We start from the raw sequence: 54,977 nt of genomic DNA on the forward strand, positions 1-54,977 counted from the left end.
CCGTTTCCTCGACCCTGCAGCCCCCATCGAGGCGTAGGCTGATCGCATGACAGCGACCCTCACGGACGAGAAGTACGACGCGGTCACCGAGGCTCTCAAAGACGTCATGGACCCCGAGCTCGGGATCAACGTCGTCGACCTCGGCCTCATCTACGACCTCGCCTGGGATGACGAGAACGATGCTCTCGTCATCCACATGACGCTGACCAGCGCCGGCTGCCCGCTCACGGACGTCCTCGAGGACCAGACCGCCCAGGCTCTGGACAGCGTCGTCGATCGCTTCCGGATCAATTGGGTCTGGATGCCGCCGTGGGGCCCGGAGCGGATCACGGATGACGGACGCGACATGATGCGCGCCCTCGGCTTCGCTATCTGACCCCGCAGGAGCATTGCCGGAAGGCATCATCGGCGCGCGTCGGATCGGATGGCACCGCGACGGCGCGTGTCGGAACCTCGGGAGAACCAATGCTTCAGGTGAAGGCCCTGCCTCTTGCGGAACTCCGCGAGCGCAGCAGCGAGAAGTGGCGGGAGTACCCCGCCGACGTCTTGCCGCTGTTCGTCGCAGAGACCGATTTCCCGTTGGCTCCGGCCATCTCGACGGCGTTGCAGCGTGCGGTGGAGATCGGTGACACAGGGTATGTCGCCTCGCGCACGCCGCTCGCGGAGTCGTTCGCGGCCTTCGCGAGCCGACGCTACGGGTGGGACCCTGACCCGGCCCGGATGCGCAGCACGGCTGACGTGAGCATGGGGATCGTGGAGATCCTGCGTCGCGTGACGCAGCCGGGGGAGCGGATCGTCGTGACGCCGCCCGTGTACCCGCCCTTCTATGATCTGGTCGCCGAGGCCGGTGCAGAGGTCGAACGGGTACCGCTTCGCGACACCGGCACCGGCTGGGAGCTCGACATCGACGGGATCCGCGCGGCGTTCGACGACGGTGCGACGGCGATCCTGCTCTGCAACCCGCACAACCCCACCGGCACGGTGCACGATCGGGACAGTCTCGCTGCGCTGGCGGAGCTGGCCGACGAGTACGGCGTCGCGGTCGTCTCGGACGAGATCCATGCTCCGCTCGCCCAACCGGGCACGGGGTTCACCCCTTTCCTGTCCGTGAGCGACTCCGCGCAGCGGGTGGGCTACGCCGTCGTGAGCGCCAGCAAGGCGTTCAACCTCGCCGGGCTCAAGTGCGCCCTCATGGTCACGGCCGACGACGCGACCAGCGCCGTCGTCCGAGGTCTTCCGGTCGAGGTCGAATGGCGAACGGGGCAGTTCGGGCTGCTCGCGGCCGTCGCGGCGTTCTCGGAGGAGAGCGATGAGTGGCTCGACGGTCTGCTGCGCACTCTCGACGAGAACCGCGTGCTGCTCGAAGATCTTCTCGCCGCCCGTCTTCCCGGCGCGCGCTACCGCATCCCCGATGCGGGCTACCTCGCCTGGATAGATCTCTCCGCACTGGAGTGGGGCGACAATCCCGCTCGGCGCATCCTCAAGGACGCCAAGGTCGCCCTGCACTTCGGGTCGTCGTTCGGCGCGGAGGGCGCGGGCCACGTGCGACTGAACTTCGGCACCAGCCCCGAGATCCTCACCGAGGCCATCGAGCGCATCGCGTCGCTCGTCGGCCGATGACCGCCGCCGACGCCGCGACGATCTGGGACCGCCAACGGATCTGGGTGACTCTCGGCGCGGTCGCGCTGATCTTCCTCGCGGCGATCGAGGCTCTGGCCGTCACGACGGTGATGCCGATCGTCAGCGAGGCTCTCGATGGTGAGGCCTTGTTCGCCGTGGCCTTCGCGGGAACCCTCGCGACGAGCGTGATCGGCATGGTCGCGACCGGAGCCTGGTCAGATGCCCGCGGCCCCCGCGGCGCCCTCTACGTCGCGGTGACGCTCTTCATCATCGGCCTGCTCCTCTCGGGCTTCGCCGTCACGATGCATCAGTTCCTGGTCGGACGCCTCGTCCAGGGGCTCGGGACGGGAGGGCAGACGGTCGCACTGTACGTCGTGGTCGCACGCTTGTATCCGCCCCATCTGCACGGTCGGATCTTCGCCGCCTTCGCCGCGGCGTGGGTCGTGCCGTCCATGGTCGGTCCGTTTCTGGCGGGCGCCGTCGCCGAGTATCTCGATTGGCGCTGGGCCTTCCTGGGCGTGGCCGTGCTCACCGCTGCGGCGTTCCTGATGATCGCCGTCCGCCTCCGTGGGGTCGACCTCGGGCGTGGCGAGCCGCAGGATCGCCGTACGCTCATCGTCCGCCTGTTGCTCGCGGTCGTCGTCGCGGTCCTCGCCGTCGTCGTCGGCTTCTCCGCCGAGATGACCCCCTCGATCAGATGGCCGGTGGCGCTCGGCGCCGTGCTGGCGATCGGTTTCGCCGTGCTGCCACTGCTCCCGCGGCGTACCTTGCGGGCAGGGCTGGGGCTTCCCAGCGTGGTGCTCATGCGAGGAATCGTGGCGGGAGCCTTCTTCGCTGCGGAGGCCTACATCCCCTATCTGCTGATGAAGAAGTTCGACTTCAGCGCGACCTGGGCGGGCGTCGCCCTCATGCTCGCGGCCCTCGCGTGGGCGGGGGCCTCGGCCCTGCAGGGACGGTTCGGCGAGAGACTCGGCAATCACCGCATCACGACGATCAGCCTGGGGTCACTCCTGGTCGCGATGCTGTGCGTGCTCACCGCCGCCGTGTTCGACGTCTCGGCGACCGTCGTGGTGGTGGGCTGGGCATTCGCCGGCGGCGGGATGGGACTGCTCTATCCACGCCTCACCGTCCTGACCCTGGCCTACTCGGACGAGACCAATCAGGGGTTCAACTCCTCCGCGTTGTCGATTTCGGACGCGGCCGGATCGGCCGTCGCCATCGCACTCGCCGGTCTCGGTGTCGCGACGCTCGGCGGCGAGGCCGGGGCGTTCAGCGCGGTCTTCGCGTTCTGTATCGCTCTCGTCGCATTGGCTGTCGTGCCCGGGCTCAGGCTCGGGCACGCGGCGGAGTCGCCGGCGCGCTGAGGGTTCCCGCGAGGGCGGTGACCCCGAGGTCGAACACGCCATCGAGTCCGGCGGTGACGTCGAGAGCGCCGGCGTCGGGCAGAGCGCCGTGGCTGTCGGCGTGCATGCGCTGTTGGACGAGCGTTGCGTGTCCGAGCACGAAATGCAGGATCGCGGCTCCACGGTCATCCGCATCGGGGGCTCCCTGCGCGCGGAGCGCATCGGTCAGCGCGGTCTGCGCCTGCGACGAGCCGAGTTGGAGCGCATAGGTGCTGAGAACCAGTTCGGCGCCGTCACGGTAGGCGAAGAGTGCGTCGCGGATGCCGCGCGCGGTCGTGAGGACGTCGGTGCTCCCGGGAGGGATCGACGCGGTGATCCGGTCGGCGAGTTCGGCCAGCAGCTCCTGCTTGCTCGCGAAGTGCCAGTAGAGCGCGCTGGGTTGCACGTCGAGCCCGGCGGCGATGCGCCGCATCGAGAGATCGGCGAGTCCCACCTCGTCGAGCAGGGCGAGAGCGCGCCTGGTCACGCTGTCGCGGTCGTGACGTGCCGGATTGTGCTCGGGACTCATGCTCCGATTATAGTGAACGACGTTCAGGTGAACAGTGTTCAGTACCGTGACGGGGAGATCAGATGACGGGGTGCCCTCAGGTCGCCGGGGCTCCGATCACGCTCGAGCGGGTGTCGGTGCAACTCGACGGACGTTCGGTGCTGCATGACATCAGCGTCGAGCTCACGGCTTCCACGATCGCCGTGATCGGGGCGAACGGTTCGGGGAAGTCGACGTTCGCGAGGCTGCTGAACGGACTCGTCACACCCCACAGCGGCACCGTGCGTGTGCACGGACATGACACCGTGCAGGAGCGTGCAGCGGTGCGCCGCCTCGTGGGTTTCGTCTTCACCAATCCGGATGCGCAGATCCTCATGCCGACACCGGCCGAGGATCTCGCGCTGTCGTTGCGCGGTCGCCCGAAGGCGGAAGTGGCCGCGCGCGTCCAGGAGACCCTCGAGACGAACGGACTGGGCGCGCACGCCGAGGTCCCGGCATCGATGCTGTCCGGTGGGCAGAAGCAGATGCTCGCGCTGGCGTCGGTGCTCATCGCGCAACCGCGCGTGATCGTCGCCGACGAGCCGACTACGCTGCTGGATCTACGGAACGCCCGCCGCATCGGCGACCTCCTGCTCGCACAGCAGGCGCAGGTGGTGGTGGTCACGCACGACCTCGACCTCGCTGCCCGCTGCGACGCCGCGCTGCTCTTCGAGGACGGGAGGATCGCCGCCTCCGGTGAGCCGGCGCGCGTGATCGACGCCTACCGGCGGGCGTGCGCATGATCCCGCTCTACCGTCCGGGAACGGGGCTCATCCATCGAGCGCCGGCAGGGTTCAAACTCGCGGCCCTGGCTGTCGGCGCCCTCGTGCTCTCGCTGTATCCGCACGACTCGCTGAGCATCGGCGTCTCGCTCGCGATCGTCGTGGGGCTGTACGGCCTGAGCGGACTGCCGTTCCGTGTGCTCGTCACGGAGGCCTGGCGTCTGCGCTGGATCGTCCTCGTCCTCGCCGCGGCGCTGCTCATCTTCGTGTCGCCCGTCGCCGCGTGGATCAGCACAGGGAGGGTCGTGGCGGTGCTCCTCCTGGCGAGCCTGCTGACCCTGACCACTCGGATGTCGGACCTTCTCGCGGTGCTCCATCGTCTCCTCCGTCCGCTTCGCAGCATGGGGGTCGATCCGGAGGCGGTGGCGCTGACGATATCGCTCACCCTCACGACAGTCCCGGTGATCGCCGGGTTCGCCGCACGCGTGCGCGAAGCCGAGCAGGCCCGCGATGTGCGCCTGGGGATCCGCATCGTCGTGCCGCTGCTGGTGCTCGCATTGCGGCACGCGGATGACGTCGGCGAAGCGCTGGCGGCCCGGGGCATCGTCTGACTCAGGCCGGCACTGGCGCGTTGACTGCGACTCGTGCTCGCTGTGTCGGTCGCTGAGAAGCCGACAGCGACGAGAGTCGCAGCGCGGCGCCGATCAGCGCGATCGCGATCAGCGCGGTCGATACCGAGGTGCCGAGCACCAGAAGGAGCACGATCCCGACCAGACCGCTCAAGGTTCCGATGACGATGCGGTGCATCGAGGTCGTCGCCGAGGGCGCGGGCTGCGACTCGAATCGCGTGAAGGCGACGGCGACGAGAGCGGTGAGAGCGAGAGCCGTCGCCAGCCAGAGGGGACGCCCGGCCCACCATCCCGCGCTGTCCAACGCCGGCAGGCTGGCTCCGGCGACGAGTGCGTACACTGCGGTGACACCGGCCATCAGGAGCAGTACCGGCATGTGCCAGAGGTAGATCGTCATGGTGCGCACCGTCACGAAGGCGGTGAACGCGGCGACCCGCGGCCGACGGCTGAACCGTTCGAGACGCTCGCGGTGCAGTGACAGCAGGCTGGTGTGCGCAATTCCGACGAGGAGGAGCGCCGCGGTCGGCGGGTTGATGTTCGCGATGAGGTCGGGGGAGTAGATGCCGAAGGCGAAGGTCGCGACGAGCAGAAGGAGGGCCGTGATCCCGGCGGTGGCGCGTACGCGCCTGGCGAGGCGGTCGATGCTGCCGTCGGCCAGGAAGAACCCGAGCTGCTGGAGGGTCATCCACACGAAAGCGAGGTTCAGGAACCCCAGCCCGTCGATGCCGGTGGCTGTGCGCAGCACGTCGACGGTGATCGAGGCGAGCACCAGCGCGCCGATCGTGCGCAGCGGTGCGCGTTCATGGGCGGAGGCGAGAAGAGGGAGCAGAGCCTGACAGAGCAGGAAGACGCCCAGGAACCACAGCGGCTGCCCGTATCGGAATCCCGCCGTCGCGATGAGGTCGGCGGGAACGCCGAAGACCGTGAGCAGCGCGAGTGCGAGTGCGATGACCGCGATCGTGAAGATCGCCGGACGCAGCAGTCGATGCACACGGCCGGCGACGAAGCCGATGGCCGTGCCTCCGCGCTGATGCATCCGCCGGTAGGCCAGCAGACCCGAGAACCCTCCGATGACGAAGAACAGGGGCATCACCTGGAAGAACCAGCTGAGCGGCGCGATCCATCCGGTCCCGTCGCTGGCATTGGCGAAGACCGGTCCGGAATCGGTCACGGTGACGCCGACCATGATGGCGTGCAGGAGCACGACCCCGAGGACGCAGAGGGCCCGGAGGAAGTCGATCCCGGTGTCGCGGGATGCGCGTGGGGGAGCCGTGGTGCTGACGGCGCGCGGTGCCTGGACGATGGCCATGAGTCCTCCTCGGAAGCGGTGTTCCAGGAGACTATGGAGGTGGTGCCGGCGAGGGCATCACCCGTGGGTGCCGTCACGACCCCCTACGACGGGGTGAGTCAGGACGACGGTTCGACGAGTCCGGTGTCGTACGCGAGGATCACGGCGTGCACGCGGTCTCGCAGGCTCAGTTTGGCGAGCACCTTGCCGACATGCGTCTTGACGGTCTGCTCTGCGATGAAGAGATCGGCGGCGATCTCGGTGTTGGAACGACCTCGACCGATGAGCACGAGCACCTCGCGCTCGCGATCCGTGAGCTCGGCGAGAGCCGTCGCCGAGCGCGGTGCGCGGGGGCGGCGGCCGGCGAACTGCTCGATCATGCGGCGCGTCACGCTGGGCGCGAGCAGCGCATCGCCGTCCGCGACGACCCGAACCGCGTGCACGAGCTCCTCCGGTAGAGCATCCTTCAGCAGGAAGCCGCTGGCGCCGGCCTCGAGCGCGTCGTACACGTAGTCGTCGATGTCGAATGTGGTGAGCATCAGGATTCGAGGTACGTGCGCGGCCGGATAGGAGGGGCCGAGGATGCGCCTCGTCGCCTCGATCCCGTCGAGCTCCGGCATGCGCACATCCATGAGGATCACATCGGGATCGAGACGCGCGGCGAGGGTGACCGCTTCCGCACCGTTCGCCGCCTGCCCGGTGACATGGATGCCGTCATGGGCGTCGAGGAGCGCGGCGAACCCCGCTCGAACCATGGCCTGGTCGTCGGCGATGAGGACGCTGATGGTCACAGGCTCTCCTTGTCAGGGGAAGGGGATGAAAGCGTGCCGGCCGGGGCGGCGTCGAGGGGGAGGACGGCGTCGACATCCCATCCTCCGTCGGACGCGGGGCCGGCGGAGAGACTGCCGCCGAGGATCTCGGCGCGCTCCCGCATGCCCCGGAGCCCGTAGCCGGTGCCGTGACTCTCGGCTCGGTGCGGCGGTGCGTCGTTGTGCACCTGGATGTGGATGCTGCGCGCCTCTGCGCGCACGCGCACGGCGATGCGCGCACCGGGTGCGTGTCGCACGGCGTTGCTCAGTGCCTCCTGCACGATGCGGAACGCGGCGATCTGGACAGCAGGTGTGGCGGAGGCGGTTTCGGTTCCTTCGAGGACGAGTCCGACGTCGACACCGGCGCGGCGGATGCTGTCGACAAGGGCGGGGATGTCGTCGACGCCTTGCTGCGGGGCCAGTTCGGCGCTCTGGTCTTCGGTGCGGAGCACCCCGAGCATGCGTCGCATCTCCGTGAGCGAGGTCCGGGCGGTGGCGGCGATGTCGTCGAACTCCGTGATGGCGGCGGTGCCGAGCTCGGGAATCCGATACTTGGCCGTCGAGGCCTGCACCTGGATCACCGACATGCTGTGGGCGACGACGTCGTGCAGCTCCCTGGCGATCCGTGTGCGCTCTTCGACGAGCGCGCGCCTGGCCTCCTCGAGCGCGCTGTGCTCCTTCTCGCGCGTCAGCTCGGCGGCGACGCGGACCCGCCCGGCTATCAGCGCTGCGATGAGGAACATCGCGGAGGCGACTGCAGTCGTGACGATCAGGTCGGCGGTCGCACTGGCGGATGACGCCGGGAGGGCGACCATGTCGGGCCGGAGCACGGGGGCGAGAAGCGAGGCGATCGCCCCGAGGATCAGGGCGAAGGCCCCGATCCTCGTCCCATGGAGGAAAGTGACGACGCCGACGAAGAGGACGAAGACGAGGAGTGCCGGAACGGACCACGGCCAGGGAGACTGGATCGCCAGCTCCGGCACGACCGTGAGCGGCAGGGTGAACGCACTCGCCGTGAACAGGATGAGAGCCCAGCGAGGACGTGAGATCGCGAGGAGCGGCGAAGCGCACAGCACAGCTCCGAGGATGAACGACAGCGGCAGCGGTGTGCCGTACAGGAGGGTCTGCAGCGGGACGAGCACCGCGTACAGCGCCACGACCGCCGCACCCAGCGCCACGAGGGCGGAGGTGCGGCGGTTGATCCGTTGGCGGAGCGGTGTGCGCTCCCGGCGTCGTGCCATGACTGTCATCCTGCCAGCTGGGGCGCCGGCGCACGGCGGCGACGGGCCGCGGCGATCCGGTCGATCACGAACCCGATGACGAGGGCGATGACGATGCCGAGCCCAGCGCTGAGCAGGGGCTGGTCTTTGATCCAGGCGCCGGCGAGCAGACCGATCGCGAGGCTGAACACGCTCCAGCTGACCCCGGCGATGAGGCTCAAGGGGAGGAAGCGCCGCCAGGGGAAGTGGAGAGCGCCCGCGCTCATGTTGACGGCGACCCGACCGACCGGGATGTAGCGGGCACCGAGGATGAGCGTCGCGCTCCGACGGTCGAGTGCGCGCTGGGCGTGAGCGAATGCCGCCGCCACCCGGGGGCGTCGCATCCACGCGAACCTCGTCGTGCCCACCGCTCGCCCGATGACGAAGGCGACGTTGTCTCCGATCGCCGCACCGATCGCGGCGACGAGCCCGAGGAGCACCAGGTTTCCCTCGCCGGTGGAGGCGGTGACCGCCGCCGCGGCGACGAGCACGGTCTCGCTGGGAACCGGGGGGAAGAAGCCGTCGATGACGGTGACGGCGAACAGGACCAGGTACAGCCAGGGTGAGGCGATCGCCTGCATGATGAGCTCGTTGAGGATGTCCACTCCCGTACGTTATGCAGCGGACCCCGAGCAGGGCATCCCTCTCGGGTATCGGGACCCTCACCCTTCGGAGTGATCTTGCTGAGCGCGACTCCCGGCGACGCCGCTTATACTGGGAGGCTGGCCGATCGGCCGACAACCTCCCCGAAAGAACGGACGTCCGCTGTGCTTGCCGTGCACGACCTCGAGATCCGCGTTGGCGCGCGCCTGCTGATGGAGAACGTCTCGTTCCGCGTCGCCGACGGAGACAAGATCGGACTCGTCGGCCGCAACGGGGCCGGGAAGACCACGCTCACCAAGGTGCTCGCCGGTGACGTGCTCCCGTCGGGCGGAAGCGTCACCCGCTCCGGGGAACTCGGCTACCTGCCGCAGGACCCTCGTTCGGGCAATCCCGAAGACCTCGCGCGTACGCGCATCCTCGATGCCCGCGGGCTCGGTCAGCTCAACCTCGGCATGACCGAGGCGGCCCTCGCCATGGGTTCCGACGACCCCGCGGTGGCCGACAAGGCCATGAAGAGCTACGCCCGACTCACCGAGCAGTTCGAGGCGCAGGGCGGCTACGCGGCCGAAGCCGAAGCCGCGTCCATCGCCAACAACCTGTCGCTTCCCGACCGTATCCTCGACCAGCCGCTGTCGACGCTGTCCGGCGGTCAACGCCGTCGGATCGAACTCGCGCGCATCCTCTTCTCCGACGCGCAGACGATGATCCTCGACGAGCCGACCAACCACCTCGACGCCGACAGCGTCGTGTGGTTGCGCGAGTTCCTCAAGGGCTACAAGGGCGGGCTGATCGTGATCAGTCACGATGTGGAGCTCGTCGGCGAGACCGTCAACCGGGTGTTCTACCTCGACGCGAACCGCCAGATCATCGACACATACAACATGAACTGGAAGAACTACCTGCGTCAGCGGGTGGCTGATGAGGAGCGTCGCAAGAAGGAACGCGCGAACGCCGAGAAGAAGGCGACGACCCTGCAGCTGCAGGCCGCCCGCTTCGGTGCGAAGGCTTCGAAGGCCGCTGCTGCGCACCAGATGATCGCGCGCGCCGAGAAGCTGCTTGCCGGACTGGACGAGGTGCGTCAGGAGGACCGGGTGGCGAAGCTGCGCTTCCCGAAGCCCGCTCCTTGCGGTAAGACGCCGATGATGGCCTCCGGCCTCTCGAAGTCGTACGGCTCGCTCGAGATCTTCACCGACGTCGACCTGGCGATCGATCGCGGTTCGAAGGTCGTCGTGCTCGGACTCAACGGTGCAGGAAAGACCACACTGCTGCGGATGCTCGCCGGCGTCGACCAGCCCGATACGGGACAGCTCGAGCCGGGGCACGGCCTCAAGGTCGGCTACTACGCGCAGGAGCACGAGAACCTCGATGTGAATCGCTCGGTGCTCGAGAACATGGTCTCGGCCGCTCCGCACATCACGGAGACCGAAGCGCGCAAGGTGCTCGGGTCGTTCCTGTTCACGGGTGACGACGTGCTCAAGCCCGCCGGCGTCCTCTCCGGTGGTGAGAAGACCCGTCTGTCGCTCGCGACGCTGGTCGTGTCGTCGGCGAACCTGCTGCTGCTCGATGAGCCGACCAACAACCTCGATCCTGCCTCGCGCGAGGAGATCCTCGGTGCGCTCGCGCACTACGAGGGCGCAGTCGTGCTCGTCTCGCACGACCCCGGTGCCGTGCAGTCACTCAACCCCGAACGTGTGCTGATCCTGCCGGACGGGGTCGAGGACATCTGGAGCCAGGAGTACCAGGACCTCATCGAGCTCGCCTAGGGGGTCGGTTCCGTGTCGGCGGCCCGGGATATCGTGACGGACATGGAGCTGGGTCACATCCGCGCGATCTGCTGGGACTGGAACGGCACGCTGCTCGACGATGCCGAGATCTGCCGTCAGGTCATGAACGCCGTGCTCGAGGAGCACGCGCTCGAACCGCTCGCCGACGAGCACGCGTACCGATCCGTCTTCCGCTTCCCGATCCGGGACTTCTACCGCTCGGTCGGACTCGGGGACGACCGATTCGTGTCGGCCGCAACCACGTATCTCGACCTGCTCGCCCAGCGCGTCGGCAAGGCGCCGCTCCACTCCGACGTGCGGGCCACGCTCGCGGTGCTCCGTGAGCGAGGGATCCGCCAGGTCCTCGCTTCGGCGACTCTTCCGGATGCCCTCGCTCGGCAGATGGCCCCGCACGACCTGGGCGAGGCGTTCGAAGCGGTGCTGTCGATCGACGATCCCTTCCGCGCCTCCAAGCACGATGTGATCTCGCGATGGCTGGCGACATCCGGGATGACTGCGCATGATGTGCTCGTCGTCGGCGACACCAATCACGATCGAGAGATCGCGGACGATCTCGGCGCGGAGTTCGTCCATTTCGACGGCGGGCACCAGAAGTGGGCGGGAGACACCCGCCGGGTCTCGACGCTCGGCGAGCTGATCGACCTCCTGGGGCCGCTCCCGGTGGGTTCCGCCTCCGCCGAACTCGCCTGACCACTCGGCCCTGCCCGGGGCGGACCCATGGCATAGTCGAGAGCATGCCGTTCGCGCATCCCCCGTCCTCGTCAGACATCAGCGACTGGCTGCGTGCGCAGCCTTCCCTCACCGGGGTCGCGCCGCCGCTCGATCTCGCAGCGCTTCCCGAAGATCCCGTGCCGTTCTTCGTCGATTGGATCGGAGAGGCCGCCGAGAGCGGGGTCGCGGAACCGCACGCGGCGACCCTGGCGACGGTCGACGATGACGGCGTGCCGGATGCGAGGACACTGATCCTCAAGGGCGTCGACGCGCGAGGATGGGCGTTCGCCGGGACGCGCTCGTCCCGCAAGGGCGAGCAGATCGCCGCACGCCCTGCCGCGGCGTTGAACTTCTGGTGGCAGCCGCTCCGACGGGCCGTGCGGGTTCGGGGAATGATCCAGGAAGCGTCCGAGGCGGAGAGCGCCGCAGATCTCGCCGCGCGGTCGGCTGACGCTCGTCGCGGTGTCGCGCCGGGGGAATGGGTGCTCTGGAGGATCGTCCCGGCGCGCGTCGAGTTCTGGCAGGGATCGGCGGACCGGAACCACAGCCGGATCGTCTTTCAGCGCGCGGAGGGCGGCTGGAGCCGCAGCGTGACGGGCGAGGCCGCCGGTGTGGCGAGATATAGAGTCGCAGGGGAGCGGACATGAGCGGTTATCAGGTGCTCGAGATCGGGTCGCTCGACGAGTGGCGCACCCACCATGGTGGCTTCGATGCCGCACGATCGCGCGACGGGCGTCGCGTCGTCGACCATGAGCTGACGATGCAGTACATCGGGATGACCGCGAACGCGTTGGAGCCGGGCGAAGAGGCCGGCTACTGGCACGTGCACCGGAAGATCGAAGAGGTCTACGTGTTCCTCGGAGGGCGAGGGCAGATGGGGCTGGACGACGATGTGGTGGAGGTCGGCCCCGGTACCGTGATCCGCGTCGGTCAGGGCGTCGCTCGCACGTGGCGGGCGCGACCGGACAGTCCGGGCGAACTGCGCTGGCTCTGTCTCCGCGCCGGCGGCGAGGAACTGCCGCACCTTCCGGACGACAGCTCGCGGCTACCGGAGCGCCCGATGCCATGGTCGGACCGAGCGAGCACCGGCTGAAGAGTCACCGCACGTCGAGCAGTTCGTCCTCGACGTCGGCGTCGTGGTCCTTGCGGCGCGACTTCTTGACGGGGGCTTGGACTCCCTCGACCTCCTCGCGGTGCTTCACGATCTCCGTCCGGATGATGTATCCGATGAAGATGAAGCCCATCAGCGCGAAGAGAATCCACTGGATGGCATAGGACAGGTGCGGACCCGGATCGTCGGTGGGGGAGTCGAATCCCCCCAGCGTCCCTGCGCCGGCCGGGTCCTCGCTGATCATCCGTCCGTAGGCTCCGGTGATCACGTCACCGTCGACGAGATCGGCGATGGTCGGCAGATTGATGGTCGGCACCTGACCTTCGGGCGCGCCACGGCCCGACGCCGGAACCTGCTCACCCGGGCGAAGACGCACGGTGACCTCGGCTTCGCCCTCCGGCGGCGCTGGCACCGAATCCGGCGCGTCCCCGTCACCCGGCGGCACCCAGCCGCGATCGACGATGAAGATGCGACCATCGACGTCGCGGAACGGCACGAGCACCTCGAAGGCGCTCGTCCCGCCGTGCGGGCGGTTGCGCACCAGGAGCTGCTGGTCGGCGAGGTATTCGCCCTGCAGGATCACCGGTCGCCACTCGTCGGAGGGATCGAGGGCACCGTCTTCCCCGATGAGGTCGGAGAGGGGAACAGGCTTCGCGTCGTAGTTCTCTTCAACGAGCTCGATCTGCGCGGCTCTGGTCTCGTTGCGCTCGAACTGCCAGTTCGACAGGAAGACGCACGCGACCGCGAAACCGATCGCGATGAGCACGTAGACGGCCCATCGGGTCAGACGTCCGCTCATGCGGGGTTCCCATCCCGAACACTGACAGGGAAGTCACGTGCTGCCAGATAGTCCCGGAGGTAGGCGACGTGCTCATCGCACGCCAACCAGATCTTCTCCCGATCGGCGGCGTGGATGCGGGGGTTGCGCCATACGACCTGTCTGGTCGCCGCGCTCCGGCAGCCGGCACGCGAGCATTCGAGGTCTGTCATCGGTCCTTCGGGCCTTCGTGGATCGTGAACACCGGTGGTGTCGCGGGCTGGCTCTCGATCGGTGCGGGCGCCGGGGCGGACAGCTCCTGAACCGGCGACTCGGCACCGGCCTCGGTGCTGTCGCTGCCCGCGTTGGCGAAGACCACGGCGATGTACGGCAGCACGGCGGCGGAGATCCCGAAAACCCAGGTGTACCAACCGTACGGCTGGACCAGCACCATCAGAGCGAAGCACGCGATGCGGATGGACATCGTCAGGACATAACGGCGCACACGATGGTCTGCCTCATCCCGCGGAGACTGCGGCAGTGAGGTGACGGCCGGGACTTGACGCGCGTTCTTCACGATGTCTCAAGCCTACGCCGGTACGAGCCTCCCGGCGTGCCGTTGCTCCCGCTCAGGTCGAGAAGAGGAAAGGCAGGCTGAATGCGCCGACGAACAGGAAGCTGATGATGGTGCCCACGAGCGTGATGGCACTGAGCGCGATCACCGCGTACCCGAGGATCAGGCCGGCGATGGCGAGGCCGCGCCCGCCGATCCCGGGGTCGCGCTTGATCTGTCCGAGCGCCATGTGACCGGTGATGACCGCCGCGATCGACGCGAGGACCGGGATGAGGGCCCAGAACAGGACGACCCCGGCGATTCCGCAGATCAGCGCTGCGACGGCGAGTCCACTCGTGGGACGCGGCGCGTCGGCGGGGTAGGTCGGTGCAGCGTACGGGGCGTATGCCGCTTGTGCGGGCGGGAGTCCGCCGGGGGGTGCATAGGTGGGCGGGGCACCGGGATAGCTCTGCGTCGGCTGCGGCGGGGGCTGCATCGGGTACGCGGGAAGCGCAGCGGCGGACGCAGGGGCTGCGGGAATCCGGACCGGGAGCGGTGGCGGTGTGAACGGCGGCTCGGCACCGGGAGACGGGATGTGGTTTTCGCTCACGAGGAAGCCTTTCGTCTCGAACAGAGTCCCAGCAGCGTCCAGACCTGTCAAACGAGGCACGACGGTCGTCGCGGGCATCGTCGGTAGGATCGATGACGGCTCGGAACCCCGAGCCACCGGCCAGAGCAGGAGTGTCCCCATGAGCGCTGAGCGCGTCGTCCTCGTCACCGGCGGAAACCGCGGTATCGGCCGCGCGATCGCGGAGCGTTTCGTGCGGAACGGATACCGCGTCGCGGTCACCGCTCGCAGCGGCGAGGGGCCGGAGGGGACTCTCACGGTCCGGGCGGATGTCACGGATGCGGCCGCGCTCGATGCGGCGTTCACCGAGGTGGAGCAGCAGCTGGGCCCGGTGGAGATCGTCGTCGCGAATGCGGGCATCACCAAGGACACCCTGCTGATGCGCATGAGCGAGGACGACTTCGACAGTGTGGTCGCGACGAACCTCGGGGGCACGTTCCGTGTCGTCAAGCGTGCCTCGAAAGGGATGCTCCGCGCGCGCTTCGGCCGCATCATCCTGATCTCGAGCGTCGTCGGACTCTACGGCTCCGCAGGCCAGGCCAACTACTCGGCGTCGAAGAGCGCCCTGGTCGGCTTCGCCCGTTCGATCACCCGCGAGCTCGGCGCTCGGGGGATCACCGCCAATGTCGTCGCTCCCGGGTTCATCGAGACCGACATGACTGCGGAGCTCCCTGAGGAGACACAGAAGCAGTACAAGGCGAGCATCCCCGCCGCACGCTTCGCCACCCCCGATGAGGTCGCGGGCGTCGTGACGTGGCTCGCGGGCGACGACGCCGGGTACATCTCCGGTGCGGTCATCCCCGTCGATGGCGGCCTCGGGATGGGGCACTGACCCCGAGACCGGTGTTCAGCGCGCGATCGCCGCGTTGATCAGCGCACCGAGCCGCTCGGGCACGGAGAACTGCGGCCAGTGGCCGGAGCCGATGCGCACGACCTCGGCGTCATCGATCGACCGGTATTCGTCGGCGTACGCACCCCACTCGTCGATCATCTCGTCGAACGCCGCCTGATCGAGGCCAGCCATCAGCAGCGTCACCGGAACCCGATGGCGTGAGCGGTTCTCCAGGACGATGCCGTCGGTCGGCACCCTCGCGGGAACGCTGCGGGTGAGGGGAGCCGTGCGCGCTCGAGTCGCGTCGTCGAGGTCGCTCACATCCTCGTCCGGGAAGAAGTTCCAACCGGGGAAGGGCACGACCCCGTCCACGATCTCGAACTCGCTGATGCCGCTCCCGGGAGGGGGCGGCACGGTATCGACGAAGACGACCCGCTTCAGGCGCTCGGGGCGGGCATCGGCGACGCCCCATGCCACGTTGCCCCCGCCGCTGTGACCCACCACCACGATCTCTCCCTGCAGGGCGTCCACAGCATGGACGGCGGCGTCGATCCATTCGGCGATGCCGATCCCCGCGGAGATGGCGGCGGGCGCGCCGAGGCCGGGGAGGGTGAGCGGATGTGCGCGATGCCCGGCCTGTTCGAGGGCAGGGATCACCTCCTCCCAACTGGACGCATCGAGCCAGAGTCCCGGGATGAGGATGATGTCCATGAGCTGACGCTAGCGGTGGCGTCGGACTTTCACCACAGCGTTCCCCCTACGGCAGCAGGGCGATGACCTCCGCCAAGTCCTGCGGGCCGATGACGAGGCTCGCGGCCTCCCGAACGGCGGGCTTCGCGTTGAAGGCGAGACCGAGACCGGCGACCGCCATCATCGGCAGGTCGTTCGCACCGTCGCCGATCGCGATGGTCGCCCGGGGAGCGACCCCGAGTTCCGCCGCCCACTCCCGGAGCGACAATGCCTTCGCCGCGCCATCGACGATGTCACCGTCGACCAGGCCGGACAGCACGCCTTCTGCGGCGTCGAGGCGGTTGGCTCGCCAGCGATCGACGCCGAGGGCCGGCGCGACGCTGTCGAGGATCTCGTGGAATCCTCCGGAGACGACGCCCACCACCCCGCCGCGGTCGTGGACGGCCGCAGTCAGCTCTCGCACGCCGGGCGTGGGCTCGATACGCGCGCGGACGCGCTCGAAGGCCGACACCGGTACACCTTTCAGAGCCGCGACCCGCGAGCGCAGGCTCGTCGAGAAGTCGACCTCACCGCGCATCGCCGCTTCGGTGGCGGCCTGCACCTCGGCACGCCGCCCGGCTTCGTCGGCGAGCAATTCGATCACCTCGTTGCGGATGAGGGTGGAATCGGCATCGAGGACGACGAGGAAGCGCGCGCTGGTCACCCGTCGAGCCTAGCGATCGCCCGAGTGGTCGGTGTGCGGCGTGACGTGCTCAGCGGTCGATGAAGATGCCCTTGCCCACGACGGTGATGCCGGACTCCGTGACGGTGAAGCCGCGCGCCAGGTCGCGTTCACGGTCCACACCGACCGTCGCTCCATCAGCCAGCACCACGTTCTTGTCGAGGATCGCCCGGTGGATGCGTGCCCCCTGGCCGACGTGCACGTGGTCGAACACGACCGAGTCGGTGATGGTCGATCCTCCTCCGGCGAGTGTCCACGGACCGACGACGCTGCGTTCCAGGTGCGTTCCGGACAGCACCGAGCCGAGGGAGACGATCGAGTCGATCGCGTTGCCGATCCGTCCGACCGAGTCCCTGACGAACTTCGCCGGCGGGGAGTTGACGGCCTGCGAGTGGATCGGCCACTCCATGTTGTAGAGGTTGAAGACGGGAAGCGTCGAGATGAGGTCCCGGTGCGCGTCGAAGAACGAGTCGATCGTCCCCACGTCCCGCCAGTACGACCGGTCGCGTGGAGAAGAACCGGGGACCTCGTTCTGCTTCATGTCGTAGTAGCCGGCCTCGCCGCGCTCGACGAAGTAGGGGACGATGTCGCCCCCCATGTCGTGCCCGGACACGGGAGACTCCCCGTCGGCCTCGACGGCGGCGATCAGCGCGTCGGCGTCGAAGATGTAGTTGCCCATCGAGGCGAGGACCTCGTGGGGCGAATCCTCGAGGCCCGCGATGTCGGTCGGCTTCTCGAGGAACTGCTTGATCCGTCCGGACTCCGCGTCGGCGTCGATCACGCCGAACTGCGACGCGAGCGCGAGCGGCTGGCGGATGCCGGCGACGGTCGCCTTGGCACCGGACTCGATGTGCGCCTCGAGCATCTGGCGAAAGTCCATCCGGTACACGTGGTCCGCGCCGATCACGACGACGATGTCCGGCTTCTCGTCGTTGATGAGGTTCATGCTCTGCAGGATCGCGTCGGCGGAGCCCGAGAACCACCGCTTGCCGAGGCGCTGCTGGGCCGGCACGGAGGTCACGTAGGAGTCGAGGAGCGCCGACATCCGCCAGGTCTGCGAGATGTGTCGGTCGAGGCTGTGCGACTTGTACTGCGTCAGCACCACGATCTGCCGCAACCCGGAGTTGATGAGGTTCGAGATCGCGAAGTCGATGAGTCTGTACTGTCCGCCGAAGGGCACTGCGGGTTTCGCTCTATCGGCCGTGAGAGGCATGAGGCGCTTGCCCTCGCCGCCGGCGAGGATGATCCCGAAGACCTTCTTTGGAGCGGACATGGCTCCACCATAGATGCCATCATCGTCGCTGTACTAGCGTTCAGACATGCGAGTTGAAATGATCACGAAGGAGTACCCGCCGGAGGTCTACGGCGGTGCCGGCGTGCACGTCGCCGAGCTCGTCGCGGCCCTCAGGGAGCACGTCGACGTGCGGGTCCGTGCGTTCGGCGCACCCCGTGACGAGGCGGGCACCTTCGCCTACCGCACGCCCGCCGAGCTCGCCGGGGCGAACGCCGCTCTGCAGACGCTCGGCACGGATCTGGAGATCGTGTCGGCCATCGCCGAGGCCGATCTGGTGCACAGCCACACCTGGTACGCGAACTTCGCCGGGCATCTCGCCTCGCAGCTGCACGGCATCCCCCACGTGCTCACGGCGCACAGCCTCGAACCCCTTCGACCATGGAAGGCGGAGCAGCTCGGCGGCGGCTACGCCGTCTCCAGTGGGATCGAGCGCCTGGCCTATGAGAACGCCGCAGCGGTGATCGCTGTGAGCGCGGGGATGCGTGCCGACATCCTGCGCAGTTACCCGCAGGTCGACCCGGCGAAGGTGCGGGTGATCCACAACGGGATCGACGTCGAACGCTGGCGTCCGGTACGCGACGACCAGTTCCTGCGATCGATCGGAATGGACCCTGCTCGACCGTCGGTCGTCTTCGTCGGTCGCATCACGCGGCAGAAGGGGCTGCCGTTTCTGCTGCAGGCCGCGCGTCTGCTGCCGCCAGAGGTGCAGCTGGTGCTCTGCGCCGGAGCGCCGGACACACCGGAGATCATGGCGGAGGTCCAAGAAGGCGTCCGGCTGCTCCAGCAGGAGCGGGACGGGGTGATCTGGATCGAGCGGATGCTGCCGCGCGACGAGCTGTCGACGGTCCTGACGGCCGCGACGACGTTCGTCTGCCCGTCCGTCTACGAGCCCCTCGGGATCGTGAACCTGGAGGCGATGGCGTGCGGGGCGGCGGTCGTCGGGACCGCGACCGGCGGGATCCCCGAGGTCGTCGCCGACGGTGTGACCGGGCGTCTCGTCCCGATCGAGCAGGTTCAGGACGGCACCGGCACGCCGGTGGACCCTGACCGCTACGTCGCGGATCTGGCCGCCGTGCTCACGGAGGTGGCGATGGATCAGGATCGGGCACGCGCGTACGGCGAGGCCGGACGGGAGCGGGCGCGCGAGGAGTTCAGCTGGGCGGCGATCGCCGAGACGACGCGCGCGCTCTACGCGGAGCTGACCGCCTGAGCCGATAGGCTGAAGGCATGCCGAGCGCTCTGGAATTCACCGACGTCGTCGTGCGCCGTGAGGGGCGCAACATCATCGATCACGTGACCTGGAAGGTCGACGACGATCAACGATGGGTGATCCTCGGCCCGAACGGCGCGGGAAAGACCACGCTCCTGCAGCTGGCCGACACTCTCATGCACCCGACGTCGGGAACGGTGACGGTGCTGGGGGAGACCCTCGGCCGCACCGACGTGTTCGAGGTGCGCCCGCGCATCGGCTTCGCCTCGTCGGCCATGGCCAAGCGTGTGCCCCGGGACGAGACGGTTCTCAACACCGTGCTCACGGCGGCGTACTCCGTGCTCGGCCGCTGGAACGAGAGCTATGAGGCCATCGACGAGCGCCGCGCGCTCCGCGTCCTCGGCGACTGGCGTCTCGACCATCTGGCCGACCGCACCTTCGGCACCCTCAGCGACGGCGAGCAGAAGAGGGTCCAGATCGCGCGTGCCGTCATGACGGACCCCGAGCTCCTGCTTCTCGACGAGCCCACGGCTTCGCTCGATCTCGGCTCTCGTGAAGAGCTCCTCGCGCTCCTCAGCGGGTACGCGTCCTCGCCGACCACCCCTGCCATGCTGATGGTGACGCACCACGTGGAGGAGATCCCCGTGGGATTCACCCACGTGATGCTGATCCGGGACGGTGCCGTGGTCGCGGCGGGCCCGATCGCGGAGACGCTCACGGCCGAGGCTCTCAGCGACACGTTCGGCATGCCGATCGTGCTCAGCGGCGAGGACGGCCGCTACGCCGCCCGCGCAGCATCCTGATCCGGGTCTGATAGAATCGACCCTTGGTGCTCTCTGCACCGCAGACTTCCCTCGTCCCTGGCACAATCCAGGGCAGCAACTAAGGAATCCCATGAAGACTGACATTCACCCCGAGTACAAGGCTGTCGTGTTCCGCGACCTCGGTTCGGGCGAGACGTTCCTCACCCGTTCGACCGTGTCGAGCGACAAGACCATCGAGCTGGACGGCGTGGAGTACCCCGTCATCGACGTCGAGATCTCCTCGGCCTCGCACCCGTTCTACACGGGTAAGCAGCGCATCATGGACTCGGCCGGCCGCGTCGAGAAGTTCAACCAGCGTTTCAAGGGCTTCGGCGGCTCGTCCAAGTAACGATCGCCAACCAAGAAGGCCCCATGCTCCTCGGAGCGTGGGGCCTTCTTCGTTCCCCGGGCGCTGCGTTCGCGGCTGTGCCGGAAGCCTCAGAGGTCGAGTCGGATCCGGCCGTCGTCGATCGTGTCCGGAGGATCGCCCGGCGATGGTGCCGGGGCCGTCCGCTGCGTCTGGCGGTCGCGTTCGATACCCGCCTCGTGCGCAGACGGAGACCAGACGGCGTCGAATGCGCCGCCGAGTCCCCCTCCACTGGTCTCGTACTTCTTCTCGATCGGCACCCTCGAGAAGCCGAAGGCGATCACGACGATCACCGCCGAGACCAGGAGCAGCAGCACTCCGACCGTGACGAGCACGCCCACTCCCTGTTCCATGTGCTCCAGAGTAGGCGTCGGGTGGAGCGAGAGCATCCTCCTTCGGGAGGAGATGTTCAGCGGATGCGGCGACCGTGCGCGAGGTCGATGAGGCGCGACAGCACCGGTCCCGAACGCAGCCCGTTGTGCTCGTGCTCACTCGTCTGCCAGAGCTGCACCCCCGGGATGAGCTTCGCCGTCTCGAGAGAGAACTCGTAGGGCACGTAGACGTCGTTGACGTAGACCGCGGCCGCACCGGTCGACTCCGACCCGGCGATCGCGGACGCGTCGTAGATGCTCGGCCACTCGAACTCGGCGAGCTCGAGGGCGACCTCGCGCCATGGCCGGAATGCGGGCACCGTCTCGGTCCACTCGCGCCGGATGTGCTCACCCGTGAACAGCGTGGGGTCGTCGCGGAAGTCCGTGGGCTCGGTGCGCTCGGCCGACCACCGGGTCGCGTGCCCGTCCGCGTAGCTCGATTCGTGGAAGGCGAAGTACAGCGGGTTGCGGCCGTCGTAGGGCATCGCGTGCATCAGGTCGTACCGGAAGGCGTTTGAGGAGGGATCGCGCTCCAGGATCGACCACAGGGTCTGCCAGCCGTCGTTCGTGCCGAGGGCCGATCCCACAGACCGGAGGCGTGAGCGGGAGACGACTTCTCCGTCGGGCAGGACGATGCCTCCGGCATCCGCCAGCTCGACGAGCCGTCGCATCACATCGCGGTGCTCCGGGAAACGGCGGTAGTAGCGTTCCGAGGCGTCGCGCATCTTGTCGTAGCAGAGCGCATACACGTCGTCAGGGTGCCGACCCACGGCGCTGAGGCCTCCGGTGATGAAGACGTCCTCGAGCGAGGAGGGATCGGTGGAGAGGTACGCCAAGGTCGTGAAGCCGCCGAACGACTGTCCGAGCACGCTCCAGGTGGTGGCGCCCAGGTGCTCGCGCACGGTCTCGCAGTCGCGCACGATCGCGTCGGCGCGCAGATGCGTGAGGTGCTCGGCGACGGCGGCCGAGCCGCGCTCGAGGTCGCCGTCGCCCACAGGAGTGGACCGACCGGTCCCTCTCTGGTCGAGAAGCACCAGGCGATAGTGGGCGAGGGCCTCGTCGAGCCAGGCCGGCGATGTCGACGAGTGGAAGGGGCGCGGAGCCTCATGCCCTGGCCCGCCCTGGAGGAAGACCAGGTAGGGGAGGGCGTCGCCGCCTTCGCGGGTGACCACGCGGGCGAAGATCTCGATGGTGCGGTGATCGGCCGGGTCGTCCCACACCAGAGGGACGGTGAGCGTGTGCTCTTCGACGGTGAGATCCTGCAGCGTGCGGACGATGGTGCTCATGTTCACATCACATTTCCGATATAGGAGTACTTGACGAAGACCTCCGAGGCGATGCCCGACTCCTCGAGCACGCCCTGCACCGCGGTCATCATGTAGTTGGAATCCCAGCCCATGTAGAGGAAATGACCCTCGTCGAGCTCATCCCACTGCCCCTTCCAGGCCATGTCCTGGTAGATCGGACCGCCGTGCGCGGCGCAGTAGGCCAGGGCGGCCTCTCTCGTGTCGGTCCAGGCGCGACGGAAGACCCGATTGAACAGATACTTGACGTCGGGAACCTCCCAGCGTTCACCGCGATACTCGACGTAATCGAACTCCCGCTCCCAGCCCGTCGGCCATCCGCGGCGACGGACCGCATCGAGGATCGGCGTCAGGCCGTCGTCATCGATCTCCGGCAGCGCGGGGCGCGCCCAGATGCGGATGAGGTCGGCTGTGAGCGCGATCGTGCGGCGGGTGATCGCCGCCGTGTTCCAGGAGCCGAGGTCGGTGAGATCGCGCGTGGCCGGCACGGAGCTGTGCGCGTAGGCTTCCGAGCGCTTGACGGGGAAGGAGGCACCGAACACCCGCTCCGTCAGCGACTGCTCGAGCAGGGTCAGATTGCCGAGGGTCGGAGCGAGGGCACGGTGGCTGTTCTGCTCGTCTTCGGAATAGTCGATCCACGATCGCTCCCCGTCGCCCGACCACGCATCTCCGGGGACGGTCGGGACGATGTGCTCGACGTCGAAGTCGTCGACCTCGTCGACACCTTCGAGCCGTCCCAGCACATACGCGGGGTGGGGGAGCTCGCTGTACTTCACGACCGCACTGACGCGCTCGTCGGAGGGCGTGATGCGCGCGAACGCCCGGGCGAGCGCATCGCGACCGTCGCGGCGCGCTCGGCACAGTCTGGCGACGAGTCTCTCCGCGGGCAGGTTCACGAGGGCGCGGCGGAGGGAGAGGGCCTGCAACCACTCCAACGTCTCGACGAGCTCTGCGCGGTCGATCACGCCGCGCAGATGATCGCTGTAGGCGCTCATCACGAGCGGGTAAGAGGAGCGGCCGAACGTGTTGACGTGGCGCAGCTGCCGCGCGATCTCCGGGTCATGCTCCCGCGACGGATCCAGCAGGGTGCCGTAGATCTCGGCGTAGTGCCGCCACTCGGCCGCGTCCGCCTGCAGATGGTCGACGTCGACGCGCGGGAACGACTGCCGGAAGGCGCTGTACACGCCGTGCTCGCCGTTCGCGGCGACCTCGCGTCCGGTGACGAGTACGAGGTAGTGCCGCCAGAAGGCACCGATCGCCTCGCCGGTGTGCCGTTCTATCGGAACCCAGAACCGGGCCTCGACGTCGACCTGTTCCGCGTGGCTGAGCCCCATCAGGATGTAGTTGTGGATGAGCTCGTGGTCGCGCAGCGGCTCGCCCGTCGAGTTCAGGCTCTCGAAGATCTGCTGTGCGTTCGCCTGCGCGCCGAGGGTGATCGACACGTGCTCGAGCTTCTGCAGCCCGCGCCAGATGGCCGGAACCTCGTCGACGTGGATCTGGCTGCGGAAGAAGGCGTAGTTGTCGTCGAAGCGCGACTCTCTGTCGGCGTCATCGCGTCGATCCAGGACCACGGACTCGTACAGGTCGGCCCAGGCATCGTGCGGGCGCAGCTTGGTGCGGTCCGGAGCGTCGGAGCGCACCAGCACGCGTTCGAGCGCTGCGGCCATGGCGCTGTCGGTATCGCGGATCGCATGATGCAGGGCGGCCACCAGCAGCATGAGAGTGGTGATGCGCTGTTGGCCGTCGATGAGGATCAGGTCGGAGTCGGCTGCGGAGCCGTCTTCGGCGGACAGGATCGAGCCGATGAAGTGACGGTGGGCATCGTCTTCGCCGGCGACCGCGCGGATGTCGGAGAGGAGACGTTCGCAGCCGCCGATGTCCCACCGGTACTGCCGCTGATACACGGGGACGACGATGGTCGTGCTCCCTGCCGCGAGCCATTCGATCGTGTTGACTGCTGTCGCCTCGACGTTGGTCGCGGTGCTCATGCTGGTGTCTCGTCCTCCCGTAGCGACGGGCGCCGAGGACTCGCCGGGCGCCCCGATCAGTCTATTCGGTTATGCACGGCCGACCTCCGAAGGGCTCTCGGACCACGCTGTTAGGCTTGCCTTATCAGGGCCTGTTAAAACGTGCTGGCCCCCGATGAAAGGAACATGACTCGATCATGGGTTACATCAAGTCCGCTGCCCTCGAGGAAAAGGGATTCGTCGTCCTCGACAGCTACAACCAGGAGCTCGACCCCAAGGAATGGCTCGACATCGAGTACAACGACTGGAAGTCGTCGGGTGACACCCGCTTCGCCCCTCTCGCCAGTGCCTTCGGTGACATCGAGTGCAACGGCTTCTGGAACCACAAGCCGCCGCGCACCGACAAGGATGGCGTCTGGATCGACTCGCAGACCGAGAAGGCCCCGAACCTGACGCGCCGCGCGCAGGAGCCGGGTGCCAACGTCGGCCGCTGCCGCGTGATCGAGCTGCAGCCGACCCCGTACGGCGACTGCCTCTACAACCTGCACCAGGATGACAACAACCGTCTGAACCCGGACGGCACGGGCTGGGTGGTCCGCGGCTTCTTCAATCTGACGGACGACAAGGACAGCTACTTCGTCCTGCGCGAGAACCGCACCGACCCGAGCATCGAGTACCGCATCGCCCTTCCGGCCGGTGCGCAGCTCATCGTCGACACGCAGCGCCTCTGGCACGCGGCCACGCACAACGGCACCGAGCCGCGCTACTGCCTCATCACCTCGTGGACCTCGGGCCCGGAGCTCGACGCCTACATCGAGAAGTACCACGGCACCGACGATGTGCCCAACTACGAGGTCGACCAGGAGACGCTGGAGTTCGGTTACGCCGAGCAGGCGCGCAAGGACGCCGCTCGTGCGGCGTACTACGCCGCCAAGGGCCAGCAGGTCAAGCAGGCCATGAGCGAGGCCTGATCCTCGTCAGCTCCACGACCGATTGCGGTCGGAAGGCCCCGGTCCCTGTGACCGGGGCCTTCGTCATGGAATGACATGCTTGTGATTTCTGTGGATCTCGGCGAGAATGGGCGCACAACCGCATATTCTCGCCACTTCGTGGTTCAGGTCGTTGGGGAAGACGCACCTGATGAAACGGAGAGATCATGGCGACGGCTTACGCACGTGGAGTGGTGTTCATCCACTCTGCGCCTCGCGCGCTCTGCCCGCACCTCGAATGGGCGGTGGGTCGCGCTATCGGGCGTGCGGTGAACTTCGACTGGACCGAGCAGCCCGTCCTGGACGGCGCACGACGCGCGGAGTTCTACTGGGACGGCCCTGTCGGCACCGGAGCGGCTCTCGCGACGTCCATCCGCGGGTGGGAACACCTCCGTTTCGAGGTGACCGAGGACCCGACGCCCCGCAGCGACGGCGGCCGTTGGCTGCACACACCCGATCTCGGCATCCACTACGCACAGACCGACGCCGCCGGCAACATCGTGATCGGTGAAGACCGCATCCGCTATGCGATGGAGATCGCCGCCGGGAGCGCGGTCGAGCTGCAGCGCGAGCTCGACATCGCCCTCGGCTCCGCCTGGGACGAGGAGCTCGAACCCTTCCGCCACGCCAGCGACGATGCCAGGGTCGTCTGGCTCCACAAGGTCGGCTGAGCCGACACCACAGACCGGAACGGGGGAGGCGTGAGTATCGGAAGCCGGTGAGTCATCCCGGACGCTGAGAAGACGTATCCCCGCTCCCACGAAGATGCCGCCCCGGAAACGGGGCGGCGTCTTCGTCATCCGGATCAGATGACCGCGGAGTGTTGGAGTTCCGCAGTGCGCGATGCGCTTCCCTCGCGCACGTCTCCCCAGGCGAGGGTCAACCGCCGCATCGCCTCCGCCATCCGCTCGGGTGGGAGCGTGATCGGGATGCGCACCCGGCGCTCGAGCACGCCGCCCGTCGTGAAGCGGGGGCCGGGCGGAAGAACGAGGCGCCGCTCGCGCGCAGCGAGGGAGAGCGAGGTGGACAGTGGCGCGCCGATGTCGATCCACGCGGAGAGGCCTCCGGGCGTCGGCGGCATCCGGAACCCGGGGATACCGGCCACACCCGCCTCAACCGCCCCACGACCCGCGCGCAGGCGCCGGCGGACGTGCGCGCTGAGCGCCGGCATGTCGGAGAGCAGCTCGACGGCGATGCACTGCTCGAGCAGCGCCGTACCGAGTTCGAACGAGGGGCGCACCGCGAGCAGCCGCGCGATGACGGAACGCTCCGCGCGGACCCAGCCGATGCGCATCCCGCCCCATGCGATCTTCGACATCGATCCGACGGTGATCACGTTGGGGCCGCCCGCGGCCATGGGAATCGGCGCCCAGCCCCGGTCGATGTCGAGCTCGGTCGTCGTCTCGTCGACGATGAGGTGAGTGCCCACGTTGCGCGCGGTGGTCACGATGCGCGGCCGCTCGTCGTCGGGGAGGGTCGCGCCGGTCGGATTGTGGAAGTCGGGGATGAGATACGCGACATGAGGCCGGGAGCTCATCAGCGTCTCGTTCAGATGCCGCGTGTCCCACCCGTCGGCGTCCACCGGCGTGGGGAGAAGCCGGTACCCGTGGCGGTTCAGCGCCTCGAGAGCGTGAGGGAACGTCGGCTGCTCGACCAGGGCTCGCTCACCGCGCCGCCCGATCGCCGTGAGGATCAGGTTCACCGCGTTGAGAGCACCGGAGGTGATGATGATCTCGTCGGCCGACGTCGGTGCGCCGCGATCACGGAACCGCTGCGCGACGGCTTCTCGCAGCTCGGGAAGTCCACGCAGCGAGTATCCGCTGGTGCCGCGCAGCGCCGCGAGGCGGGGCAGCGAGCGCACCGTCGCGTCGTACAGGCCCGGGGTCGAGTCCATCGACGCGATCGACAGGTCGATGGAGTCGTCGTCGGCCTCCGCGCCCGGAGCGGTGTGGCCGTTGGGGAGCGTGACACGCGTGCTTCCGCCGTGCAGACGTGAGACGTAGCCGTCGGTCTCCAGCACGCCGTAGGCGCGGGTGACCGTCGAACGGGAACGGCGCAGCTCGACTGCGAGTGCACGCTCACTCGGCAGACGCTCGCCGACGGTGAGTCGGCCGTCGAGGATCAGTGCCCTGATCCGGTCCGCGAGCCCCGACGCCGTGGCGCCGGCGACATTGTGCGCTCCGAGCTGTTCGACGAGTCGTGATCCCATACGTTCAGCATGACGCAAAGTGGCCTGATCTCTGCAGACCACTTTGCGGCGAGTGGCTTCGCCTCGAAAGGCGGATCGGGGGCCAGAGTGGAGGGATGCTCCTGCGTTCTGTGCTCCTCCCCGTGACGGCGACCAGTCGGCGCGACCTCGTCGAGAGGCTCGTGCAGCTGCTCGCCGGTCTGTTCCTCTACGGCGTCGCGCTCGGGTTCATGGTGCGGGGAGGCATCGGCGTCGCTCCCTGGGACGTGCTGGCTCTCGGTCTCGCCGCGCAGACCGGCCTCGGCTACGGCGTCATGACCGTACTGGTCTCGATCGTCGTCCTTCTGCTGTGGATTCCGTTGCGCCAACGCGTGGGGCTGGGCACCGTGTTGAATGCCCTGCTCGTCGGTCCGAGTGCGGATCTCGCGCTCGCCCTGATTCCGCAACCGTCTTCGGTGTGGATCGGCGCTCCGATGTTCGTCTTCGGGCTGCTTCTGCTGTCCTTCGCGACCGGCCTCTACATCGCCGCCGACTTCGGCCCCGGCCCTCGTGACGGCCTGATGACGGGGCTCGTCCGTCGAACCGGATGGGCGGTGTGGCTGGTGCGCACACTGATCGAAGGGAGCGTGCTGCTCGTGGGCTTCCTGCTGGGCGGCCCCGTCGGCGTCGGCACCGTGCTCTTCGCCTTCGGTGTCGGCCCGCTGATCGGCTGGTTCCTCCCGCGCATCACCCGGATGCGCGAGGCCCGATCGCAGAAGCTCGGGAGCCTCCGCACCGTCTGACGGAACACCGCGCACCTGCATGACGTGTGCACGCTTGCATGACCGAGTACCGGCGGATGCTCATGCTTCCGTGTGATCTTCATGCAGATGAGAAGAGCGGCCCTTGGAATCCCGAGGGCCGCTCATCGTTGTGGCGTGTCAGTCGGCGCTGGCGACCACGAGGACCGCGTTGTGACCGCCGAATCCGAACGAGTTGCTGATCGCGACCTGCGGACCGTCTCCGAGGGGCGTGGCTTCGCCGGAGAGGCGGAACGGGACTGCCGGGTCGGGCTCCGTCATGTTGATCGTCGGCGGGGCGACACGGTCGCGCAGCGCGAGGAGGGCGAAGATCGCCTCGAGCGCACCGGTGCCACCGAGAAGGTGCCCGGTCGATGCCTTCGTCGCCGAGACGGGGATCTCGTCGATCCGGTCTCCGAAGACCTTCTTGAGTGCCACGTACTCGTTGGGGTCGCCGACCGGCGTCGATGTCGCGTGCGCGTTGATGTGCGTGACCTGGTCGGCCGTGACCCCGGCCTCCTCGAGCGCCTGCGTGACGGCACGGGCCGCGCCGTTGCCCTCAGGGTCGTTGCCGGTGATGTGATAGGCGTCTGCGGTGACGCCACCGCCCAGCACATAGCCGTAGATCTTGGCGCCGCGGGCCTTGGCGTGCTCCTCGGTTTCGAGGATCAGCGCGGCTGCGCCCTCGCCCATGACGAAGCCGTCACGGTCGATCGCGCCGGGACGCGAGGCATGGGCGGGGTCGTCGTTCCGGCGCGAGAGGGCCTGCGCGGAGGCGAAGGAGGCCATCGTGATCGGATGGATCGCGGATTCCGTGCCGCCGGCGATCACGACGTCCGCGAGCCCGTCCTGCAGGTGATGGAAAGCGTGGATGATCGATTCGGTGCTGGAGGCGCACGCGCTGACCACGGTCTGCGCGTAAGCGCGGGCGTGGAACTGCAGCGACAGGTTTCCGGCAGCGGCATTCGGCATGAGCATCGGAACGGTGAGAGGCATGACCCGGCGCGGGCCCTTCTCACGGAGGGTGTCCCAGGCGTCCAGAAGCGTCCAGAGGCCGCCGATGCCGGTGGCGAAGTCGACGCCGAGGCGCTCGGGGGCGACATCGGGAGAACCGGCGTCCTCCCAGGCCTCGCGTGCGGCGATCAGCGCGAACTGCGACGAGGGGTCGAGGCGCTTGGCCTCGTGGCGGGGGAGCACCTCTTCAGGGCGGACAATCGCCTCGGCGGCGAAGGTGACGGGCAACTCGTACTGCTGTACCCAGTCGTGTTCGAGCGTGCGGGTGCCGGACATGCCGGCCAGCAGGTTCGTCCAGTTCTCCGGGGCCGTGCCGCCGATGGCGGAAGTGGCGCCGATGCCGGTGACGACGATGCGCTTGGTCATGGGGTGTGGTTCCTTGTCGAAACGAAGTCGAACGGGGGAGAGGGCAGGTCGGAGGATGCCACTCCCCGCGAGTGCGGGGGTGGCATCCTGCCGGAGTTACTCCTGGCCCGCGACGATGAAGCTGACGGCGTCGCCGACGGTCTTCAGGTTCTTGACCTCGTCGTCGGGGATGGTGACGCCGAACTTCTCCTCGGCGTTGACGACGATCGTCATCATCGAGATGGAGTCGATGTCGAGGTCGTCCGTGAACGACTTCTCGAGGGCGACCTCGGAAGCGTTGATGCCGGTCTCGTCGGTGATGAGCTCTGCGAGGCCGGCGAGGACCTCATCGTTGGTGAAAGCCATGTGGTCTTCCTCTTTCTTGCGGGTTGTTTTCGGAACCGTGGAACAGTCTAGGGAAGGTCAGCGCATTCTCAGGGAAGGACGACGACCTGAGCGGCGAACACGAGGCCGGCGCCGAAGCCGATCTGCAGTGCGAGACCGCCCGACAGCTCGGGGTGCTCGGCCATCAGGCGGTGGCTGGCCAGCGGGATGGAGGCGGCGGAGGTGTTGCCCGTCGTCTCGATGTCGCGCGCGATCACCGTGGTGTCGGGCAGCTTCAGCTGCTTGGCGAACTCGTCGATGATGCGCATGTTCGCCTGGTGCGGGATGAACGCGGCGATGTCGGAGGGCTCGACGCCCGCTTTGTCCAGCGCCTCGCGTGCGACCTTGGCCATCTCCCAGACCGCCCAGCGGAAGACCGTCGGGCCCTCCTGGCGGAGGGTCGGCCACGGCACCATGCCGTCGCGGAAGTCGGTGAGTGTGCCGTTCATGCCTACCGCGTCGGCCTTCGAGCCGTCGGAGCCCCAGACCGCGGGAGCGATGCCCGGCGTGTCACTCGGGCCGATGAGCGCAGCGCCCGCACCGTCGCCGAGGAGGAATGAGATGCTGCGGTCGGTCGGATCGACGACGTCGGACAGCTTCTCGGTGCCGATCACCAGTGCGTAGCGCGCAGCGCCGGCCTTGATCAGCGCATCGGCCTGAGCGATCGCATAGGCGTAGCCGGCGCAGGCAGCGTTGATGTCGTAGGCCGCCGCGGGGTTCGCCCCCACACGGTCGGCCACGATCGCCGAGACGGACGGGGTCTGCTTGGGGTTGCTGATGGTCGCGACGATCACCAGATCGACCTGGTCCGCCGGGACACCCGACTTCTCGATCGCCTCGGCCGCCGCCGTGGTCGCGAGGTCGATCGCGTCCGTCCCCTTGTCGGCTCGCGCGCGGGTGATGATGCCCGTGCGCTGGCGGATCCACTCGTCGCTGGAGTCGATCGGACCCACCAGGTCTTCGTTCGGCACGGCGTTCTCGCCGCGGGCGGCGCCGTAGGAGTAGATGCGCGTGTATGCCGGGCCGGTCACCTGGGCGAGGGTGGCACTCATGCGGCTTCTCCATTCAGCAGCGCGACGGCTGCATCGAGGTCTTCGGGAGTCTTCACGGCGACGGTCGGGATACCGCGGAGGCCGCGCTTGGCGAGGCCGACCAGGGCGCCGGCGGGGGCGAGCTCGATGACCCCGGTCACGCCGGCGTCTGCGAAGGACTGCATGCAGAGGTCCCAGCGCACCGGCGACGAGACCTGGTCGACGAGGAAGCTCAGCGCCTGGGTCCCGTCCGCGACGACGGAGCCGTCACGGTTGGTCCAGAGAGTGATGTCGGGGTTCGCGGGGGTGACGTCGGCCACCGCATCGCGGAGAGCGGCGACGGCGGAAGCCATGTACCGCGTGTGGAAGGCTCCGGCAACCTGCAGCGGGACCACGCGGGTGCCCTTGAGGGGTTCCTCCGCGAGAGCGGCGAGAGCCGGGAGGGCGCCGGCGACGACGATCTGTCCGCCGCCGTTGTAGTTGGCGGGGGAGAGGTCGAGCTCGGCGAGGCGCGCCAGAAGGGCGTCTTCGTCGCCCCCGAGCACGGCGCTCATCCCGGTCTGCTCCTGCGCCGCAGCGTCGGCCATCGCACGGCCGCGGATGCCCACCAGGCGCATGCCGGTGTCGGCGTCGATCACATCGCTGCCGACGAGTGCCGCGATCTCTCCGACCGAGTGGCCGGCGATGCCGTCGGCGCGACGACCGGCGCGCTGCGTCAATGCGTCACCGGCGATCAACGACGCGGCGACGATCAGCGGCTGCGCGACACGCGTGTCACGGATCGTGTCAGCGTCGGACACCGTGCCGTGTTCGTGCAGATCGACCTCCGCGGCGTCGGAGTACGAGGCGAGGCGCTCGGCCACCCCGTCGAGCTCGAGCCAAGGGGCGAGGAATCCGGGGGTCTGCGAGCCCTGACCTGGGCATACGACGACAATCACCCACCCAGTCTGCCAACGATTGCCGGAGATCGGTGGATGATCCATCACAAGATTCGGAAAAACCCTTGTGTGTGGCGTACAGAAGGGCGCGCTCAGCGCTGCGGACGTCGAAGCGGTGGCCGCCGCCGCACCTGATCCGCCGCACCGATCGAACCGAGGATCAGCGCGGTCTGCAGGATGAGAGCCTCACGGGGGCCGGTGGCGTCCCAGCCGATGACCTCGCTCACGCGCTTCAGGCGATAGCGCACGGTATTGGGGTGCACGAACAGCTCGCGTGCTGTGGCTTCGAGGGAGCGCCCGTTGTCGAGGTAGCTCCACAGAGTCGTCACCAGATCGGTGGAGTGCGCCTGCAAGGGGCGGAAGATGCGCTCGATCAGGGTCTGCTTCGCCAACGGGTCTCCGGCGAGTGCCCGTTCCGGGAGCAGGTCATCGGCTTCGACGGGACGGGGAGCACCGCGCCATGCACGGGCGACGGCGAACCCCGCGAGCGCGGCGCGTGCGCTCTGGCTCGCGTCCACGAGGGCGGCGACCTCGGGGCCGAGTACGACGTATCCGGGGCCGAAGGACGGCTCGAGGCGGGAGGCGATCTCCTGGAAGCCGAGCTCTTCCTCTTCGACCTCGTGCCCCTCGACTCGGGCGCGTCCGAGCACCAGGACGAGTCGGGAGCCCTGCACGCCGATGAGCACGTCGACAGCGAGCTTCCTCGCCGTACGGCGGACCAGATCGACGTCGAACTGGGGAGGCGTGGTGCCGACGAGGACGGCGACCTCCCCGTGTCCGTGCCATCCGAGCGCGGCGATCCGGCTCGGGAGCTCTTCGTCGGCCTCGCCCGTGAGGATCGAGTCGACGACGAGCGCCTCCAGGCGCGCATCCCACAGGCCCCGGGCCTCCGCAGCCCTGGCGTACACGTCGGCCGCCGCGAAGGCGACGTCACGCGAGTAGAGCAGGATCGCTTCGCGGAGATCGTTTCCCCGTCCGGCGACGCGCTCCTCGGTGACCTCGACCGTCACGCGGATCAGCTGCAGGGTCTGCTGGAGGCTGACGCTGCGCAGGAGTTCACGCGGGGCGGCGGCGAAGATGTCGGCCGCGATCCACGGTGTGGAGGTGGGGTCTTCGTACCACTGGATGAACGACGTGATGCCCGCCTGGGCCACCAGCCCGACCGCAGAGCGGCGGGCTGGTGGCATATCGGCGTACCACGGGAGGGTGTCCTCCAGGCGCTTGATCGTCACCGAGGCGATGTCACCGGAGATCCGGCGCAGCCAGGTGAGCGTCGCGGCCTTGTCCATGCCGGAAGGAGGAGAACCTGTCACCGAGGGCTCAGCTTTCGCCGCCCGCGTTGCCGCTGGTTCCGGCGTTCACATCGTGCAGGCTGTACTTCTGGATGGCCTGCGCGGCGAGAGAACGGTCGACGACCCCGTCTTCGGCGAGCGACTGCAGCGTGCGGACGACGATCGACGGGCCGTCGATCTTGAAGAAGCGACGAGCCGCGGCCCGCGTGTCGGAGAAGCCGAAGCCGTCGGCACCGAGCGTGGCGAAGCGGTTCGGCACCCACGGGCGGATCTGGTCCTGCACAGCGTGCATGAAGTCGCTGACCGCGACGACCGGACCCTCGGCACCCTGCAGCTTCTGGGTGAGGTACGCGGTGCGGGGCTCTTCCTCCGGGTGCAGGAAGTTGTGCTCGTCGGCGGCGAGGCCGTCGCGGCGAAGCTCGGTCCAGGACGTGACCGACCAGACGTCGGCGATCACACCCCAGTCGTTCTTCAGCAGCTGCTGAGCCTCGAGTGCCCAGGGAAGACCGACGCCCGACGCGAAGAGCTGGGCGCGGGGGCCCTCGCCCTCGCCGACCGAAACGCGGTGGATGCCGCGCACGATGCCGTCGACGTCCACGTTCTCCGGCTCCGCCGGCATGACCATCGGCTCGTTGTAGAGCGTGATGTAGTACATGACGTTGGGGTCTTCGTGGTTGCCGCCGTACATGCGCTCGAGACCGGAGCGCATGATGTGCGCGATCTCGTAGCCGTAGGCCGGGTCGTACGAGACCGTCGCCGGGTTCGTGGCGGCGAGCAGGTGCGAGTGGCCGTCTGCGTGCTGCAGGCCCTCACCCGTGAGGGTGGTGCGACCTGCCGTGGCGCCCATGATGAACCCGCGGGCCATCTGGTCGCCCGCCGCCCACTGGGCGTCGCCGGTGCGCTGGAATCCGAACATCGAGTAGAAGAGGTAGATCGGGATCAGCGGCTCGCCGTGCGTGGCGTAGGAGGTGCCGGCCGCGGTGAACGCTGCGAGCGCACCCGCCTCGTTGATGCCGACGTGCACGATCTGGCCCTGCGGGCTCTCCTTGTAGGCGAGGAGGAGCTCGCGGTCGACCGACGTGTAGTGCTGGCCGTTGGGGTTGTAGATCTTCGCCAACGGGAAGTAGGCGTCCATTCCGAACGTGCGGGCCTCGTCCGGGATGATCGGGACGATGCGGTGGCCGAAGTCCTTCGAGCGCAGCAGGTCCTTCAGCAGACGGACGAACGCCATGGTCGTGGCGATCTCCTGCGTGCCGGAGCCCTTCTTGGGCAGGGCGTACGCCGAGTCGTCCGGCAGTGACAGTCCGACGTGGGTGGAACGGCGCTCCGGCAGATAGCCGCCGAGCGCCTGACGACGCTCGAGCATGTACTGGATCGTCTCGTCCTGGGGGCCCGGGTTGTAGTACGGGGGCAGGTAGGGGTTCTCCTCGAGCTGCGCATCCGTGATCGGGATGTGCATCGCGTCGCGGAACGTCTTGAGATTGTCCAGCGTCATCTTCTTCATCTGGTGGGTCGCGTTGCGGCCCTCGAAGTGCGGACCGAGGCCGTAGCCCTTGACGGTCTTCGCGAGGATGACGGTGGGCTTGCCCTTGTGCTCGGTCGCCGCCTTGAACGCGGCGTAGACCTTGCGGTAGTCATGGCCACCGCGCTTGAGGTTCCAGATGTCCTCGTCGGAGTAGTCCTTGACGAGGGCCGCGGCGCGCTCGTCGCGTCCGAAGAAGTGCTCGCGCACGTAAGCGCCGGACTCGGCCTTGTACGTCTGGTAGTCGCCGTCCGGGGTGACGTTCATCAGGTTGAGCAGTGCGCCCTCGGTATCGCGGGCGAGCAGGTCGTCCCATTCGCGACCCCAGACGACCTTGATGACGTTCCAGCCCGCACCGCGGAAGAACGACTCGAGCTCCTGGATGATCTTGCCGTTGCCGCGCACCGGACCGTCGAGGCGCTGCAGGTTGCAGTTGACGATGAAGGTGAGGTTGTCGAGGCCCTCGTTGGCGGCGACCTGCAGCTGGCCGCGGCTCTCGACCTCGTCCATCTCGCCGTCGCCGAGGAAAGCCCAGACGTGCGACTGCGAGGTGTCCTTGATGCCGCGGTTCTCGAGGTACTTGTTCGACATCGCCTGGTAGATGGCGTTGATCGGCCCGAGCCCCATCGACACGGTCGGGAACTGCCAGTACTCCGGCATCAGACGCGGATGCGGGTACGACGGGATGCCGTTCGGGGCGTGTGACTTCTCCTGGCGGAAGCCGTCGAGCTGGTCTTCGCTCAGACGTCCCTCGAGGTACGAGCGGGCGTAGGTGCCGGGCGAGGCATGACCCTGGATGAAGATCTGGTCGGCGCCGCCGGGGTTGTCGGCACCCTTGAAGAAGTGGTTGAAGCCGACCTCGTACAGCGCGGCCGACGACGCGTACGTCGAGATGTGTCCGCCGACGCCGATGCCGGGGCGCTGCGCGCGGTGCACGGTGATCGCGGCGTTCCAGCGGATCCATGCACGGTAGCGACGCTCGACCTCTTCGTCGCCGGGGAACTCGGGCTCGTTCTCCGAGGCGATGGTGTTGATGTAGTCCGTCGTCGGGACCATCGGCACGCCCAGGTGCAGCTCCTTCGAGCGCTTGAGCAGGCTGAGCATGATCTCGCGGCCGCGGCCGTGGCCCTTGGCATCCACCAGCTCATCGAGGGACTGCTGCCACTCGCCGGTCTCCTCCGGATCGCTGTCGAGGGGGCCCTGGGAGTACGGATCCTGGTCGTGCACGGTCACGGGGGAACCTTTCGTCAAGCTGGCAGGTCATGCCAAGGAAACGGGAAGCGACACGGGCAGCCTTGTCAGCTGTGCACAACGCGCGCCGGATTCAGCCTATCCCTCTTCTACGACACGGGTGCGCACCGGGCTCCCGATAGACTGACGACACCAGGGCCTTTAGCTCAGCTGGTAGAGCGCCACGTTTACACCGTGGATGTCGTCGGTTCGATCCCGGCAGGGCCCACCCCAGATCACGAGCTCCACCCTGTCGCCGCGGCGATGACAGGATGGGAACATGATCCCGTCGAGGAAGAGCGCACTCGTGCGTGGCTTCTCCTCGGCGTCTCTCGCGACGTTCGCGGCGCTGGCCGGCCACGTGACCGGCGGCGGACAGATGCCGGGCCCGTTGGGCATCCTGGTGCCCTGGATCTTCTCCCTCATGATCTGCGTGCTCCTCGCGGGCCGGAAGCTCTCGGTGATCCGATCGAGCATCTCCATCGCGATCAGCCAACTCCTGTTCCACCTCCTGTTCGTCCTGGGGACGATCGAGCCCTCGGGGCGATCCCTCGGTCACGTGCACGGCACTGCCATGCTTCTGCCCGGTGCTTCCGCCACGGCGGAGTTGGTCGTCGCCGACGCGACCATGTGGATCGGACACCTGTCGGCGGCGATCGTGACGGTCGCCGCCGCGCATCGCGGTGAGCGGATGCTGCTCGCGCTGCGAGACCTCGCGATTCGGGTGGTCCTCTGGGTGCGTCGTCGGGTGGCAGCGGCGTTGGGCGCCCCCGCGATGCTCGACCTGCGTGAACCCGGCGTCTCGCCGCGTGGTCGTCGTCTGCGTGAGTCGTCGACACTCGCGAGTCTGCGGGGCCGGGCTCCGCCGGCGCACGGCGTGAGCTGATCCGCACCGGCTCGTCTGCGGCCGGTGTGTTCCCGCTCTGGGCGCCACGCGCGCCCAGAGCCTCCTGAACGACCGTCGGTGTCGTCCGTCTGCGCCCGGGGCATTCCCTTCTTCCGGGTGTGCACGACGATCCATCGGCGACCCCTCACATCCGGAAAGCACCACCATGACCCTCACATCGTCCGAATCCGCCCCACACTCCCCACACTCCCCACCCGCCACGTCCCGTCGACGCGGATGGTTCGTCCCTCTGCTGCTCCGTCTGCACTTCTACGCGGGCATCCTCGTCGGGCCGTTCATCCTCATCGCCGCCGTCAGCGGCGCCCTGTACGCGCTGACCCCGCAGCTGGAACAGGCCGTCTACGCGGAGCAGTTGCGTGCACCCGACACGCAGACCTCACTCACCCTCGCGGAGCAGATCGAGGCCGCCGCCGACTACCGTGGCGACCCCTCCGGACTCCTCGCTGTGCGGCCCGCACCCGAACCCGGCGACACCACACGGATCATGTACGCCGAGGACGGGCTGGGACCGAGCGAATCCAGGGCCGTGTTCGTCGATCCCGGAACCGGAGAGATCCGCGGCGATCTGGTCGTCTACGGCACCAGCGGCGCGACGCCGCTCCGCACCTGGATCAGCAATCTCCACCGCAACCTCCACCTGGGAGACGCCGGACGTCTCTACAGCGAACTCGCCGCCTCCTGGCTCGGGATCGTGGTCGTGGCGGGTCTGGCGCTGTGGATCGTCCGCATCCGGAAGTCCCGTGCGAAGAAGGACCTCCTTCGCCCGAACCTCGCCCACAAGGGCTACCGCGGGATGCTGGGCTGGCACACGAGCATCGGGATCTGGGTCATCCTCGGTGCGCTCTTCCTCTCCGCCACCGGAATCACCTGGTCGCAGTATGCCGGGAACAACGTCAGCAGTCTTCGCGCCGCACTCGACTGGGGCACGCCCTCGATCGAGACCAGCCTCGACGGCGGAACCGCGTCAGCGGATGAGCACGCCGGCCACAACGGCGCGATGACCGCACCGACCGGCGCCGCCAATCCTGCTACCTTCGACGCGATCCTCGCGATCGCGCAAGAAGAGAACGTCAACACGGGGCAGGTCGAGATCAAACCACCGGCAGAACCCGGCACGGCATGGACGATCCGCGAGATCAAGAGCAGCTTCCCCACGGAAGGCGACTCCCTCGCGATCAACGGGATCACCATGCAGGTCGTCGACCGGATCGACTTCGCGGACCTCCCGCTCGCTGCAAAGCTCGCCAGCTGGGGCATCAATGTGCACATGGGGGTGATGTTCGGACTCGTCAACCAGGTCGTGCTGTTCGTCGTCGCGGTCGGACTCGCCGCGATGGTCGTGCTCGGTTATCTCCTGTGGTGGAAACGGAGGACGCCGCGTGTCACGGGCCCCGTCGTCGGGGCCCCACCCTGCCGCGTGCTGCCGACGGCACCGTGGTGGGGGATCGGAGCGGTGGGAGTCGCCGCCGTTCTCATCGGCTTCTGGCTTCCGCTCGTCGGATGGACACTCCTCGGCTTCGTGATCCTCGACACGGTCATCGGCGTCACGCGTTCGCGAGGCACCAAGGGCGGGTGAAGGCAGCCGATGAGCGGCGAGGCGACCGCCCGAGAACCCCTGGCGGTCGCCTCGCCGCAGACCTATGCTCCCCGCATGGGACTTCTGACCTTCAGCATCAACGTCACCCTCGACGGCTGCGTCGATCATCGTGAGGGGATCGCCGACGACGAGACCCACGCCCACTTCACGCGACTGCTGCAGGAATCCGGTGCGATGCTCTGGGGCCGGACCACCTACGAGATGATGGAGGACGCCTGGCCGGCGGTCGCCCGCGGTGAGGTGGACGCTCCACGCGCGCTGTACGACTGGGCGGTCGCGCTGGACGCGAAGCCGAAGTATGTGGTCTCGTCCACGCGAGACGACTTCCCCTGGGTCAACAGCCATCGCCTCGTCGGAGACCTGCGCACGAGCGTGCAGAGACTCAAGGACGACACCCCCGATGGTGTCCTGCTCGGCAGCGGGATGCTGGCGAGCGAACTCGATCGCCTGGACCTGATCGACGAGTACCGGTTCCTCGTGCACCCCCGGATCGTGGGTCACGGCCCGACCCTCTATCAGGACGGACTGCCAGGAACACGCCGTCTCGAGCTGATCTCCGCCACACCGCTTCGCAGCGGGGTCCTAGCGACGCACTATCGGCGGGCCCGCTGAGACCTGACCTCCGGGGAGCGAGGCGGCGCGTACGCTGGACCGCACGACACGATTCGGCGATCGGACAGGGGAGTTTTCACACATGGCGGGACGTATCGTCATCAGCGGGGCATCGGGCCTCATCGGCACCGCACTCGCCGCATCGCTCCGCGCGGATGGGATCGAAGCCACCGCTCTGGTCCGTCGGATCCCGCGATCGGAGGACGAGGCGCAATGGGCGCCGGGGGAGAGCGCACTCGACCCCGAGGTTCTGACGGGCGCAGACGCGGTCGTCGCCCTCGGCGGAGCCAGCGTGGGACGGCTGCCCTGGACACGCGGCTATCGTCGGGAGCTCGTCGACTCGCGGCTCCAGGCGACGCGTACCCTGACCACCGCGCTTCGGGCACTGCGCTCCGACGCCCCGGCGCTCGTCTCGGCATCCGCCGTCGGGTACTACGGCTCCGCCCCCGGTGAGATCCTCACCGAGGACTCGGCCGCAGGGCAGACCTTCCTGGCCGATCTGACCGTGCGGTGGGAAGCCGAAGCGCGACGTGCGGAAGACCACACCCGGGTCACCCTGCTCCGTACCGCGCCGGTGGTGCACAGACGCGGAGTCCTCAAGCCCCTCATCCAGCTGACCCGATTCGGCGTCTCCGGGCCGTTGGGCCGCGGCACGCAGATCTGGCCGTGGATCTCGCTCGATGACGAGGTGCGGGCGATCCGCCACATCCTGGACGCCAAGATCGTGGGGCCGGTCAACCTCACCGGACCCACTCCGGCCTCCGCGAACGACATCGGTCGTGCGCTCGCCGCGCGGATGCATCGGCCGTTCTGGCTGCCCGCGCCGGCCTGGGCGCTGCGCTGGGCTCTCGGGGACGCTGCGGAATCGCTGTTGCTCCCCGACGCCGATGTCCGGCCGCAGGTACTGGAGCGATCCGGATTCCGGTTCACACACGCGACTGCGGCGGAGGCTGTCGCCGCCGCGCTGTGACGTCGTCGAGCGGGACGGCATTCTTCCGGTGAGACCCCTCCCGGATCGGGGTGCCGCACTGCAAGACTGTGCGCATGGAGATCATCGAGAACTCGAAGCTCACGGTCGTCGGTGCGGGAAGCGTGGGATCGAGTGTCGCCTATGCGGCACTGATCCGTGGCTCTGCCCGGCACGTCGCGCTGTATGACATCGCGACCGAAAAGGTCGAGGCCGAGGTGCTCGACCTCGCCCACGGCACGCAGTTCACGGGCTCCAGCGACATCATCGGCGGCAGCGACATCTCCGTCGCGGCCGGTTCGCACGTCGTGGTGATCACGGCCGGGGCCAAGCAGAAGCCCGGCCAGACCCGCATCGAGCTCGCCGAGGTCAACGCGGGCATCATCCGCCGCATGATGCCCGATCTGCTCGAAGTCGCACCGAACGCCATCTACGTGATCGTCACGAATCCCTGCGACGTGCTGACGGTGATCGCACAGGAGGAGACGGGGCTTCCGCCGGAGCGGATCTTCGCCTCGGGAACCGTGCTCGACACGTCGAGGCTGCGGTGGAAGCTCGGTGAGCGCGCCGGAGTGTCGACCGCCAGCGTGCACGCCCACATCATCGGCGAGCACGGCGACACCGAATTCCCGCTCTGGTCCCGCGCGACGATCGGCACCGTGCCGATCCTGGAGTGGGAGACGCCGGGGCACCCGCGCTTCACGCTCGACGAGCTGCAGGAGATCGCGGTCGACGTGCGTGACGCCGCGTACAAGGTCATCCAGGGCAAGGGAGCCACGAACTATGCGATCGGCCTGTCGAGCGCGCGCATCGTCGAGGCGATCCTGAGCGACGAGCATGCGGTGATGCCGGTGAGCACGGTGCTGCGCGACTTCCACGGGCTCGACGGTGTCGCCCTCTCGGTGCCGTCGATCGTGAGCGCGGCGGGTGCCGTGCCGATCCGGAACACGTCGTTCTCCGACGGTGAGCTGGCGTTGCTGCGTCAGTCCGCCGACGCCCTCACCGCCGCGGCTGCCACCCTGCGTCCCTGAGGGCGCCGGGCTCGGAGGCCCACGCCCTCCGTTCTCAGCGACCGTGAGGGTCGGTGCGATTCAGCGTCGCGACGACCTGGTCGTAGTCGCCGCGGGCTTCGCCGTAGCGGAGGAACTTGACCCGCTCGACCTGGATCTCGGTGGCGTCCGGCTGCGACTCGATCAGCATCATGACCTCATCGATGAACTCGTCGAGCGGCATCGCCGACTCGTTTTCCTCGTGCCCGGGCATGAGTGGCGTGCGCACGGCCGGCGGCTCCAGTTCGAGCACCGACACGCTGCTCCCCTCGAGCTGCAGGCGCAGAGACTCGCTGAGCATGTGGATGGCGGCCTTGCTGGCGTTGTAGGTCGGGGTCACCCGGAGCGGGGCGAACGCGAGCCCGGAGGAGACCGTCATGATCGTCGCATCCGGCTGCGCGCGCAGGTGATCGATGAAAGCGGCGATGAGCCGGATGGGCCCGAGGACGTTCGTGGTCACCGTCTCCTCGGCGGTGGCGAGGAAGCCCGACGGGGTCGTCCAGTCCTCTGCCCGCATGACGCCGGCCATGGTGATGAGCACATTGAGATCAGGGTGCTCGGCGAGCACAGTACGGGCAGCGGCCTCGATGCTGCGCGCGTCGGCAGTGTCGATGCGGATCGTGTGGATGCCGGGGTGCGCGGTCGCGATGGCCGCGAGGCGGTCCTCGCGGCGTCCGCCCACGATCACGGTGTTGCCCCGATCGTGCAGGCGCAGCGCGAGGGCGAGGCCGATACCGCTCGTCGCTCCCGGGATGAAGATGGTGTTTCCGCTGGTGTTCATGCGACCAGCCTCGGCCTCCTGGCACCGTCCATCCAGAGAGCGGACATCCAGGGATCGGGGATCCCTGGAACCGGGGTCGACAGCGGGGGATACTTCAGGGGTGGATCGTGATGCACTGGCCGAATTCCTCCTCCGTCGGCGGGAGGCGCTGAGGCCCGTCGACGTCGGGCTCCCGGCGGGGCCGCGACGACGCACCGCGGGACTGCGCAGGGAGGAGGTGGCGCAGTTGGCGACCATGTCGACGGATTATTACGCCCGTCTGGAGCAGCGGCGTGGTCCGCAGCCGAGCGTGCAGATCCTCGCCGCGCTGGCCCGGGCTCTGCGCCTGACCGAGGACGAGCGCGACTACCTCTTCCGGCTCTGCGGCCACAGTGCCCCCGATCGTGCACACATCACGGAGTACGTACGCCCCGGCATCCTCCGCGTGCTCGACCGACTGCACGACACCCCGGCCTTCGTCGTCTCCGTCCTCGATGAAGTGTTGGTGCAGAACGATGCGTCCCGCGCGCTCGTGGGCGATGCGAGTGCACTCACCGGGCTCGACCGCAGCGGCATCTACCGCTGGTTCGCGTATCCCGACGTCGAACGGCGTCGGTATCGCGAGGCCGATCACCCGCGACAGGCCCGCGCCCTGGTCGGGTCGCTGCGTGCCGCGCACGGCGTGATGGGCGCCCGATCCCGCGCCGGGGAGATCGTCGCAGAGCTGACCGCCCGGAGCCCGGAGTTCGTCGAGCTGTGGGACGCCCACGTGGTGAGCCGTCGGTTCGAGCAGCACAAGGTGATGGTGCATCCGGAACTGGGCGAGATAGAGGTGGACTGTCAGGCGCTCTTCACCGAGGATGAATCGCACGCGTTGATCGTTCTCACCGCCGCACCCGGAAGCGAATCGGCGAGCAAGCTCGAGTTCCTGCGGGTGCTGGGTACGCAGAACGTCTGACGCGATCGGCGTCAGGACTCCTCGTGCGTCCGCGGGTCGGCGTCGAAGAGGCGTCCGTCCGCGCGTCCCAGCGCAGTGATCGCCGCGACCTCGGCATCGTCGAGCACGATCTCGGCGGCTGCGAGGTTCGCCACCTGGTGTGCGAGCGACGACGCCTTCGGGATCGACACCGTGCCGCGGGCGACGTGCCACGCGAGGACTGTCTGCGCGTTCGTGATGCCACGGGCCGCGGCGATGTCGTGGATCACCTGTTCGTCGAAGAGCTCCTTCGCACGACCCAGCGGACTCCATGCCTCGGTGAGGATGCCGTGCTCTCGGTGGTAGGCGAGCTGCTCTTCCTGCGGGAAGTACGGATGCACCTCGATCTGGTTGACGACGGGCCGCACCCCGGTCTCCTGCTCGATGCGTTCCAGGTGCTCCGGGAGGAAGTTCGACACGCCGATCTGCCGGACGACACCGCGGGCCTGGGCATCGACGAGCGCGACCCAGGCCTGGACGTACTCGTCCTGGAGGGGGTTCGGCCAATGGATGAGGTGCAGGTCCGTCACATCGAGACCGAGGCGGGAACGACTCTCCTCGATGCTCGTGCGCGCCTTCGCCGAGGGATGGTGGCGGCCGGGGAGCTTGGTGGTCACGATGATCTCGGAGCGATCGACCTCCGAGGTGGCGACCCCGCGCCCGACCGAGCCCTCGTTCTCATAATTGAACGCCGTGTCGACCAGGCGGTAGCCCGCGCCGATGCCGCCGCTGACGGCCTCCGCCCCGACATCGCCGTGGAGTCCGTAGGTGCCGAGGCCGATGGCCGGGAGGGCGAACCCGTTGTGGGCGGTGAACGAGGGGACGACGGGCTGAGTGGTCACGATGCTCCTTCTTGGCCTTTTCGTCGAGCGTACGCTGAGGGGATGACAACGGAGGCGGAGATGGCGCCGGATGACGTCGTGATCGACGACGGGTCACGCTGCCCGTGCTCGTCCGGGGACACGTTCGGCGCGTGCTGCCGCCCGATTCTCGATGGAGCCGCTGCTCCGACGGCGGAGCGTCTGATGCGTTCGCGTTACACGGCCTTCGTCGTTCAGCACGCGGCGCACCTTCTGCGCAGCTGGCATCCGACGACGAGGCCGGAGACGATCGATTTCGAGCCCGACCTCGAGTGGCGGCGGCTGGTCCTCATCGATCGCGTGGCCGGAGGCCCCTTCGACCGCGACGGCGTGGTGGAGTTCGAGGCGCTCTGGCGTCAGGGAGCAGCGAGGGGGTCGCTGCACGAGCGCAGCCGCTTCGTGCGGGAGGACCGTCACTGGTACTACGTCGACGGCGACGTGCACTGATGGGCGGATGTCGTGACAGCGACTAGATTTGAGAGCGTGAACGCCAGCCCCGAGAACCAGCGCACCCTGCTCGACATCGCCGACCTCGATCGGCGCATCGCGCAGACCGAGCGTGCACGAACGAAGCCGAGCCAGGCGGGGCGGATCACCGAGCTCGTCGCGATCCGCCAGGAGCAGCTCCGCGAGCTGACCTCTCTCGCCGGCACCCGCGACGATGTGCGCACCGAGCTGAAGCGCCTGGAATCCGATGTCGCCGTCGTCGAGGCACGACGGAATCGCGACGCGGAGCGGCTCGCCGCATCGACGAACTCCAAGGACGCGCAGGCGCTCGAGCACGAATTGGCGAGCCTCGCCCGCCGGCAGAGCGACCTCGAGGACGCCGAACTCGATGTGATGGGACGGCTCGAGGAAGCAGAAGCCGCCCTCGCCGCGCAGCAGGCACTTCTCGACACCACGACGGCGGAGGGTTCCGCGCTGACGGCGCAGGCGAAGGCGGATGTCGCCGCGGCCACCGAGCTCGGTGCACAACTCGCCCGCGATCGGGCTGCCGTTGCGGAAGGCGTGGCGCCGGAGCTGCTGGCCGAGTACGCACGCCGTGCCGCGAACAGCGCGGGCGCCGCGCTGCTCACTCGCGGCACCTGCGAAGGCTGCCGCATCCTGCTCCCCAGCACCGACCTGAACGACATCCGTCGCGCGGCCGATGATCTCGTGGTCTCATGTCCCGAATGCGGCTGCATCCTCGTGCGCACCGAGGAGTCCGGGCTCGCATGAGCGGCGCCTGCGCGCGCCGGCGATGACGACACCGGCGTCGGGCGTCGAGAGACGCATCGCGCTGATCTCCGTCGGGCCGCGGGAGTACGCGGCGATCGAACTCGACGGGAAAGACCGAGAGCAGGACCGCACGTTTCTGCGCGCCGATGATCTCGCCGCGTGGGTTCGTTCGGTCGAGGATTCCGATGCTCCGCGATGGATCATGCGCTCCGCCGCGGAAACCTATGCGCTTCTCCTCGGCCACGGAGTTCGGATCACGCGCAGCCATGATCTGGTCCTGTGCCACGCCATCCTGCGGGACACCTCGTCGGTTCCGAGCCCGCTTCCGGCATCGCCCGATTGGGAGCGACGCGAATCTGCCGCAGCGGTCCCATCGCTGTTCGACGTGTTCGACGATGTCGTCGATGACGATGCGGTCGCCGTGACGCTCGATCAGTACCGGGTGCAGCGCGACGTGATCGCTGCTGCACCGGACGGACGTCTCACACTGCTGTGCGCCGCCGAATCGGCGGGTGGCCTGATCGCCGAGGAGATGCGGGTCGCAGGGTTGCCCTGGGACGCGGGCGTGCACGATGCGATCCTGACCGACGCCCTGGGGACGCGTCCGGTCGCCGGGGGAGTGCCGAGCCGCATGGTCGAGCTCGGCGATCGGGTGCGTGAGCTCCTCGGTGACTCGTCGCTCCACCTCGACAGCCAGCAGAAGCTGCTTCGGGCGCTGCATCGCGTCGGCATCCAGGTGGAGTCGACGAGTCGGTGGGAGCTCGCCGAGCACGATCATCCGGTGGTCGAACCGCTGCTCGCGTACAAGAAGCTCTCGAGACTGCTCAGCGCGAACGGTTGGGCATGGCTTGCGGAGTGGGTGCACGAGGGACGATTCCGTCCGGTGTACATCCCGGGCGGCGTCGTCACCGGGCGCTGGGCCTCGGCTGGCGGTGGGGCGCTCCAGCTGCCGAGGAGCCTGCGCCCCGCAGTGCGGGCGGATCCCGGATGGACTCTGGTCGTGGCAGACGTCGCGCAGCTGGAACCCCGGATGCTCGCCGCGATGGCGGCCGATGAGGCGATGGCCCGGGCCGCCCGGGGGAGTGATCTCTACGCCGGAGTCGTCGCCTCCGGTGCGGTCGCGACTCGGGAGGAGGCGAAGTACGCGGTTCTCGGAGCGATGTACGGAGCCACGACGGGCGACAGCGGCCGGCTGGTTCCGCGCCTGCGCAAGGTGTACCCGCGCGCGATGGCGCTCGTCGATGCCGCAGCGCGCACGGGAGAGGACGGTGGCATCGTGTCGACCTGGCTCGGCCGATCCTCCCCGCGGCCATCGGTGGAGTGGATGCGGCTGCAGTCGGAAGCGACCGACGCGGACGCCGACCCGGCGGTCGTGGCTCTCGCGCGACGCAGAGCACGCGACTGGGGGCGGTTCACCCGGAACTTCGTGGTGCAGGGCACGGCTGCCGAGTGGTCCTTGATCTGGTTGGCGGAGATCCGTCATCGGCTGCAGCAGATCCCCGAGGTGTTCGCCGAGGCTGCGGCATCCGGTCCGTTCGCACGCGCGCCGCACCTCGCGTTCTTCCTGCACGACGAGGTGATCCTGCATGTTCCGCTCGAACATGCCGAGGCCGCTGCGGAGGCCGTGCGAGAGGCAGCGGCCACCGCGACGACGAGACTGTTCGGCTCTTTCCCGATCGATGTGCCCCTCGACCTGCGCATCGCGGAGTCGGCGGAGAAGTAGTCGCAGGCCGGGGGATCCGGAGAACGTAGACTGGAGACGCGAATGGGTCGACTGGACGGCCGCGTTGCGGGTGACCGCACCGAGGAACGTCCGGGCTCCTCAGGGCAGGACGGTGGGTAACGCCCACCCGGAGCAATCCGCGAGAAAGTGCCACAGAGAGTAGACCGCCCCGCAAGGGGTAAGGGTGAAAGGGTGGTGTAAGAGACCACCGGGGGCCATGGTGACATGGCCCGCCAGGTAAACCTCGTCCGGAGCAAGGTCAGACAGAGGATGTTGACGCGGCTCGCCGAGTCCTCGGGTAGACCGCTAGAGTGCCACGGCAACGTGTCGCCGAGAGAGATGGCCGTCGAAGGGGCGAAGAACCCCGGAACAGAACCCGGCGTACAGGTCGGCCCATTCGCATTCACGATCTGAGCAAGTTCATTTCGATTCTGTACGTCGAGGTGGCGCGTGGGGACCTCGCAGTGACACGCTCGGCGTTCGCTGCTGGTTCGTATGCCGGCTGCCCTGTAGCGTTCGTTCATGTCGTACCGCACGCCCGCCGCGACCACGGCGCTTCTCCTCGGCTTATCCACCGCAGCGCTCACCGGCTGTGGCGCGCCGACCCCGGGAGCCGTCGAGTCACCTGCCGAGGCTCAGCCCACCCTGGCACCGAGCATCCAGCCGACGTCGGGCGCCGACCCGGTCCCCGCGGCCACACCCCAGTGCCGGCGGCCAGGCGGAGATGGGACGATCTCCAACGGCGAGCCGCTGGACGTCGGTCTGTACGACGGCATGGTCGACCTGGGATCGCGCGCAGGAGCGAATGGGACCGTCGTGTCCGCGGATGACGGCTCGCTCGCGTCGTACCTGGTCGCGTCGGGCGACTACAAGGATGCGATCCTCGAACGGCTTTGTCTCGGCCCGTACTCGTACGAAGCCCTGAACGCGGTTCGTCGCGGGAGCCTGCACTCTGTCGACCCCACGAACCAGACGTACCTGACCCCGCTCTACGCCGGTGACACGCTGAACCTCAGCCCGTACACGATCACGAGTGTGGGGGATGTGAACGGCGAGGTGCACGCGTACGAGACCACGTTCGTCCTGCCGCCGCAGCGCTGACCGGCCGCGGGCGTTTTGCCCCCGGACGAGAGGCGGGACGTCGCCCGTATGAGTCGGGCCATTCACCTCCCCGGACTTGGTCGACCCACCCCCGGTGGGTGCACGAGGATTCGGTGACCTCCGCGAGGCTCGCGGGGGGTGGATCTGCCCACCGAAGACCGCCAGGGGGTCCACCATCCAGCGGCTGATCGTCCCCGAAGGCGAACGAAGGCCCCGATGACTGCAGAGTCAGCGGGGCCTTCGGGTGTCCGGCGTCGTGGCGATCAGTCCCCGGCCAGGGACGCCGCACCGATGATGCCGGAGTTGTTGCGGTGGATCGCCGGGACGATCGGGGTCTTGAGATCGAGAAGCGGGAGGAAGTCGCCCGCATTCTTCGACACGCCGCCGCCGACCACGAACAGGTCGGGGCTGAACAGGAACTCGATGTGCGAGTAGAACGCCTGCAGGCGCTCGGCCCACTCGGCCCAGGTGAGGTTCTCGCGCTCGCGCGCCGAGGTCGCGGCGTACGTCTCGACCGACTCGTACTCACGGAAGTTCAGGTGCCCGAGCTCGGTGTTCGGCAGCAGCACACCGTCGTAGAGGAAAGCCGATCCGATACCGGTGCCGAGGGTCGTCAGAAGGGTGAAGCCGCGCACGTCCCTGGCGGCGCCATGGCGGGCCTCCGCGACGCCGGCGGCATCGGCGTCGTTGACGAAGACGATGTTGCGGCCGAGGCCGTCCCGGAAGAACCGCTCCGCGTCGAAGTCGATCCACTCCTTCGAGACGTTCGCGGCGGAGAGGGTCTTGCCGCGCTTGACGATCGCCGGGAAGGCGACACCGAGCGGAAGGGTGGAGTCGTGGACGTCGAGCGTCTTCAGAACGGTCTGCACGGCGTTGAGCACATCCTGCGGCGATGCGCCCTCGGGAGTGGGGACCCGCACCCGGTCGGATGCCATGATTCCGTGCTCGAGGTCGACGATTCCTGCTTTGATACCCGTGCCGCCGATGTCGACGCCGATCGCTTTTGCCATGGGCGATAGCTTAGCGACCGCGGTGCGCGCCAGTAGGATCGATGACATCACGTGAAGAAGGGGCAGACATGTCTGACGGCGACCACAAGTACTGGTACAACTCCACGACCGGCGAGATCGAGTTCGGCATGATCTCGCCCTCCATCGACCGCATCGGTCCGTTCGACACGGAGGCCGAGGCCCGCCGTGCGCCCGAGGTCGTCAAGGAGCGTTCGCGCGCCTGGGCCGAGGAAGAGGCCGTCGAGCAGGGCTGGGATGTCAAGGGCGACGCAAAGGGCCAGGGCGCAGAGTAGCCATGGACAAGCAGAGGGACTTCGTCCTCCGGACCATCGAGGAGCGCGGCGTCAAGTTCGTGCGGCTGTGGTTCACGGACGTGATCGGCACGCTCAAGTCGGTGGCCATCGCGCCGGCCGAGGTCGAGGGCGCCTTCGCGGAGGGCATCGGGTTCGACGGTTCGGCGATCGAGGGGCTGACACGCACCTACGAATCCGATCTGCTCGCGCAGCCCGATCCGACGACGTTCCAGACGCTGCCCTGGCGCGGGGAGATCGATCCGACCGCGCGCATGTTCTGCGACCTGACGACGCCCGACGGGCAGCCGGCCGTCGCCGACCCGCGTCACGTGCTCAAGCGCACGCTCGCGAAGGCCGCGGACGCCGGATTCACGTTCTACACGCATCCGGAGATCGAGTTCTATCTGCTGAAGTCCTCCTCGTTCGGTCCCGACGGCCCCGTGCCCGTGGACTCGGCCGGATACTTCGACAATGTTCCCGGTGGCACGGCGCACGACTTCCGCCGCCGCTCGGTGCGGATGCTGGAAGACCTCGGCATCTCCGTGGAGTTCAGCCACCATGAAGGCGGCCCCGGGCAGAACGAGATCGATCTCCGTTACGCGGACGCACTCACGACAGCCGACAACATCATGACCTTCCGCACGGTGATCAAGGAGGTGGCGATCGAGCAGGGCGTCTATGCGACGTTCATGCCGAAGCCCCTCAGCGACCAGCCCGGCAGCGGGATGCACACGCACATGTCGCTGTTCGAAGGCGACCAGAACGCCTTCTACGAAGAAGGCGCCAAGTACCAGCTGTCGAAGACAGGGCGGCACTTCATCGCGGGCCTGCTCCGTCATGCGAACGAGATCTCTGCAGTCACCAACCAATTCGTCAACTCGTACAAGCGCCTGTGGGGCGGCGACGAGGCGCCGAGCTTCGTGACCTGGGGCCACGCCAACCGCTCCGCTCTCGTCCGCGTGCCGATGTACAAGCCCAACAAGAGTCAGTCGTCCCGCGTGGAGTACCGGGGCATCGATTCGGCGTCGAACCCGTATCTCGCGTACGCACTCCTGCTCGCAGCGGGGCTCAAAGGCATCGAGGAGGGATACGATCTCCCGCCCGAGGCCGAGAACAACGTGTGGTCGCTGAGCGACGCCGAGCGGCGTGCACTGGGCTATGAGGCGCTGCCGGCGAGTCTCGACCATGCCCTGGAGTACATGGAGGCATCCGAGCTCGTCGCGGAGACGCTGGGCGAGCAGGTCTTCAACTACGTGCTGCTCAACAAGCGCAAGGAATGGGAGGCCTACCGAGGTCAGGTCACCCCGTTCGAGCTGAAGAGCAATCTCGAACTGCTCTGATCCGCACAGATGGCGCGTCCTGACGATTCGGTCTCCCTCTCCGCGCTGGCGAGGCTCGGCTTCTCCGAGTTGAGTGAAGCCGCGGCCTCCCTCGCTGAGCTGGCGGCCATTCTGGATCAGCCGCGCTCGGTCCTGCTCGAGGCGGCCGACGCCGCTGACCCCGATGCAGCCGTGCGCGGACTCCTGCGGGTGGCGCGCCGCGACGAGGAGCCGTTGCGGCGGCTGCTGGTCGACGAGGAGACGCGTCGGCGGGTGTGGCGGGTGTTCGGCGCGTCGGAAGGGTTCGCCGAGTTCTTCTTCCGCCACCCGGATCAGCTCTCGGTCCTGGAAGGGCCGATCGTCGGGCTGCCCTCGTCGGCGGAGCTGCAGGAGCGCCTGCTGGCTGCGGTGGGCGCGGAAGACGGCTTCGCGCAGTCGGGCGACGATGATGCGGTCGTCGCGATCAGAATCGCGTATCGTCGGCATCTCGCCGCTATCGCCGCCTATGATCTCTCGCATCCGCACCCGGAGTCGATCGTCGGACCGGTGTCTGCGGCGCTGGCGGACATCGCGGGTGCCGCCCTCGAAGCGTCGCTCGCCGTCGCCAGGACCAGACTGCAGGCATCGATGGGCCGTGCGGAAGTGGCCGCGACGCGTCTCGCCGTCATCGGGATGGGCAAGGCCGGGGCTCGCGAGCTGAACTACGTCAGCGACGTCGATGTGATCTTCGTCGGCGGGAGTAGCGACGAGGAGATCCTCTCGGAGGCGCGGGCGATCGATATCGCCACGCGACTCGCGCGCGAGACCATGCGCAACCTCGACGCCATCGAGGTGGAGCCGCCGCTGTGGGAGGTGGACGCCGCTCTCCGCCCCGAAGGCAAGCAGGGTGCACTGGTCCGCTCGCTCGCGTCGCACCTCGCGTACTACGACCGCTGGGCGAAGAGCTGGGAGTTCCAGGCGCTGCTCAAGGCCCGTCCGATCGCGGGAGACGCCGAGCTCGGGGGCGAGTACATCGCCGCGGTGCAGCCGAAGATCTGGTCGAGCGCGGCGCGACAGGACTTCGTGGAGAGCGTGCAGCGCATGCGGGAGCGCGTGATGGAGCACATCGATCCCGAGGATGCGCCGTATCAGCTGAAGCTCGGAGCCGGCGGTCTGCGAGACATCGAGTTCACGGTGCAGCTGCTGCAGCTGGTCCACGGTCTCACCGACGAATCGCTGCGCACGCGTGGAACCCTCGAGAGTCTCGACGCACTCGTCGAGGGCGGCTACATCGGGCGCGTCGATGCAGCCGCGTTCGCCGACGACTATCGTCTGCTGCGGCTCATGGAGCACCGCCTCCAGCTCAGGGAGCTCAGCCGCACGCATCTGATGCCGCGCACTCCTGCCGGTCTTCGGATCCTGGCGCGAGGCACCGGACTGGCCGAGAGCGGCGAGGGCGTGTGGGCGCGCTGGGAGAGCGTGCGGCGCGAGGTGCGCGAGATCCACACCCGCCTGTTCTACCGGCCGCTGCTCAGCGCCGTCGCCGGGCTGCCGGAGGAGGAGCGCACGCTCTCCGCAGCCCAGGCGCACGACCGCCTGGCGGCGATCGGGTTCCGTGACCCGGCGGGAGCTCTCCGGCACATCGGCGCCCTCACGAGCGGACTGAGCCGTAAGGCGACGATCCAACGCCACCTGATGCCCATCATGGTGCGGTGGTTCGCGGACGGCAGCGACCCCGACTATGCGCTCCTCGCATTCCGGCGCATCAGCGAGCGTCTCGGGGACACTCCCTGGTTCCTGCGGATGCTGCGGGACTCCTCAGGGGCCGCCGAGAGTCTCACCCGCCTGTTGTCATCCTCACGCTACGTCGGGGAGCTCCTGGAGTGGATCCCCGAATCCGTGGCATGGTTGGACAGCACGGGGCGTCTGCGCCCTCGGGGCGCGGCAGCGCTCGACGAGGAGGCTCGTGCGATACAGACGCGTCATGAGTCCATCGGCGATGCGCTGCGCGCCGTCAGGGCGCTGCGACGGCGTGAGCTCCTGCGCACCGCTATGGGAGCAGTCCTCGACGTCCTCACCATCGAAGAGGTGGCCACCGCACTCACCGAGATCACCGAGGCCACGATTCAAGCCGCCCTGCGCGCGGTGATCCGCGAGGTGGTCCCGCTCGAAGACGAGGCGTTGGACTTCGCCGTCATCGCGATGGGACGGTTCGGTGGCGCCGAGCTCGGCTTCGGGTCCGACGCCGACATCCTCTACGTGTACGACGCGAACGGCGTCGATCCGCAGCGGGCTCAGAAGCTGGCGACGCAGATCGTGGCGGGCCTGCGGGAGCATCTGACCGATCACCGCCTTCCGCTCGACCTCGATGCTGACCTCCGACCGGAGGGACGCAACGGGCCCGTCGTCCGCTCCATCGAGGCGTACACGGAGTACTACCGACGCTGGTCGCTGTCCTGGGAGGCGCAGGCCCTGCTCCGCGCCCGCGGCGTCGCCGGGAGCGCGAAGCTGATCACGCGGTTCACCGCCCTGGCCGACTCGATCCGCTATCCGGAGTCCGTCGATCTGCAGGGCACACGTGAGATCAAGCGGATCAAGGCCAGGGTCGAGGGGGAGCGGCTGCCGCAGGGCGCCGATCCGCGGCGTCACCTGAAACTCGGTCCCGGCTCGCTCAGCGACGTGGAGTGGCTGGTGCAACTGCTGCAGCTGCAGCATGCGCACGCGGTTCCCGGGTTGCGCACGACGTCGACGCTCGGTGCCCTCGAGGCTGCCGTCGCCGCTGATCTCGTCTCCGAGGAGGACGCGCTGCGCCTTCGTGAAGCCTGGCTCCTGTCCAGCCGTCTCCGCTCTGCGATCACCCTGCTCACGGGGCAGACGAGTGACGTGCTGCCGGCGGATCGTCGACAGCTCGACGCGATCGGCAGGCTCCTGGGCTACCCCGATCGATCGGCGACCGAGCTCGAAGAGGATTACCTCGGGGTCACCCGACGCGCACGGAAGACCTTCGAGCAGCTCTTCTACGGCTGAGTCCGCAGCCTGAGTTTGCGGTATCGGGCGAGGTGTCCCAAGCTGACGATATGACCCACGCACGTATCGGCATCGTCTGGAACCCTTCGAAGGTCGAGCAGGAGGTCCTGCAGACCGCCGTGAGCGGCGTGTTCGACGCTCAGTACGACATCCGCTGGTGGGAGACGACTCCGGAGGACCCGGGCCGGGGCATGGCTCGTGAGGCCCGCGAAGACGGCCGGGACATCGTAATCGCCGTCGGCGGCGATGGCACTGTACGCGCCGTCGCGGAGTCCCTGGCGGGGTCTGACACAGCACTGGGGATCGTGCCGCAGGGGACGGGCAATCTGCTTGCGCGCAACCTCGACGTTCCGCTGAACAACGTGAAGGCGGCGTTGGAGCGCGTGCGCGACGCCGAGCCCCGTCGGATCGACCTCGGCTGGGTCTCGTACGACGGCACCGAGCACGCCTTCGCCGTGATGGTCGGCTTCGGCGTCGATGCGCAGATGCTGGTGGAGACCGACGACGACCTCAAGTCCAAGGCCGGCTGGCTGGCCTACGTGGAGGCGATGGGCCGCGCACTCGCCGGCACCGAGATGACCGACATCACTCTGGCGATCGACGGGGAGAAGGCCGTGGCCGTGCGGGGACACACGATGCTCATCGGCAACTGCGGGATGGTGCAGGGCGGCATCCGGCTGCTTCCCGATGCGGTGCTCGACGACGGCAAGCTCGACGTGCTCATGATCAGCGCGGACGGTGCGCTGCAGTGGCTCGACACACTCCGTTCATTCGTCTGGGACAACGGCATCCGCCGTCTCTTCGGTGCCACCGACGAGGCCGTGAGCACCGAGTCCGCCCGCCACCTTCCGGTCGAGAGCATCTCGGTCGAGCTGAAGACGCCCCTCGTGTTCGAGATCGACGGCGAGGAGATGGGCGAGGTCACCGCGTTCGACGTCCGCGTCGAGCCGGGCGCCCTCCTGGTCCGCTGAGGTCGAACGCCCCGTCCCGTCCCCGTGTCAGCGGGTGATGGGTGGGGGGACGATCTTGCGGTCCTGCGCGGGGAACGTCACCTTCTGGATGATGATGATGATGCTCGCGGCCACGGGGATCGCGACCAGGGCGCCCAGGATGCCGCCCAGCGCGGCGCCGGCCACCGCGGCGATCACGACGAGCGCACCCGGCACGGCGACGGCCTTGCTCATGATGCGCGGCGAAAGCACGTATGCCTCGATCTGCATGTAGATGAGGTAGTAGATGATCGCGATCAGCGCGGTCAGCGGAGAGACGAACAGGCAGATCAGCGAGTTGATGATCGACGCGGTCAGCGTGCCGACCAGCGGGATCATCGAGCCGATGAAGGCGATCAGGGCGAGCAGGGCCGGAACCGGGGCGCCGATGATGCTGAGGAAGATGAGGCTCAGGATGCCGTTGATGAGTGCGAGGCTCACCTGGCCGATGACGTAGCGGCCCACGGCGCCGGAGACGTCTTCGAGGAGGCCGCTGAAGGTGTCGCGCTGGTAGGCGGGCACGAAGCGGGCGGCCACGTGCTTCATGCTGCGCAGGGACGCCATGAAGTACAGGGTCAGGATCAGGACGATCGTGATCCCGGTGAAGCCGCCGGCGATACCCGCGCCCACGGCGAACACACCACCCCCGATGTCGAGGAAGTTGTTGGGGTCCTGCACGAAGCCGAGGATGCCCTGCACGGCGTCGTCGATCGTCGAGCCGAACTGACCGCTGACGTCCTTGAACCAGTCGCTGGCCATGAAGTCCTTGATCATCTGCGGTCCGTCTTTGATCAGGTTGCTGATCTGCTCGACGAGCAGCGGGACGATCGCGAGGATGACGCCGGCGAACGCCAGGATGACCGCGGCGACCACGATGGTGACGGCCGCGGGGCGGGGGAGCTTCTTCTCGATGAAG

General features: G+C 68.2%; 57 protein-coding genes, 1 tRNA gene and 1 other RNA gene (2 of these 59 only partly in view). 33 read left to right on the top strand and 26 right to left on the bottom strand.

Annotated features, from left to right (window positions below):
- From sufC to MST3598_RS07800, 4 genes are all read left to right on the top strand, one after another.
- Positions 1-37, top strand: partial view of a Fe-S cluster assembly ATPase SufC gene (gene sufC / locus MST3598_RS07785; RefSeq protein ID WP_021200757.1) — the end only. 734 nt of this gene lie to the left of the window's left edge; the window shows 37 of its 771 coding nt (coding positions 735-771); the start codon falls outside the window, past its left edge; it ends in the stop codon at positions 35-37.
- Positions 38-46: 9 nt separating this feature from the next.
- Positions 47-376 (top strand): metal-sulfur cluster assembly factor, encoded by a 330-nt coding sequence (locus MST3598_RS07790; protein ID WP_021200756.1) that lies wholly within the window; start codon positions 47-49, stop codon positions 374-376.
- A gap of 89 nt (positions 377-465) precedes the next feature.
- Positions 466-1,620 (top strand): MalY/PatB family protein, encoded by a 1,155-nt coding sequence (locus tag MST3598_RS07795; protein WP_029260240.1) that lies wholly within the window; start codon positions 466-468, stop codon positions 1,618-1,620.
- Positions 1,617-2,984 (top strand): MFS transporter, encoded by a 1,368-nt coding sequence (locus tag MST3598_RS07800; RefSeq protein WP_029260241.1) that lies wholly within the window; start codon positions 1,617-1,619, stop codon positions 2,982-2,984. The genes MST3598_RS07795 and MST3598_RS07800 overlap by 4 nt, the downstream gene beginning before the upstream one ends.
- On the opposite strand, the gene MST3598_RS07805 is transcribed toward MST3598_RS07800, so the two are convergent.
- On the bottom strand, positions 2,947-3,531 hold the full coding sequence (locus tag MST3598_RS07805) for a TetR family transcriptional regulator (RefSeq protein WP_029260242.1): 585 nt from the start codon (positions 3,529-3,531) through the stop codon (positions 2,947-2,949). The genes MST3598_RS07800 and MST3598_RS07805 overlap by 38 nt on opposite strands.
- Before the next feature lie 62 nt (positions 3,532-3,593).
- Here MST3598_RS07805 and MST3598_RS07810 point away from each other — a divergent pair, with 62 nt between their 5' ends.
- Both MST3598_RS07810 and MST3598_RS07815 read left to right on the top strand, forming a co-directional pair.
- The gene (locus MST3598_RS07810; protein WP_029260243.1) at positions 3,594-4,292 is read left to right on the top strand and encodes an energy-coupling factor ABC transporter ATP-binding protein; all 699 of its coding nucleotides are present in this window, start codon (positions 3,594-3,596) and stop codon (positions 4,290-4,292) included.
- A complete protein-coding gene (locus MST3598_RS07815) occupies positions 4,289-4,882 on the top strand; it encodes a CbiQ family ECF transporter T component (RefSeq protein WP_029260244.1) in 594 nt (197 codons plus the stop codon). Before MST3598_RS07810 ends, MST3598_RS07815 begins: the two co-directional genes overlap by 4 nt.
- 1 nt (position 4,883) lies before the next feature.
- Here the strand turns inward: MST3598_RS07815 and MST3598_RS07820 are convergent, their stop codons facing one another.
- The 4 genes from MST3598_RS07820 to MST3598_RS07835 all read right to left on the bottom strand — a co-directional run bounded on the left by MST3598_RS07820 (position 4,884) and on the right by MST3598_RS07835 (position 8,861).
- On the bottom strand, positions 4,884-6,209 hold the full coding sequence (locus MST3598_RS07820) for an acyltransferase family protein (RefSeq protein WP_029260245.1): 1,326 nt from the start codon (positions 6,207-6,209) through the stop codon (positions 4,884-4,886).
- 98 nt (positions 6,210-6,307) lie between these two features.
- The gene (locus MST3598_RS07825) at positions 6,308-6,979 is read right to left on the bottom strand and encodes a response regulator (protein WP_029260246.1); all 672 of its coding nucleotides are present in this window, start codon (positions 6,977-6,979) and stop codon (positions 6,308-6,310) included.
- Entirely contained in the window at positions 6,976-8,238 is a 1,263-nt protein-coding gene (locus tag MST3598_RS07830; RefSeq protein ID WP_036271808.1) for a sensor histidine kinase, read from the bottom strand. The genes MST3598_RS07825 and MST3598_RS07830 overlap by 4 nt, the downstream gene beginning before the upstream one ends.
- A 5-nt stretch (positions 8,239-8,243) precedes the next feature.
- A complete protein-coding gene (locus tag MST3598_RS07835) occupies positions 8,244-8,861 on the bottom strand; it encodes a DedA family protein (RefSeq protein ID WP_029260248.1) in 618 nt (205 codons plus the stop codon).
- Positions 8,862-9,023: 162 nt separating this feature from the next.
- Here MST3598_RS07835 and MST3598_RS07840 point away from each other — a divergent pair, with 162 nt between their 5' ends.
- From MST3598_RS07840 to MST3598_RS07855, 4 genes are read left to right on the top strand one after another with little or no spacing between them, the layout of a single operon-like run.
- Positions 9,024-10,622, top strand: a complete 1,599-nt coding sequence (locus MST3598_RS07840) for an ABC-F family ATP-binding cassette domain-containing protein (protein WP_029260249.1) — start codon at positions 9,024-9,026, stop codon at positions 10,620-10,622.
- A gap of 42 nt (positions 10,623-10,664) precedes the next feature.
- Positions 10,665-11,333, top strand: a complete 669-nt coding sequence (locus MST3598_RS07845) for an HAD family hydrolase (protein WP_051671191.1) — start codon at positions 10,665-10,667, stop codon at positions 11,331-11,333.
- A 44-nt stretch (positions 11,334-11,377) separates the two neighbouring features.
- On the top strand, positions 11,378-12,001 hold the full coding sequence (locus tag MST3598_RS07850) for a pyridoxine/pyridoxamine 5'-phosphate oxidase (protein WP_051671192.1): 624 nt from the start codon (positions 11,378-11,380) through the stop codon (positions 11,999-12,001).
- The gene (locus MST3598_RS07855) at positions 11,998-12,447 is read left to right on the top strand and encodes a cupin domain-containing protein (RefSeq protein ID WP_021200743.1); all 450 of its coding nucleotides are present in this window, start codon (positions 11,998-12,000) and stop codon (positions 12,445-12,447) included. Before MST3598_RS07850 ends, MST3598_RS07855 begins: the two co-directional genes overlap by 4 nt.
- Positions 12,448-12,451: 4 nt before the next feature.
- On the opposite strand, the gene MST3598_RS07860 is transcribed toward MST3598_RS07855, so the two are convergent.
- The 4 genes from MST3598_RS07860 to MST3598_RS07875 are packed head-to-tail and all read right to left on the bottom strand — an operon-like array spanning position 12,452 to position 14,385.
- A complete protein-coding gene (locus MST3598_RS07860; RefSeq protein ID WP_021200742.1) occupies positions 12,452-13,264 on the bottom strand; it encodes an SURF1 family cytochrome oxidase biogenesis protein in 813 nt (270 codons plus the stop codon).
- Positions 13,261-13,455, bottom strand: a complete 195-nt coding sequence (locus MST3598_RS18650; protein WP_081860183.1) for a hypothetical protein — start codon at positions 13,453-13,455, stop codon at positions 13,261-13,263. Before MST3598_RS18650 ends, MST3598_RS07860 begins: the two co-directional genes overlap by 4 nt.
- The gene (locus MST3598_RS07870) at positions 13,452-13,799 is read right to left on the bottom strand and encodes a DUF3099 domain-containing protein (protein ID WP_029260252.1); all 348 of its coding nucleotides are present in this window, start codon (positions 13,797-13,799) and stop codon (positions 13,452-13,454) included. Before MST3598_RS07870 ends, MST3598_RS18650 begins: the two co-directional genes overlap by 4 nt.
- Positions 13,800-13,851: 52 nt before the next feature.
- Positions 13,852-14,385 carry a DUF4190 domain-containing protein gene (locus tag MST3598_RS07875; protein ID WP_029260253.1) on the bottom strand — a complete coding sequence of 178 codons (534 nt, stop codon included), beginning with the start codon at positions 14,383-14,385 and terminating at the stop codon, positions 13,852-13,854.
- 139 nt (positions 14,386-14,524) lie between these two features.
- Between MST3598_RS07875 and MST3598_RS07880 the strand changes: the two genes are divergently transcribed.
- Positions 14,525-15,235: a beta-ketoacyl-ACP reductase gene (locus MST3598_RS07880; RefSeq protein WP_029260254.1), complete on the top strand. Its 711-nt coding sequence runs from the start codon at positions 14,525-14,527 to the stop codon at positions 15,233-15,235.
- Positions 15,236-15,250: 15 nt separating this feature from the next.
- Here MST3598_RS07880 and MST3598_RS07885 read toward each other — a convergent pair whose 3' ends face one another.
- From MST3598_RS07885 to glgC, 3 genes are read right to left on the bottom strand one after another with little or no spacing between them, the layout of a single operon-like run.
- Positions 15,251-15,946 carry an alpha/beta fold hydrolase gene (locus MST3598_RS07885; protein ID WP_029260255.1) on the bottom strand — a complete coding sequence of 232 codons (696 nt, stop codon included), beginning with the start codon at positions 15,944-15,946 and terminating at the stop codon, positions 15,251-15,253.
- 46 nt (positions 15,947-15,992) lie between these two features.
- The gene (gene serB / locus MST3598_RS07890; protein ID WP_021200738.1) at positions 15,993-16,628 is read right to left on the bottom strand and encodes a phosphoserine phosphatase SerB; all 636 of its coding nucleotides are present in this window, start codon (positions 16,626-16,628) and stop codon (positions 15,993-15,995) included.
- 49 nt (positions 16,629-16,677) lie between these two features.
- On the bottom strand, positions 16,678-17,919 hold the full coding sequence (gene glgC, locus MST3598_RS07895) for a glucose-1-phosphate adenylyltransferase (protein WP_021200737.1): 1,242 nt from the start codon (positions 17,917-17,919) through the stop codon (positions 16,678-16,680).
- A gap of 46 nt (positions 17,920-17,965) precedes the next feature.
- Here glgC and glgA point away from each other — a divergent pair, with 46 nt between their 5' ends.
- The 3 genes from glgA to MST3598_RS07910 all read left to right on the top strand — a co-directional run bounded on the left by glgA (position 17,966) and on the right by MST3598_RS07910 (position 20,302).
- Complete coding sequence (glgA, locus tag MST3598_RS07900; protein WP_029260256.1) at positions 17,966-19,150, top strand: glycogen synthase; 1,185 nt, start codon at positions 17,966-17,968, stop codon at positions 19,148-19,150.
- 17 nt (positions 19,151-19,167) lie between these two features.
- Positions 19,168-19,953, top strand: a complete 786-nt coding sequence (locus MST3598_RS07905; RefSeq protein ID WP_021200735.1) for an ABC transporter ATP-binding protein — start codon at positions 19,168-19,170, stop codon at positions 19,951-19,953.
- Positions 19,954-20,044: 91 nt separating this feature from the next.
- Positions 20,045-20,302: a type B 50S ribosomal protein L31 gene (locus MST3598_RS07910; RefSeq protein WP_021200734.1), complete on the top strand. Its 258-nt coding sequence runs from the start codon at positions 20,045-20,047 to the stop codon at positions 20,300-20,302.
- An 89-nt stretch (positions 20,303-20,391) separates the two neighbouring features.
- Here the strand turns inward: MST3598_RS07910 and MST3598_RS07915 are convergent, their stop codons facing one another.
- The 3 genes from MST3598_RS07915 to MST3598_RS07925 are packed head-to-tail and all read right to left on the bottom strand — an operon-like array spanning position 20,392 to position 23,983.
- Entirely contained in the window at positions 20,392-20,673 is a 282-nt protein-coding gene (locus MST3598_RS07915) for a hypothetical protein (RefSeq protein WP_021200733.1), read from the bottom strand.
- Positions 20,674-20,729: 56 nt separating this feature from the next.
- Complete coding sequence (locus MST3598_RS07920) at positions 20,730-21,977, bottom strand: alpha/beta fold hydrolase (RefSeq protein WP_029260257.1); 1,248 nt, start codon at positions 21,975-21,977, stop codon at positions 20,730-20,732.
- 2 nt (positions 21,978-21,979) lie between these two features.
- A complete protein-coding gene (locus tag MST3598_RS07925) occupies positions 21,980-23,983 on the bottom strand; it encodes a DUF262 domain-containing protein (protein WP_029260258.1) in 2,004 nt (667 codons plus the stop codon).
- A gap of 176 nt (positions 23,984-24,159) precedes the next feature.
- Here MST3598_RS07925 and MST3598_RS07930 point away from each other — a divergent pair, with 176 nt between their 5' ends.
- Positions 24,160-24,933 carry a hypothetical protein gene (locus MST3598_RS07930; protein ID WP_021200730.1) on the top strand — a complete coding sequence of 258 codons (774 nt, stop codon included), beginning with the start codon at positions 24,160-24,162 and terminating at the stop codon, positions 24,931-24,933.
- A gap of 185 nt (positions 24,934-25,118) precedes the next feature.
- On the top strand, positions 25,119-25,622 hold the full coding sequence (locus MST3598_RS07935) for a DUF3145 domain-containing protein (RefSeq protein ID WP_017830431.1): 504 nt from the start codon (positions 25,119-25,121) through the stop codon (positions 25,620-25,622).
- 134 nt (positions 25,623-25,756) lie between these two features.
- On the opposite strand, the gene yczR is transcribed toward MST3598_RS07935, so the two are convergent.
- Positions 25,757-27,160 carry a MocR-like transcription factor YczR gene (gene yczR / locus MST3598_RS07940; protein WP_021200729.1) on the bottom strand — a complete coding sequence of 468 codons (1,404 nt, stop codon included), beginning with the start codon at positions 27,158-27,160 and terminating at the stop codon, positions 25,757-25,759.
- Between the two features lie 95 nt (positions 27,161-27,255).
- Between yczR and yczE the strand changes: the two genes are divergently transcribed.
- The gene (gene yczE / locus MST3598_RS07945; RefSeq protein ID WP_029260259.1) at positions 27,256-27,921 is read left to right on the top strand and encodes a membrane protein YczE; all 666 of its coding nucleotides are present in this window, start codon (positions 27,256-27,258) and stop codon (positions 27,919-27,921) included.
- Positions 27,922-28,059: 138 nt separating this feature from the next.
- On the opposite strand, the gene MST3598_RS07950 is transcribed toward yczE, so the two are convergent.
- The 6 genes from MST3598_RS07950 to aceE all read right to left on the bottom strand — a co-directional run bounded on the left by MST3598_RS07950 (position 28,060) and on the right by aceE (position 35,677).
- On the bottom strand, positions 28,060-29,298 hold the full coding sequence (locus MST3598_RS07950) for a beta-ketoacyl-[acyl-carrier-protein] synthase family protein (RefSeq protein WP_029260260.1): 1,239 nt from the start codon (positions 29,296-29,298) through the stop codon (positions 28,060-28,062).
- A gap of 96 nt (positions 29,299-29,394) precedes the next feature.
- Positions 29,395-29,643, bottom strand: a complete 249-nt coding sequence (locus tag MST3598_RS07955) for an acyl carrier protein (protein ID WP_017830435.1) — start codon at positions 29,641-29,643, stop codon at positions 29,395-29,397.
- Positions 29,644-29,711: 68 nt separating this feature from the next.
- Entirely contained in the window at positions 29,712-30,713 is a 1,002-nt protein-coding gene (locus tag MST3598_RS07960) for a beta-ketoacyl-ACP synthase III (RefSeq protein ID WP_029260261.1), read from the bottom strand.
- Positions 30,710-31,630: an ACP S-malonyltransferase gene (locus MST3598_RS07965; RefSeq protein WP_029260262.1), complete on the bottom strand. Its 921-nt coding sequence runs from the start codon at positions 31,628-31,630 to the stop codon at positions 30,710-30,712. The genes MST3598_RS07960 and MST3598_RS07965 overlap by 4 nt, the downstream gene beginning before the upstream one ends.
- 92 nt (positions 31,631-31,722) lie before the next feature.
- Entirely contained in the window at positions 31,723-32,919 is a 1,197-nt protein-coding gene (locus MST3598_RS07970) for a PucR family transcriptional regulator (protein ID WP_021200724.1), read from the bottom strand.
- A gap of 31 nt (positions 32,920-32,950) precedes the next feature.
- On the bottom strand, positions 32,951-35,677 hold the full coding sequence (aceE, locus tag MST3598_RS07975; protein ID WP_096359512.1) for a pyruvate dehydrogenase (acetyl-transferring), homodimeric type: 2,727 nt from the start codon (positions 35,675-35,677) through the stop codon (positions 32,951-32,953).
- Between the two features lie 153 nt (positions 35,678-35,830).
- Here aceE and MST3598_RS07980 point away from each other — a divergent pair.
- From MST3598_RS07980 to MST3598_RS08005, 6 genes are all read left to right on the top strand, one after another.
- A tRNA-Val gene (locus MST3598_RS07980) sits at positions 35,831-35,903 on the top strand.
- A gap of 51 nt (positions 35,904-35,954) precedes the next feature.
- Positions 35,955-36,560, top strand: coding sequence for a hypothetical protein (locus MST3598_RS07985; protein WP_051671194.1), 606 nt, complete (start codon positions 35,955-35,957; stop codon positions 36,558-36,560).
- Positions 36,561-36,726: 166 nt separating this feature from the next.
- Positions 36,727-38,157: a PepSY-associated TM helix domain-containing protein gene (locus MST3598_RS07990; RefSeq protein ID WP_029260264.1), complete on the top strand. Its 1,431-nt coding sequence runs from the start codon at positions 36,727-36,729 to the stop codon at positions 38,155-38,157.
- 75 nt (positions 38,158-38,232) lie between these two features.
- The gene (locus MST3598_RS07995; RefSeq protein WP_029260265.1) at positions 38,233-38,790 is read left to right on the top strand and encodes a dihydrofolate reductase family protein; all 558 of its coding nucleotides are present in this window, start codon (positions 38,233-38,235) and stop codon (positions 38,788-38,790) included.
- An 82-nt stretch (positions 38,791-38,872) separates the two neighbouring features.
- Positions 38,873-39,760 carry a TIGR01777 family oxidoreductase gene (locus tag MST3598_RS08000; RefSeq protein WP_029260266.1) on the top strand — a complete coding sequence of 296 codons (888 nt, stop codon included), beginning with the start codon at positions 38,873-38,875 and terminating at the stop codon, positions 39,758-39,760.
- Positions 39,761-39,834: 74 nt separating this feature from the next.
- A complete protein-coding gene (locus tag MST3598_RS08005; RefSeq protein WP_021200718.1) occupies positions 39,835-40,788 on the top strand; it encodes an L-lactate dehydrogenase in 954 nt (317 codons plus the stop codon).
- 34 nt (positions 40,789-40,822) lie between these two features.
- On the opposite strand, the gene MST3598_RS08010 is transcribed toward MST3598_RS08005, so the two are convergent.
- Positions 40,823-41,587: an SDR family oxidoreductase gene (locus tag MST3598_RS08010; RefSeq protein WP_029260267.1), complete on the bottom strand. Its 765-nt coding sequence runs from the start codon at positions 41,585-41,587 to the stop codon at positions 40,823-40,825.
- A gap of 100 nt (positions 41,588-41,687) precedes the next feature.
- Here MST3598_RS08010 and MST3598_RS08015 point away from each other — a divergent pair, with 100 nt between their 5' ends.
- The gene (locus MST3598_RS08015; protein ID WP_029260268.1) at positions 41,688-42,524 is read left to right on the top strand and encodes a helix-turn-helix transcriptional regulator; all 837 of its coding nucleotides are present in this window, start codon (positions 41,688-41,690) and stop codon (positions 42,522-42,524) included.
- An 11-nt stretch (positions 42,525-42,535) separates the two neighbouring features.
- Here the strand turns inward: MST3598_RS08015 and MST3598_RS08020 are convergent, their stop codons facing one another.
- Positions 42,536-43,384 (bottom strand): aldo/keto reductase, encoded by an 849-nt coding sequence (locus tag MST3598_RS08020; RefSeq protein ID WP_036271811.1) that lies wholly within the window; start codon positions 43,382-43,384, stop codon positions 42,536-42,538.
- 42 nt (positions 43,385-43,426) lie between these two features.
- Here MST3598_RS08020 and MST3598_RS08025 point away from each other — a divergent pair, with 42 nt between their 5' ends.
- The 5 genes from MST3598_RS08025 (at position 43,427) to MST3598_RS08045 (ending at position 47,444) form a co-directional block, all read left to right on the top strand.
- Positions 43,427-43,849, top strand: a complete 423-nt coding sequence (locus MST3598_RS08025; protein ID WP_096359514.1) for a YchJ family protein — start codon at positions 43,427-43,429, stop codon at positions 43,847-43,849.
- Positions 43,850-43,885: 36 nt separating this feature from the next.
- Positions 43,886-44,620, top strand: coding sequence for a zinc ribbon domain-containing protein (locus MST3598_RS08030; RefSeq protein ID WP_029260271.1), 735 nt, complete (start codon positions 43,886-43,888; stop codon positions 44,618-44,620).
- A 22-nt stretch (positions 44,621-44,642) separates the two neighbouring features.
- Positions 44,643-46,343, top strand: coding sequence for a bifunctional 3'-5' exonuclease/DNA polymerase (locus MST3598_RS08035; protein WP_029260272.1), 1,701 nt, complete (start codon positions 44,643-44,645; stop codon positions 46,341-46,343).
- Between the two features lie 43 nt (positions 46,344-46,386).
- An RNA gene (rnpB, locus tag MST3598_RS08040) (RNase P RNA component class A) lies at positions 46,387-46,743 on the top strand.
- Positions 46,744-46,865: 122 nt separating this feature from the next.
- The gene (locus tag MST3598_RS08045) at positions 46,866-47,444 is read left to right on the top strand and encodes a hypothetical protein (RefSeq protein WP_021200711.1); all 579 of its coding nucleotides are present in this window, start codon (positions 46,866-46,868) and stop codon (positions 47,442-47,444) included.
- A 263-nt stretch (positions 47,445-47,707) separates the two neighbouring features.
- Here the strand turns inward: MST3598_RS08045 and ppgK are convergent, their stop codons facing one another.
- Complete coding sequence (gene ppgK, locus MST3598_RS08050; RefSeq protein WP_021200710.1) at positions 47,708-48,454, bottom strand: polyphosphate--glucose phosphotransferase; 747 nt, start codon at positions 48,452-48,454, stop codon at positions 47,708-47,710.
- Positions 48,455-48,522: 68 nt separating this feature from the next.
- On the opposite strand from ppgK, the gene MST3598_RS08055 reads away from it, so the two are divergent.
- The 4 genes from MST3598_RS08055 to MST3598_RS08070 are packed head-to-tail and all read left to right on the top strand — an operon-like array spanning position 48,523 to position 54,043.
- Positions 48,523-48,747 carry a hypothetical protein gene (locus MST3598_RS08055; RefSeq protein WP_021200709.1) on the top strand — a complete coding sequence of 75 codons (225 nt, stop codon included), beginning with the start codon at positions 48,523-48,525 and terminating at the stop codon, positions 48,745-48,747.
- A 2-nt stretch (positions 48,748-48,749) separates the two neighbouring features.
- Positions 48,750-50,087, top strand: coding sequence for a type I glutamate--ammonia ligase (gene glnA / locus MST3598_RS08060; protein ID WP_021200708.1), 1,338 nt, complete (start codon positions 48,750-48,752; stop codon positions 50,085-50,087).
- A gap of 9 nt (positions 50,088-50,096) precedes the next feature.
- On the top strand, positions 50,097-53,072 hold the full coding sequence (locus MST3598_RS08065; RefSeq protein ID WP_029260274.1) for a bifunctional [glutamine synthetase] adenylyltransferase/[glutamine synthetase]-adenylyl-L-tyrosine phosphorylase: 2,976 nt from the start codon (positions 50,097-50,099) through the stop codon (positions 53,070-53,072).
- A gap of 50 nt (positions 53,073-53,122) precedes the next feature.
- Positions 53,123-54,043 (top strand): diacylglycerol/lipid kinase family protein, encoded by a 921-nt coding sequence (locus MST3598_RS08070; RefSeq protein WP_029260275.1) that lies wholly within the window; start codon positions 53,123-53,125, stop codon positions 54,041-54,043.
- A 27-nt stretch (positions 54,044-54,070) separates the two neighbouring features.
- Here the strand turns inward: MST3598_RS08070 and MST3598_RS08075 are convergent, their stop codons facing one another.
- Positions 54,071-54,977, bottom strand: the 3' portion of a protein-coding gene (locus MST3598_RS08075; RefSeq protein WP_231479814.1) for an AI-2E family transporter. The gene runs 227 nt beyond the window's last position; the window shows 907 of its 1,134 coding nt (coding positions 228-1,134); the start codon falls outside the window, past its right edge; its stop codon occupies positions 54,071-54,073.

This window comes from Microbacterium sp. TPU 3598, from assembly GCF_002356155.1.
In the GTDB taxonomy this organism is placed as follows: Bacteria; Actinomycetota; Actinomycetes; order Actinomycetales; family Microbacteriaceae; genus Microbacterium; species Microbacterium maritypicum_A.

Bases quoted from the DNA above. Each gene is read 5' to 3' on its own strand.
- MST3598_RS07790 (WP_021200756.1), top strand. From the start codon at position 47: ATGACAGCGACCCTCACGGACGAGAAGTACGACGCGGTCACCGAGGCT.
- MST3598_RS07795 (WP_029260240.1), top strand. From the start codon at position 466: ATGCTTCAGGTGAAGGCCCTGCCTCTTGCGGAACTCCGCGAGCGCAGC.
- MST3598_RS07800 (WP_029260241.1), top strand. From the start codon at position 1,617: ATGACCGCCGCCGACGCCGCGACGATCTGGGACCGCCAACGGATCTGG.
- MST3598_RS07805 (WP_029260242.1), bottom strand. From the start codon at position 3,531: ATGAGTCCCGAGCACAATCCGGCACGTCACGACCGCGACAGCGTGACC.
- MST3598_RS07810 (WP_029260243.1), top strand. From the start codon at position 3,594: ATGACGGGGTGCCCTCAGGTCGCCGGGGCTCCGATCACGCTCGAGCGG.
- MST3598_RS07815 (WP_029260244.1), top strand. From the start codon at position 4,289: ATGATCCCGCTCTACCGTCCGGGAACGGGGCTCATCCATCGAGCGCCG.
- MST3598_RS07820 (WP_029260245.1), bottom strand. From the start codon at position 6,209: ATGGCCATCGTCCAGGCACCGCGCGCCGTCAGCACCACGGCTCCCCCA.
- MST3598_RS07830 (WP_036271808.1), bottom strand. From the start codon at position 8,238: ATGGCACGACGCCGGGAGCGCACACCGCTCCGCCAACGGATCAACCGC.
- MST3598_RS07845 (WP_051671191.1), top strand. From the start codon at position 10,665: ATGGAGCTGGGTCACATCCGCGCGATCTGCTGGGACTGGAACGGCACG.
- MST3598_RS07850 (WP_051671192.1), top strand. From the start codon at position 11,378: ATGCCGTTCGCGCATCCCCCGTCCTCGTCAGACATCAGCGACTGGCTG.
- MST3598_RS07855 (WP_021200743.1), top strand. From the start codon at position 11,998: ATGAGCGGTTATCAGGTGCTCGAGATCGGGTCGCTCGACGAGTGGCGC.
- MST3598_RS07860 (WP_021200742.1), bottom strand. From the start codon at position 13,264: ATGAGCGGACGTCTGACCCGATGGGCCGTCTACGTGCTCATCGCGATC.
- MST3598_RS18650 (WP_081860183.1), bottom strand. From the start codon at position 13,455: ATGACAGACCTCGAATGCTCGCGTGCCGGCTGCCGGAGCGCGGCGACC.
- MST3598_RS07880 (WP_029260254.1), top strand. From the start codon at position 14,525: ATGAGCGCTGAGCGCGTCGTCCTCGTCACCGGCGGAAACCGCGGTATC.
- MST3598_RS07885 (WP_029260255.1), bottom strand. From the start codon at position 15,946: ATGGACATCATCCTCATCCCGGGACTCTGGCTCGATGCGTCCAGTTGG.
- glgC (WP_021200737.1), bottom strand. From the start codon at position 17,919: ATGTCCGCTCCAAAGAAGGTCTTCGGGATCATCCTCGCCGGCGGCGAG.
- glgA (WP_029260256.1), top strand. From the start codon at position 17,966: ATGCGAGTTGAAATGATCACGAAGGAGTACCCGCCGGAGGTCTACGGC.
- MST3598_RS07905 (WP_021200735.1), top strand. From the start codon at position 19,168: ATGCCGAGCGCTCTGGAATTCACCGACGTCGTCGTGCGCCGTGAGGGG.
- MST3598_RS07910 (WP_021200734.1), top strand. From the start codon at position 20,045: ATGAAGACTGACATTCACCCCGAGTACAAGGCTGTCGTGTTCCGCGAC.
- MST3598_RS07915 (WP_021200733.1), bottom strand. From the start codon at position 20,673: ATGGAACAGGGAGTGGGCGTGCTCGTCACGGTCGGAGTGCTGCTGCTC.
- MST3598_RS07920 (WP_029260257.1), bottom strand. From the start codon at position 21,977: ATGAGCACCATCGTCCGCACGCTGCAGGATCTCACCGTCGAAGAGCAC.
- MST3598_RS07925 (WP_029260258.1), bottom strand. From the start codon at position 23,983: ATGAGCACCGCGACCAACGTCGAGGCGACAGCAGTCAACACGATCGAA.
- MST3598_RS07930 (WP_021200730.1), top strand. From the start codon at position 24,160: ATGGGTTACATCAAGTCCGCTGCCCTCGAGGAAAAGGGATTCGTCGTC.
- MST3598_RS07935 (WP_017830431.1), top strand. From the start codon at position 25,119: ATGGCGACGGCTTACGCACGTGGAGTGGTGTTCATCCACTCTGCGCCT.
- yczR (WP_021200729.1), bottom strand. From the start codon at position 27,160: ATGGGATCACGACTCGTCGAACAGCTCGGAGCGCACAATGTCGCCGGC.
- yczE (WP_029260259.1), top strand. From the start codon at position 27,256: ATGCTCCTGCGTTCTGTGCTCCTCCCCGTGACGGCGACCAGTCGGCGC.
- MST3598_RS07950 (WP_029260260.1), bottom strand. From the start codon at position 29,298: ATGACCAAGCGCATCGTCGTCACCGGCATCGGCGCCACTTCCGCCATC.
- MST3598_RS07955 (WP_017830435.1), bottom strand. From the start codon at position 29,643: ATGGCTTTCACCAACGATGAGGTCCTCGCCGGCCTCGCAGAGCTCATC.
- MST3598_RS07960 (WP_029260261.1), bottom strand. From the start codon at position 30,713: ATGAGTGCCACCCTCGCCCAGGTGACCGGCCCGGCATACACGCGCATC.
- MST3598_RS07970 (WP_021200724.1), bottom strand. From the start codon at position 32,919: ATGGACAAGGCCGCGACGCTCACCTGGCTGCGCCGGATCTCCGGTGAC.
- MST3598_RS07985 (WP_051671194.1), top strand. From the start codon at position 35,955: ATGATCCCGTCGAGGAAGAGCGCACTCGTGCGTGGCTTCTCCTCGGCG.
- MST3598_RS07990 (WP_029260264.1), top strand. From the start codon at position 36,727: ATGACCCTCACATCGTCCGAATCCGCCCCACACTCCCCACACTCCCCA.
- MST3598_RS07995 (WP_029260265.1), top strand. From the start codon at position 38,233: ATGGGACTTCTGACCTTCAGCATCAACGTCACCCTCGACGGCTGCGTC.
- MST3598_RS08000 (WP_029260266.1), top strand. From the start codon at position 38,873: ATGGCGGGACGTATCGTCATCAGCGGGGCATCGGGCCTCATCGGCACC.
- MST3598_RS08005 (WP_021200718.1), top strand. From the start codon at position 39,835: ATGGAGATCATCGAGAACTCGAAGCTCACGGTCGTCGGTGCGGGAAGC.
- MST3598_RS08010 (WP_029260267.1), bottom strand. From the start codon at position 41,587: ATGAACACCAGCGGAAACACCATCTTCATCCCGGGAGCGACGAGCGGT.
- MST3598_RS08025 (WP_096359514.1), top strand. From the start codon at position 43,427: ATGACAACGGAGGCGGAGATGGCGCCGGATGACGTCGTGATCGACGAC.
- MST3598_RS08035 (WP_029260272.1), top strand. From the start codon at position 44,643: ATGACGACACCGGCGTCGGGCGTCGAGAGACGCATCGCGCTGATCTCC.
- MST3598_RS08045 (WP_021200711.1), top strand. From the start codon at position 46,866: ATGTCGTACCGCACGCCCGCCGCGACCACGGCGCTTCTCCTCGGCTTA.
- ppgK (WP_021200710.1), bottom strand. From the start codon at position 48,454: ATGGCAAAAGCGATCGGCGTCGACATCGGCGGCACGGGTATCAAAGCA.
- MST3598_RS08055 (WP_021200709.1), top strand. From the start codon at position 48,523: ATGTCTGACGGCGACCACAAGTACTGGTACAACTCCACGACCGGCGAG.
- glnA (WP_021200708.1), top strand. From the start codon at position 48,750: ATGGACAAGCAGAGGGACTTCGTCCTCCGGACCATCGAGGAGCGCGGC.
- MST3598_RS08065 (WP_029260274.1), top strand. From the start codon at position 50,097: ATGGCGCGTCCTGACGATTCGGTCTCCCTCTCCGCGCTGGCGAGGCTC.
- MST3598_RS08070 (WP_029260275.1), top strand. From the start codon at position 53,123: ATGACCCACGCACGTATCGGCATCGTCTGGAACCCTTCGAAGGTCGAG.